Origin of the sequence: Arenibacter sp. F26102, assembly GCF_023015865.1 — a bacterium.
Lineage (GTDB): Bacteria > Bacteroidota > Bacteroidia > Flavobacteriales > Flavobacteriaceae > Arenibacter.
The window spans coordinates 230,687-288,357 of the sequence record NZ_JALKBC010000003.1 but is presented as its reverse complement, the minus strand read 5'-3'; the positions used below and the strand labels follow the sequence as shown (position 1 = coordinate 288,357).

The 57,671-nt window shown below is 38.3% G+C and carries 56 protein-coding genes (2 of these 56 running past the window's edge); 8 read left to right on the top strand and 48 right to left on the bottom strand.

Annotated elements, in window-relative coordinates; genetic code table 11:
• The 14 genes from MWU78_RS05500 to MWU78_RS05435 form a co-directional block, all read right to left on the bottom strand.
• A protein-coding gene (locus MWU78_RS05500) for an ABC transporter permease (protein ID WP_246995752.1) crosses the window boundary here: on the bottom strand, positions 1-1,171 show its 5' portion. Its footprint begins 98 nt before the window's first position; only the first 1,171 of its 1,269 coding nucleotides appear in the window; it begins with the start codon at positions 1,169-1,171; the stop codon falls past the left edge of the window.
• Positions 1,164-1,907 carry an ABC transporter ATP-binding protein gene (locus tag MWU78_RS05495; RefSeq protein WP_246995750.1) on the bottom strand — a complete coding sequence of 248 codons (744 nt, stop codon included), beginning with the start codon at positions 1,905-1,907 and terminating at the stop codon, positions 1,164-1,166. The genes MWU78_RS05500 and MWU78_RS05495 overlap by 8 nt, the downstream gene beginning before the upstream one ends.
• A gap of 8 nt (positions 1,908-1,915) precedes the next feature.
• Positions 1,916-2,917 carry a BtrH N-terminal domain-containing protein gene (locus tag MWU78_RS05490; protein WP_246995748.1) on the bottom strand — a complete coding sequence of 334 codons (1,002 nt, stop codon included), beginning with the start codon at positions 2,915-2,917 and terminating at the stop codon, positions 1,916-1,918.
• A gap of 3 nt (positions 2,918-2,920) precedes the next feature.
• Positions 2,921-3,322, bottom strand: coding sequence for a hypothetical protein (locus MWU78_RS05485; RefSeq protein ID WP_246995745.1), 402 nt, complete (start codon positions 3,320-3,322; stop codon positions 2,921-2,923).
• A gap of 85 nt (positions 3,323-3,407) precedes the next feature.
• Positions 3,408-3,863 carry an ABC transporter permease gene (locus MWU78_RS05480; RefSeq protein ID WP_246995744.1) on the bottom strand — a complete coding sequence of 152 codons (456 nt, stop codon included), beginning with the start codon at positions 3,861-3,863 and terminating at the stop codon, positions 3,408-3,410.
• A complete protein-coding gene (locus MWU78_RS05475; protein WP_246995742.1) occupies positions 3,864-4,301 on the bottom strand; it encodes a hypothetical protein in 438 nt (145 codons plus the stop codon).
• Positions 4,302-5,432, bottom strand: coding sequence for a beta-ketoacyl-ACP synthase III (locus tag MWU78_RS05470; RefSeq protein WP_246995740.1), 1,131 nt, complete (start codon positions 5,430-5,432; stop codon positions 4,302-4,304).
• The gene (locus tag MWU78_RS05465) at positions 5,432-6,358 is read right to left on the bottom strand and encodes a dialkylrecorsinol condensing enzyme DarA (RefSeq protein WP_246995738.1); all 927 of its coding nucleotides are present in this window, start codon (positions 6,356-6,358) and stop codon (positions 5,432-5,434) included. The genes MWU78_RS05470 and MWU78_RS05465 overlap by 1 nt, the downstream gene beginning before the upstream one ends.
• Before the next feature lie 157 nt (positions 6,359-6,515).
• On the bottom strand, positions 6,516-7,406 hold the full coding sequence (locus MWU78_RS05460) for a lipid A biosynthesis acyltransferase (protein ID WP_246996012.1): 891 nt from the start codon (positions 7,404-7,406) through the stop codon (positions 6,516-6,518).
• A gap of 58 nt (positions 7,407-7,464) precedes the next feature.
• Positions 7,465-7,707 (bottom strand): phosphopantetheine-binding protein, encoded by a 243-nt coding sequence (locus MWU78_RS05455; RefSeq protein WP_103474022.1) that lies wholly within the window; start codon positions 7,705-7,707, stop codon positions 7,465-7,467.
• A gap of 1 nt (position 7,708) precedes the next feature.
• On the bottom strand, positions 7,709-8,932 hold the full coding sequence (locus MWU78_RS05450) for a beta-ketoacyl-[acyl-carrier-protein] synthase family protein (RefSeq protein WP_246995736.1): 1,224 nt from the start codon (positions 8,930-8,932) through the stop codon (positions 7,709-7,711).
• A 16-nt stretch (positions 8,933-8,948) separates the two neighbouring features.
• Positions 8,949-9,692 carry a 3-oxoacyl-ACP reductase FabG gene (gene fabG, locus MWU78_RS05445; RefSeq protein ID WP_246995734.1) on the bottom strand — a complete coding sequence of 248 codons (744 nt, stop codon included), beginning with the start codon at positions 9,690-9,692 and terminating at the stop codon, positions 8,949-8,951.
• Between the two features lie 18 nt (positions 9,693-9,710).
• Positions 9,711-10,847 carry a WG repeat-containing protein gene (locus tag MWU78_RS05440; protein ID WP_246995732.1) on the bottom strand — a complete coding sequence of 379 codons (1,137 nt, stop codon included), beginning with the start codon at positions 10,845-10,847 and terminating at the stop codon, positions 9,711-9,713.
• A 130-nt stretch (positions 10,848-10,977) separates the two neighbouring features.
• Positions 10,978-12,534 carry an aromatic amino acid ammonia-lyase gene (locus MWU78_RS05435; protein ID WP_246995730.1) on the bottom strand — a complete coding sequence of 519 codons (1,557 nt, stop codon included), beginning with the start codon at positions 12,532-12,534 and terminating at the stop codon, positions 10,978-10,980.
• Positions 12,535-12,639: 105 nt separating this feature from the next.
• Here MWU78_RS05435 and MWU78_RS05430 point away from each other — a divergent pair, with 105 nt between their 5' ends.
• On the top strand, positions 12,640-13,884 hold the full coding sequence (locus MWU78_RS05430; protein WP_246995728.1) for an NAD(P)/FAD-dependent oxidoreductase: 1,245 nt from the start codon (positions 12,640-12,642) through the stop codon (positions 13,882-13,884).
• A 41-nt stretch (positions 13,885-13,925) separates the two neighbouring features.
• Here MWU78_RS05430 and MWU78_RS05425 read toward each other — a convergent pair whose 3' ends face one another.
• Positions 13,926-14,534 (bottom strand): hypothetical protein, encoded by a 609-nt coding sequence (locus tag MWU78_RS05425; protein WP_246995726.1) that lies wholly within the window; start codon positions 14,532-14,534, stop codon positions 13,926-13,928.
• Between the two features lie 239 nt (positions 14,535-14,773).
• Here MWU78_RS05425 and MWU78_RS05420 point away from each other — a divergent pair, with 239 nt between their 5' ends.
• Positions 14,774-15,985: a multidrug effflux MFS transporter gene (locus tag MWU78_RS05420; RefSeq protein ID WP_246995724.1), complete on the top strand. Its 1,212-nt coding sequence runs from the start codon at positions 14,774-14,776 to the stop codon at positions 15,983-15,985.
• A gap of 67 nt (positions 15,986-16,052) precedes the next feature.
• Here MWU78_RS05420 and MWU78_RS05415 read toward each other — a convergent pair whose 3' ends face one another.
• Positions 16,053-16,814: a class I SAM-dependent methyltransferase gene (locus MWU78_RS05415; RefSeq protein ID WP_246995722.1), complete on the bottom strand. Its 762-nt coding sequence runs from the start codon at positions 16,812-16,814 to the stop codon at positions 16,053-16,055.
• A gap of 311 nt (positions 16,815-17,125) precedes the next feature.
• On the opposite strand from MWU78_RS05415, the gene MWU78_RS05410 reads away from it, so the two are divergent.
• Complete coding sequence (locus tag MWU78_RS05410; RefSeq protein WP_246995720.1) at positions 17,126-17,365, top strand: hypothetical protein; 240 nt, start codon at positions 17,126-17,128, stop codon at positions 17,363-17,365.
• Between the two features lie 56 nt (positions 17,366-17,421).
• Here the strand turns inward: MWU78_RS05410 and arsB are convergent, their stop codons facing one another.
• The 5 genes from arsB to MWU78_RS05385 all read right to left on the bottom strand — a co-directional run bounded on the left by arsB (position 17,422) and on the right by MWU78_RS05385 (position 20,704).
• Positions 17,422-18,471, bottom strand: coding sequence for an ACR3 family arsenite efflux transporter (arsB, locus tag MWU78_RS05405; RefSeq protein WP_246995719.1), 1,050 nt, complete (start codon positions 18,469-18,471; stop codon positions 17,422-17,424).
• A gap of 3 nt (positions 18,472-18,474) precedes the next feature.
• Entirely contained in the window at positions 18,475-19,107 is a 633-nt protein-coding gene (locus tag MWU78_RS05400; protein WP_246995717.1) for a protein-tyrosine-phosphatase, read from the bottom strand.
• 30 nt (positions 19,108-19,137) lie between these two features.
• Entirely contained in the window at positions 19,138-19,611 is a 474-nt protein-coding gene (locus MWU78_RS05395) for a DUF6428 family protein (protein WP_246995715.1), read from the bottom strand.
• Positions 19,612-19,650: 39 nt separating this feature from the next.
• Positions 19,651-19,983, bottom strand: coding sequence for a metalloregulator ArsR/SmtB family transcription factor (locus tag MWU78_RS05390; protein WP_246995713.1), 333 nt, complete (start codon positions 19,981-19,983; stop codon positions 19,651-19,653).
• A gap of 73 nt (positions 19,984-20,056) precedes the next feature.
• A complete protein-coding gene (locus MWU78_RS05385) occupies positions 20,057-20,704 on the bottom strand; it encodes a class I SAM-dependent methyltransferase (RefSeq protein WP_246995711.1) in 648 nt (215 codons plus the stop codon).
• A 325-nt stretch (positions 20,705-21,029) separates the two neighbouring features.
• Between MWU78_RS05385 and MWU78_RS05380 the strand changes: the two genes are divergently transcribed.
• Positions 21,030-21,269: a hypothetical protein gene (locus MWU78_RS05380; protein ID WP_246995709.1), complete on the top strand. Its 240-nt coding sequence runs from the start codon at positions 21,030-21,032 to the stop codon at positions 21,267-21,269.
• 175 nt (positions 21,270-21,444) lie between these two features.
• On the opposite strand, the gene MWU78_RS05375 is transcribed toward MWU78_RS05380, so the two are convergent.
• From MWU78_RS05375 to MWU78_RS05345, 7 genes are all read right to left on the bottom strand, one after another.
• On the bottom strand, positions 21,445-21,687 hold the full coding sequence (locus MWU78_RS05375; protein ID WP_246995707.1) for a DUF1059 domain-containing protein: 243 nt from the start codon (positions 21,685-21,687) through the stop codon (positions 21,445-21,447).
• Between the two features lie 330 nt (positions 21,688-22,017).
• Positions 22,018-22,704: a haloacid dehalogenase type II gene (locus MWU78_RS05370; protein ID WP_246995705.1), complete on the bottom strand. Its 687-nt coding sequence runs from the start codon at positions 22,702-22,704 to the stop codon at positions 22,018-22,020.
• Between the two features lie 67 nt (positions 22,705-22,771).
• Positions 22,772-24,013, bottom strand: coding sequence for a beta-ketoacyl-ACP synthase II (gene fabF, locus MWU78_RS05365; protein ID WP_246995703.1), 1,242 nt, complete (start codon positions 24,011-24,013; stop codon positions 22,772-22,774).
• A 37-nt stretch (positions 24,014-24,050) separates the two neighbouring features.
• Entirely contained in the window at positions 24,051-24,698 is a 648-nt protein-coding gene (locus MWU78_RS05360; protein ID WP_246995701.1) for a DsbA family oxidoreductase, read from the bottom strand.
• An 85-nt stretch (positions 24,699-24,783) separates the two neighbouring features.
• Complete coding sequence (locus MWU78_RS05355) at positions 24,784-25,092, bottom strand: EthD family reductase (protein WP_246995699.1); 309 nt, start codon at positions 25,090-25,092, stop codon at positions 24,784-24,786.
• A 126-nt stretch (positions 25,093-25,218) separates the two neighbouring features.
• Positions 25,219-25,776 (bottom strand): carboxymuconolactone decarboxylase family protein, encoded by a 558-nt coding sequence (locus tag MWU78_RS05350; protein ID WP_246995697.1) that lies wholly within the window; start codon positions 25,774-25,776, stop codon positions 25,219-25,221.
• Between the two features lie 74 nt (positions 25,777-25,850).
• Positions 25,851-26,414, bottom strand: a complete 564-nt coding sequence (locus MWU78_RS05345; protein ID WP_246995695.1) for a TetR/AcrR family transcriptional regulator — start codon at positions 26,412-26,414, stop codon at positions 25,851-25,853.
• Positions 26,415-26,801: 387 nt separating this feature from the next.
• Here MWU78_RS05345 and MWU78_RS05340 point away from each other — a divergent pair, with 387 nt between their 5' ends.
• Positions 26,802-27,026: a hypothetical protein gene (locus MWU78_RS05340; RefSeq protein WP_246995693.1), complete on the top strand. Its 225-nt coding sequence runs from the start codon at positions 26,802-26,804 to the stop codon at positions 27,024-27,026.
• A gap of 280 nt (positions 27,027-27,306) precedes the next feature.
• Here the strand turns inward: MWU78_RS05340 and MWU78_RS05335 are convergent, their stop codons facing one another.
• The 8 genes from MWU78_RS05335 to MWU78_RS05300 form a co-directional block, all read right to left on the bottom strand.
• Complete coding sequence (locus MWU78_RS05335; RefSeq protein ID WP_246995691.1) at positions 27,307-28,515, bottom strand: sensor histidine kinase; 1,209 nt, start codon at positions 28,513-28,515, stop codon at positions 27,307-27,309.
• Between the two features lie 310 nt (positions 28,516-28,825).
• Complete coding sequence (secA, locus tag MWU78_RS05330; protein WP_246995689.1) at positions 28,826-32,185, bottom strand: preprotein translocase subunit SecA; 3,360 nt, start codon at positions 32,183-32,185, stop codon at positions 28,826-28,828.
• Between the two features lie 174 nt (positions 32,186-32,359).
• Positions 32,360-32,584: a DUF2795 domain-containing protein gene (locus MWU78_RS05325; protein WP_013994285.1), complete on the bottom strand. Its 225-nt coding sequence runs from the start codon at positions 32,582-32,584 to the stop codon at positions 32,360-32,362.
• Between the two features lie 136 nt (positions 32,585-32,720).
• Positions 32,721-33,296, bottom strand: a complete 576-nt coding sequence (locus tag MWU78_RS05320; RefSeq protein WP_246995687.1) for a cob(I)yrinic acid a,c-diamide adenosyltransferase — start codon at positions 33,294-33,296, stop codon at positions 32,721-32,723.
• A gap of 126 nt (positions 33,297-33,422) precedes the next feature.
• Positions 33,423-33,572: a hypothetical protein gene (locus MWU78_RS05315; RefSeq protein WP_246995686.1), complete on the bottom strand. Its 150-nt coding sequence runs from the start codon at positions 33,570-33,572 to the stop codon at positions 33,423-33,425.
• A 46-nt stretch (positions 33,573-33,618) separates the two neighbouring features.
• The gene (locus MWU78_RS05310; RefSeq protein ID WP_246995684.1) at positions 33,619-33,996 is read right to left on the bottom strand and encodes a hypothetical protein; all 378 of its coding nucleotides are present in this window, start codon (positions 33,994-33,996) and stop codon (positions 33,619-33,621) included.
• A gap of 154 nt (positions 33,997-34,150) precedes the next feature.
• On the bottom strand, positions 34,151-36,028 hold the full coding sequence (locus MWU78_RS05305; protein WP_246995682.1) for an ABC-F family ATP-binding cassette domain-containing protein: 1,878 nt from the start codon (positions 36,026-36,028) through the stop codon (positions 34,151-34,153).
• Between the two features lie 8 nt (positions 36,029-36,036).
• Positions 36,037-37,296, bottom strand: coding sequence for a DUF4105 domain-containing protein (locus MWU78_RS05300; RefSeq protein WP_246995680.1), 1,260 nt, complete (start codon positions 37,294-37,296; stop codon positions 36,037-36,039).
• A gap of 125 nt (positions 37,297-37,421) precedes the next feature.
• On the opposite strand from MWU78_RS05300, the gene MWU78_RS05295 reads away from it, so the two are divergent.
• Complete coding sequence (locus MWU78_RS05295; RefSeq protein ID WP_246995678.1) at positions 37,422-38,183, top strand: CDP-alcohol phosphatidyltransferase family protein; 762 nt, start codon at positions 37,422-37,424, stop codon at positions 38,181-38,183.
• Positions 38,184-38,316: 133 nt separating this feature from the next.
• Here MWU78_RS05295 and lptB read toward each other — a convergent pair whose 3' ends face one another.
• From lptB to MWU78_RS05275, 4 genes are all read right to left on the bottom strand, one after another.
• Positions 38,317-39,057 (bottom strand): LPS export ABC transporter ATP-binding protein, encoded by a 741-nt coding sequence (gene lptB, locus MWU78_RS05290; protein ID WP_187585008.1) that lies wholly within the window; start codon positions 39,055-39,057, stop codon positions 38,317-38,319.
• A 64-nt stretch (positions 39,058-39,121) separates the two neighbouring features.
• Entirely contained in the window at positions 39,122-39,472 is a 351-nt protein-coding gene (locus MWU78_RS05285) for a carboxymuconolactone decarboxylase family protein (protein WP_246995676.1), read from the bottom strand.
• Positions 39,456-40,295 carry a twin-arginine translocase subunit TatC gene (tatC, locus tag MWU78_RS05280; protein WP_246995675.1) on the bottom strand — a complete coding sequence of 280 codons (840 nt, stop codon included), beginning with the start codon at positions 40,293-40,295 and terminating at the stop codon, positions 39,456-39,458. The genes MWU78_RS05285 and tatC overlap by 17 nt, the downstream gene beginning before the upstream one ends.
• Positions 40,295-41,260, bottom strand: a complete 966-nt coding sequence (locus tag MWU78_RS05275) for a KpsF/GutQ family sugar-phosphate isomerase (RefSeq protein ID WP_246995673.1) — start codon at positions 41,258-41,260, stop codon at positions 40,295-40,297. The genes tatC and MWU78_RS05275 overlap by 1 nt, the downstream gene beginning before the upstream one ends.
• Positions 41,261-41,469: 209 nt before the next feature.
• Between MWU78_RS05275 and recQ the strand changes: the two genes are divergently transcribed.
• Positions 41,470-43,671 carry a DNA helicase RecQ gene (gene recQ / locus MWU78_RS05270; protein ID WP_246996010.1) on the top strand — a complete coding sequence of 734 codons (2,202 nt, stop codon included), beginning with the start codon at positions 41,470-41,472 and terminating at the stop codon, positions 43,669-43,671.
• 117 nt (positions 43,672-43,788) lie between these two features.
• Here the strand turns inward: recQ and MWU78_RS05265 are convergent, their stop codons facing one another.
• From MWU78_RS05265 to MWU78_RS05230, 8 genes are all read right to left on the bottom strand, one after another.
• Positions 43,789-44,844, bottom strand: coding sequence for an LD-carboxypeptidase (locus MWU78_RS05265; protein WP_246995671.1), 1,056 nt, complete (start codon positions 44,842-44,844; stop codon positions 43,789-43,791).
• A 93-nt stretch (positions 44,845-44,937) separates the two neighbouring features.
• Complete coding sequence (locus MWU78_RS05260; RefSeq protein ID WP_246995669.1) at positions 44,938-46,275, bottom strand: carboxypeptidase-like regulatory domain-containing protein; 1,338 nt, start codon at positions 46,273-46,275, stop codon at positions 44,938-44,940.
• Between the two features lie 462 nt (positions 46,276-46,737).
• Positions 46,738-48,267, bottom strand: coding sequence for a bifunctional GNAT family N-acetyltransferase/carbon-nitrogen hydrolase family protein (locus MWU78_RS05255; protein WP_246996008.1), 1,530 nt, complete (start codon positions 48,265-48,267; stop codon positions 46,738-46,740).
• A 43-nt stretch (positions 48,268-48,310) separates the two neighbouring features.
• On the bottom strand, positions 48,311-49,045 hold the full coding sequence (gene rluF / locus MWU78_RS05250; RefSeq protein WP_246995666.1) for a 23S rRNA pseudouridine(2604) synthase RluF: 735 nt from the start codon (positions 49,043-49,045) through the stop codon (positions 48,311-48,313).
• Between the two features lie 144 nt (positions 49,046-49,189).
• Positions 49,190-51,289: a family 20 glycosylhydrolase gene (locus MWU78_RS05245; RefSeq protein ID WP_246995665.1), complete on the bottom strand. Its 2,100-nt coding sequence runs from the start codon at positions 51,287-51,289 to the stop codon at positions 49,190-49,192.
• Positions 51,290-51,454: 165 nt separating this feature from the next.
• Entirely contained in the window at positions 51,455-51,907 is a 453-nt protein-coding gene (locus MWU78_RS05240; protein WP_246995663.1) for a DUF1569 domain-containing protein, read from the bottom strand.
• 98 nt (positions 51,908-52,005) lie between these two features.
• Complete coding sequence (locus tag MWU78_RS05235; RefSeq protein ID WP_246995661.1) at positions 52,006-53,379, bottom strand: aldehyde dehydrogenase; 1,374 nt, start codon at positions 53,377-53,379, stop codon at positions 52,006-52,008.
• Positions 53,380-53,433: 54 nt separating this feature from the next.
• Complete coding sequence (locus MWU78_RS05230; RefSeq protein WP_246995659.1) at positions 53,434-55,890, bottom strand: M14 family zinc carboxypeptidase; 2,457 nt, start codon at positions 55,888-55,890, stop codon at positions 53,434-53,436.
• Between the two features lie 201 nt (positions 55,891-56,091).
• Between MWU78_RS05230 and bshC the strand changes: the two genes are divergently transcribed.
• Positions 56,092-57,671, top strand: partial view of a bacillithiol biosynthesis cysteine-adding enzyme BshC gene (gene bshC / locus MWU78_RS05225; protein ID WP_246995657.1) — the 5' portion only. The gene runs 22 nt beyond the window's last position; 1,580 of the gene's 1,602 nt are visible here — the first part of the coding sequence; the start codon lies at positions 56,092-56,094; the stop codon falls past the right edge of the window.

The following is a 57,671-nucleotide window of genomic DNA, read 5'->3' as shown; positions in this document are numbered from 1 at the left end:
TACCAACGTCTCTTAGAAAGACATCATAAAAGGCATTAAGGCCCCAGTTCATGGGAGATAAATTTGATAGTGTCTGCATGAACTGAGGCATAATAAAGACCGGAACCCACACACCTCCCAAAGCTGCCAATATAACTACAAAAGTGGCTCCGAAGGGAGCGGATTGCTCCTGGGTCTTTGCTACCGTTCCCAAAAGTAAACCTAGGCCAATGGCCGCTAGTCCTGCAAAAATGGCAACTAGGAACAATTGTGGAATTTTTCCTGAAACATCAAGGCTTGCAAGCCCTAAGGTAGGTAAAAGATAAACACCTATCGCCAACATAAGTCCAAACTGAATAAGGCAAACGGACAAGTAAACCAAAGTTTTTCCTCCCAATACGGTTAAATAAGAAACAGGATTGGTCCTGAGGCGAACAAAGGTACCCTGGCTCTTTTCTTTGACCATATTGATGGATAAGGGGACAATTATAAAAAATATGGCGAATAATGTCCAAGCGGGAACATTGTGTTGCACGGAATTCGGTATTATTTCATTTTCGCCAATGGTAGGGGTTATTTCTTTAAAGGTGATAAAACTACCGGTGTCAAATATGGCTTCGCTTTCATCATCTGTTATTTGGGATTGGAATGCCTTATAAATAGTCTGGGTCTCAATTTTAAAGATCATCTTGTCTATTCCATTTTTTATGGAATTTTTAAAGGCCATTTGGGTAGCAGGGTCAAAATAAAGTATCACCTCCTTTTTATCTAAATCTACTTTCTGTGACTCAGGTATTTCTTGGTCCAAACCAAATTTGGATAACAACCCCTCAACATTTAGATTTACTTTTTTTTCCAGCTCAGAACTAAGGTTGGTTGGGATTACAATAGCCAATTGATACTTCCCTTTAAACACAAGTTCTTTGGCTTCTTTGTCCGATTCTTTCTCAATGATATTAAAGGAATTGGACTCTGCCAGACCATCGCGTATATTTTTGGAAACCTCACCTTTGTCGTAATCCACCCAAAGGATGGGTATTTTATTGTCATTGATGGATCTAAAGGTGCTGTCCTGAATTAAGGTAATGGTGACCACCAATACCAATGGCATTACAAATAGGATGGCCAACCCTCCAAGATCTCTAGATAGGAGTAGTAATTCCTTATATGTGGAGGCCCATAGTTTATGCATGGTCTCTTAAGGCTTTTCCGGTTAAGGTTAGAAAGACATCTTCAAGATTATGTGCTTCCGGGTACTGGGAAATTAGATTTTTAGGCGCGCCTTCTACAATAATCTTTCCGTGATCTATAATGGCCACTCTGGTGCAAAATTGTTCCGCTTCGTTCAAATGATGGGATGTATAGACTATAGTGGTGCCTAGCGTATTTAATTTTTTTAAATGATCTATAATTACATTTTTGGACTGTACGTCCACACCAACAGTAGGTTCGTCCAAGAATAACACCTTGGGGTCGTGTAGGATACTGGCAATTAAGTTGACACGGCGTTTCATGCCACCAGAAAAGGTATCCAATTTTTTACGGGAAAATTTTTCCAAGCCTAAAACTTCCAAATGAAAATTTATTTTTTCCTTTAACCGCCTCCCCTTTAGACCATACATGCTACCTAGGTAATACAAATTCTCATATGCGGTTAGGGTAGGGTAGAGCGCGTATTCCTGTGGTACAATGCCAATTAGTTGTCTAAGTTGATTTCCGTTCTTTTGAAAAGTTAACCCATTAATGGAGAAATTGCCCGAAGTGGGTTTTATTAAAGAGCTCAGCATGGAAATTAGAGTTGTTTTTCCTGCTCCGTTTGGTCCTAAAAGCCCAAAAATTTCACCCTCGCTAATTTTAAGGTCTAGCTTCAATACCGAATATTCTTCGGCATTTTTATATTTTTTGGAGAGTTGGGAAATTTGGATCATCTGTTGCCTTATATTGCCTTTTTTAGTTTTTTAAAAAAAACTTCCTCTTTGTTGGCAATTTCTTCCAGAAGTGTGGCCACATGATCATATTGGTCAACAGCTCCGGAATTGCTCCTGTTTTTGTATATACGTGATGCCTCTACCGCAAAATCGCGCCATTCGTCACCGATCAAGGTCATTTCTTTGGAAAGTTCCAAAAGTCTATTGTTTTCCAGTAATTTCCCAGCTTCTTGCAAAAATGCAGCATAGATATATCGAAACCCACCACCTCCGGTGCCTATTTCTTCCTGCATACGTACAATTTGCCCCAGGTAATGATTGGCAATTTTAATTCCTTTGGACTTTGGCCATTTACGAATAAGTTTTGCAATTTTCCGTATTCCTTTTACTCCAACTATCGGAACTGGGGCCAACATATCTCTACATGTGTGCTTTATTCCTTTTATAATTGCATTTTCAAGCTGCAGCTCTTTAGGGAAGCCGGTAGGATAGTAGATGTGTCCCTTAGGGGCAAAGGCTCCCTTGGCAAATCTTACTTTTTCCAGTTCTTTTTCGGTAAGTGAGGTAACGGTTTCCATTACAGGGTCACTTATTAAATAACTACCATCCTTCTTGCCATAGACGACCATGTTGTGGGCGTTGAAATGGAAGCGATATTCATCAGGAAAGTAGGGTAGGTTAAAAACTCCTACCTGCAGTCCTACCGGATTGTTTCTTTCCAAGTTTTCATCCAATCTGGTCTTAGCTTTTTGCGCATTGCTAAATTTTTCTCGCTTAATTTTAATTCCTACACGTTTGGCAAATCTCGTAAAGATAATTCCGGGCATGGCCCTGTACGATACTACTGGTGCATGATTAACTTTTAAAAAAGGGATATAGCTGAACAAGAGCCCAGATCCTATTCCGAATACCATGGGCTCACTTACGGTAAACCCATTATATGTCATTAAGTTGGCTACTACACCATTTTCGCAATGTGCGGCTTGTTTGTGTTTAAAATCTATTTCCATTGTTTAGAGGTCGGTACGTTGTAGCTCTTCGATAGTAATATCGAAGACATCGGCATATTTTTGTAATGTCTTATTATTTAGCTTTTTAAATATGGCAGGTCGAAAATGTCTTTTAACCCTCCACTTCCAGATCCCAACATAACTAGCTAGGATTGGGAGATCCATTTTGTGGAGTTCCATATAGTATTCCAAGGGGCTTACTTTATGATCTTTTACCCGTTGTTTTGAATCGGAAATGCGCTCATTTATAACTTCGACAGCATTGTTCAGCGCAATGGTCTTTGGGTCCCACCCGGAACTTAATTCGGTAGTGTATTCCCCATTTTCATCAATGGCGTAACACAGTTCCTTGAAATTGGCCGACTCTAGATTGCTTTTGTCCTGTGGTACCTCATTTTTTTTCATCCCCTAGGTCTTTATAAATTATAGGCCTCAAATATCGGGCTTATAAAGTAATTCTTACAATTTACTATTCGATCGCTATATCAACTTAAACTTCCTGTATTAGAAAATTTAATATACAATCTGCCACCAATACTTCGCCTGTATAAATTTTACAATCCATGGTGCATATGCTAAAATTTCCCGAACTGTAATTGGATACGAGTTTAGCTTCAGTTGTTAGGGTGTCTCCCATCTTGGGCAATAAAAGAATGTTTGCCTTCTTTATACCGCTGATAAAACCAATAACACTATTGCCTTCACCTTCAAGATCATCTGCGGCAAAAAAATCTTGGCCAACTATGGCCGAACATGATTGGGCCGCATTTTCAATAATTCCCGATTCTGTAAACCTATTGTTTTTTACAAAAATACAATCTTCAGTTACTTTAAATTCGGTAGTCACCGTTTCCTTATCAAGGTTAATTATTTTGGTGACCAAGAGCATTGGTGCTCTATGGGGCAAAAACTTATGTATATCTATATGTGAAGGTGTTGTATTCAATTAGTTTGCCAATACGGTTTTCATTTCACTGTTCGCTATAATTTTGTCATTGCAGGTTACTTGGATCCGTACCAGGGTAACACCCATAATTTCATGTAGAATTGTGACTGTTGTAATAAGTTCCTGGTCCCGGTTAGGCAATTCCAGTATTTCAGCCAATTTAATGGCTCCTATATAGCCCGTTGGGGCCTGCTCATTTTTTAGAAAATATTGGTATCCCGTATGAAGGGCAACAGACTGTGCCATGTGTTCAATAAGTCCGGCAGCCATAAATTTATTGTTGTCCACAAATAAATTTGTGCTGGTTGGCGTAAAGCCAGTAATCACTTTCTCCTCGGAAAAGTGTAATAGCTTATCTACCATAATAAAGGGAGCCTTTTGGGGAATTAGATTTTCAATTAACCCTTTATCGTTTATTGTTCGTTTTAATAAATTCATTTAACAGACCGTTAGGTATGCATATGCATAGGAAAACCTAGCACTTTCCGGTACGTGCAATAATATTTTATCGCCTTTTTTTAGTTTTCCGGAACCTACCAATTCCTCAAGCATTACAAAAATTGAGGCTGCACCAACATTGCCTACCTTGCTCAAATTCATAAACCATTTCTCCCAAGGAACTTCTACGCCTTGTCGTTTTAATTCCTCGTATAAATTTTCCTTAAAATAATAAGAAGAGATATGTGGTAAATAATAGTCAAAATCGGCCGTAGAAATACTGTGTTTTTCCATGGCAATTTTTAGACTGTCTACACCTTTTCCCAATATGTTTTCACCTAATAATTTAACGTCCTGTTTCATGGCGAAAAGGGATGTTTTCGCCCATTCTGAAGCAGGATATTCGCTCCAAGGTTTTAAATGGCCATTTTCCAATTTATCGGCACCGGCATACATACATGTTTCCATTTCATGTGCATAGGAATATCCTTCCATCCATTCTATTTTAAGTGCCGCGCCCTTTGGTTCGCTTTCCAGCAATACAGCTCCAGACCCATCGGAAAGCATCCATCGCAAAAACTCCTTGTTAAAAGCCAATATGGGGTTGTCCTCCAGCCCTTTCAAGTGTTCCACCTCATTTTCAAAAATTTCGGATTTCATCCAGGTTGAGGTTCTTTCCGATCCGGTGCATACTGCATTGGATACTTGTCCGGCCTTGATGGCCAAGAAGCCATATTTTAAGGCATTCATTCCCGAACAACAGGCCCCTGAGGGGGAATTTACCTCTAAATTCACATTTTTTAAAAAGCCGTGCACCATAGAGGCGTGGGAGGGTAATATTTGGTCAGGACTACTCGTGCCACAGGAAAGAAGTTCAATGTCCTTGGTGGTAAAAGTGTCATCACATAAAAGCTCAATGGCCTCCTGGGTTAATTGGGCATTATTGTGGGTAATGTTTCCTTTATCGTCTATGGCGTAATATCTGGTCTTAATTTGATTGTTGCGTAAGACGATGCGTCTAGCTTTAGAGTTCTTACCATTAATAATGCCCAATTTTTCCTCCATTTGCTCATTGTCAACTGGATTATTTGGTAAGAACTTGGCTATTCGGGTAATATAAACGTCTTTCATTAATTGTTCTTTAAACTCACGGATGAATAGTATGCTTTGTCCCTTTTAATTTTACTGTACCGGGGAATGTAAGTCGCCAAAAATACAATAAAAACTATTGGAGCTATAGCCCAGATTGCAAATAACAAATAATATTTGAACAATACCAGCAATTTTTTCCGTTTCGGATTAGCTGAAGGTCCTTTCTTAATTATGAGGTTGGCCCATTTGGTAAATAATACATTTCCCCGTATATCGGTCTGGATCAACAAGGGCTTTACCTTAACTGCATCCAATTTTAATAAATCGTTCTGTAAGTTGGAATAGTCATTAATTAATAATGATTTGTTGATTGGAATTCCAAATTTTTCTGAGGTATTAATATCCTCGTCGGACACCCCTGGTTTTGGAAAAATGCCCAAATACTTGGTTTTTTTTCCTCCTAACATCCAATGCACTATGGTTATTACGCTGATATGATTTATATGTCGATCCACTAAAGCTATATTGCCCACCAGTTGCGCGTTACAGGAAATTAGTAGGCGTTTCATTTTTTCCTGTGCCATTAACCACATATTTCTGCATGCTATTACCGTAACCACAGGTGTTTTGTGAAGGATTTTTTTTGCAAAATCGGATTTAAGAAAGGAGTTTATTGGTATGGACGGAGTTAAATACCATACTTGGTAGCCGAGTATTACTAGGTCATATTTTTTTTCAAGAATATCAGCCTTTGGGGGATGTAGTTTACAGGGTATCTGCAAAAAGGATTCTGGAAACGCATCATAGAACTCCTCCTGTTTCCACGGAAATTCATAATCGCTTTCAGGTTGTATCCTGTAATAGGTGATATTTATCTTTTCACTGTCTAGGGAAGAGGCTATATTTTGAACAATGTCCAATAACTGCCCGGATTGGGAATAATAAATTATAAGAACTTCTTTCATGGGTAATCTATTACTCTTTGTTAATGCCGCCAAGATTGTCATTTGACCAATAGGAAAAAGACTTGTTCTAGGGCTTTGAATATAATCTAAATTTTGTTTTTTAATTCTTTGGGCCCGAGCCTAATTTATATCTAAAAACAAGGTTTAACATTTATGGTCACCTACCATGGTTTTTCGAATCCCAAAAATCAAAATAGTTAAACCACTGTAATGGATATTGTTCTATTATCCATTCCATGCTTTTAATATAATTAGCTAATAATCCTTCGGCATCCCTTTTCTTAAAATCTGCCTTTCTGGCGTAAAGATGATAGTGCTTATTGGTCTCCTTCATTACATAAACAAAAAGGACCGGCACATTTAATCTAGATCCCAATAAAAAAGGACCAGATGGAAATTGAGCCTTTTTGCCTAAAATAGGTGCCGTCATTAACTTGGCCGATGCAGCATATCTATCCCCGGTCATGCAAATAATTTCATTTTTAGCCAAGGCGGCATTCATTTCAAAGATATGGGAAAGATCTTCCTTAAGGATAATGAATTTTGTTTTGGATTTTTTAATATACTGATCAAGGTATTCCTTTATAGCTCTGTGCTCCACATCTGTGGTCAACAAATTAATAGTGGCATTCCCTTCCAATTCGTCCAGAAAAAATTCAGCTATTTCAAAGTTTCCCAAATGGGCACTGATCAATATCCCACCCTGTTTATTTGCCAAAGTTTGGTTTAAATGTTCTATTCCATCAAAATGATAGGTAAATTTATTTCTAAGTCCCGACGAAATAGCCACTTTGTCCAATATGGTCTGCCCAAATACATAGTAGCTTTTATATATGGCTAAAATACTTTTTAGAGTATTGTATTTAAGTCTTTTATTGAAGTAATAATAACTCGCCCTAGTGCTTGAGGCCGCGAAAAAGCAAAAATAGAAAGCAACAAAATACAGTATAAAATAGGCAGATCTCAATCCCAGCCTTTTAATACAAAAAACAAAAATTTTATATCCTAAAACAGAACCTCTGGACTTTCCTTTCCATTGATTTGATATTTGCTTATCCAATACGCAAGGTTTTAAAGGAATATGCCAGTTTTGCGACTAAAAAATTTTAGTTTAATTTTTGCTCAATAAGGTCGTAAAAATCTTGTAATGTTATTACATTTATGAAATCTTCTCCCATCAATTTTACACTAAAGTTAGATTCGATGGCCACTACTAAATCAACAAAATCCAAGCTGTCCAATTCAAGTGTTTTCTTTAAATTGGCCATTGGGGAAATATCATCTGCATCAACTTCAAATTCATCTATAAGAAAGTTGTTTATTTTATCAATAATTACTTCTTTATTCATTTTAATCTTTCACTTTTTTTATTAGCAATGCTGAATTTGTACCTCCAAATCCAAAAGAATTCGACAAAAATACATCAATTTTTTTATCCAGTGTTTTTCTTACCAGATTTAATTTGGCGGCATCCTCGTCAGGGTTTACAAGATTTATATTGGGAGCCACAAACGAATGCTCCATCATTAGCATGGAGTAGACGATCTCGCTGGCACCTGCCATCCAACATTCGTGTCCTGTCATGGATTTTGTAGAACTAACACAGGGACCATCTTTTCCAAAAACGGCAAATATGGCCTTAGCTTCATTGGAATCCCCCACTGGCGTGGAGGTTGCATGGGCATTTACATAATCTATTTCACTGGGTTTAATATGCGCTTGGTCTATGGCTTTTTTCATGGCTATTGTTGGGCCATCTACATTGGGGGTAGAGATATGGTCTCCATTTGACGAAAACCCGTACCCTATAATTTCACCTAAAATGGGAGCATTTCTTTTTATGGCGGATTCATAGCTTTCAACAATAAGTGATGCCGCACCACCACTTGGGACAAGGCCGTCCCTACTTTTGTCAAATGGGCGTGAAGCGGTCTCTGGTTTAATATCGTTAACAGAAAATACGCCTAGGCCATCAAAACTACCCATTGCCAATTCATTGATTTCTTGGGTACCGCCACATATAATACAATCTTGAAGTCCACTTTTAATCAATTGGTAGGCTATACCTATTGCGTGCGATCCGCTTGCACAAGCTGCGCTAACGGTAAAATTGATACCTCTTAATTTGAAGATGGTGGAAAGGTTCATGGTTACTGACGAGTTCATGGCCTTAAAAATAGCGCCGGAACCAACCAAAGTTGTATCTTTTTTTTCTCTTAATTTATCTATGGACTCTATCACGGATTTGGCCGTACTATCGTTTCCGTATAGTACACCTACTTCATTTTGGTCTATATATTCCTGAGTTAATCCTGCATTTTTTAGAGCCTCCAATGTAGCAACATATGCATAGGCTCCTTCTTCTCCCAAACTTAACCTTTGTCTTCTAGATAATAACTCCTTAAGGTCTGGTTCTTCCACCATTCCCGTTAAACAGGAACGATATCCAAATTCCTTCCTCTTTTCATCGAAAACAATTCCTGAAGTTCCGTTGTAAAGAGATTTTTTGACTTCGTCCAAGTTTTTGCCCAAACAAGAATATATTCCCATACCTGTAATAACCACCCTGCTCATCTTTCCTTCTGCTGTTTTAAGAATAAATTCCTCCGTTAATATTTATTACCTCGCCCGTAATATACGATGCCTTTTTGGATGCCAAAAAGGAAACTAAATGGGCCACTTCCTCTGCCTCCCCGAAGCGGTTCAGAGGAATCATTTTCTTAAGTTCCTTTTCATTTAATTCACCCGTCATATCCGTTCTTATAAAACCTGGTGCCACGGCGTTGACTGTGATGTTCCTTTTGGCTATTTCCTGGGCCAAGGCCTTTGTGGCCGCTATTATTCCACCTTTTGCAGCGGAATAATTGGTTTGCCCTGGTGTCCCTTTTAGGCCTGATACGGAAACCATATTAATGATTCTCCCGTATTTATGCACCAATAGTTTTTGGATTAGATGATTGGTAACATTAAAAAAACCATTTAGACTTGTGTTAATTACACTGTTCCAATCTTCAGGTTTCATCCACATGAACATACCGTCTTTGGTAATTCCGGCATTGTTTATCAATACTTCTATGATAGCTTCCTTGTTGTCCTCATGCCAATTATCCAATTTATGCTGTACTTCTTGCGCTTCGCCAACATTAAATTGAATTAGTTCCGCGCTCCCACCAATTTTTTCTATTTCATTTAAGGTTTCCTGTGCTGCGGATTCATTGGATTGATAATTGATAAGAATCTTATACTCGGTATCTCTTGCGAGCTGCAGGCATATGGCTCTTCCAATTCCTCTTGATCCTCCGGTTACCAGTGCAAACTTCTTTTTTTCGCTCATTTATCTAATTAGTATGATTTAATTCTTTACGTCATCGAATATCTCCGCATTCTCGTACCATTTATTGCCCAAAACTTCTCCATCAGCATTCAAAAATCCCCATTCCTTGTTGTACTTTACCCGGGCGAGTCCGTTGATGAACCCTTTTTCCAAATTCTTTTTAAATATAGAAAATGATAATCCGGCCGTGATATCGTATTCGGGCTGTATTACCCATTTTCCACTCTTATCTATAAAGCCCCACTTCTTATCCTTGGCAGGCGCTAGACCATTAGCGGAGAAAACTTCGGCATCCTTAAAACTGAAATCTATCACATTTTCTCCTTTTTCGTTGATGTACCCCCATTTTTTATCCATAAATACAGGTGCCAATCCTTGGCTAAAATCCCTTGCCTTTTCATAAGTGGGAACAATGACCCACTCTCCCTGATTGTTGATAAATCCCATTAGTTTATTGCTCCTGGCGTATGTTAAATTGGATTTGTCCGTGAATTCCCAAATCTTATCGGCATTTTTGACCGGTTTAAAGTTGCCATTGGAAACAATACCAAAAGATTCCTGCTTTTTTACCCAGACTCCTTTACTGTTATAATCACCAATTTCTTGGTTCTCAATTGGGATGTAAATTTCGCCCTTTTGGTTGATCATTCCCCAAAGTTCACCTTTTCTGGCCTTGGCATATCCATCAAAAAAGGGTTTTATTTCATCAAAATCAGGTTCCGCGATCAATTTTCCGTCGGTGCCCAAAAGCCCTATTTTATCGCCTCTTTTAAAAAAGGCTACCCCATTGTCAAAATCGTAATATTTTTCCGAAACAGGCGTTTCCAATACCTCTCCCGAAACATTGATATAGTTCCATTGATCGCCATTGTTTACCAAAGCCAGCCCGGAATTAAATTCCTTTACATGGTCAAATTCGGGTTGAATTGCCCATTCTCCAGCTGTGTTTATGTATCCCCATTTGTCGCCCATTGATGCTGCCGCGCGCTCGTTAGTGAAGTTGTCCGCTTTCTTGAATTGTGGCTTAATCGCATATTCACCGGAGGTGTTAATATAGCCAAACAGACCATTTTCCCTTACTAGGGCGTATTCCTGAGCATAAAAATTGCCGAACATTAAAAAAAGTGCAACTGAAAAAGTAATTTTTGTTTTCATCTGAGATTTTTTTAAAATTATACGATCAAAATCAATAATTGAGAAGCTAGGATTTGGTGTATGTATATAATCCTATACCACTATTAAATTAGGTATTATTTTACATATATTACTTCTCTACCTCAAAATATTAATTGAGTTGCTTACAAGCGTAAGCTTCTACTTCAACATTCTGAATAAAGCTTTTAACACTATTTACATAAGGGTACATGGGAACGTCCTTGTCGGAGATGATGGGAACTAAATTTCTTATATCATCATACATTTTTCTTGTTCTTGATGATACTTTGTCCTGTACTTTAAGATACTCTATTGCCTGTACAATGGTTATGGTCTCTATGGCAATGACTTCAAAAGTATTTTCTATGACTTTTTTGGTAATGTTGGCAGCATTGGTACCCATACTTACAATATCCTGATTGTCATTGTTGTTCGGGATACTATGTACGTACATGGGGTTGGACAACATTTGGTTTTCGGCAGTGGTAGAGGTAGCTGTAAACTGTACACCCTGCATTCCAAAATTTAAACCAAGTTTACCGAGGTTAACAAAAGGGGGAAGTATATTATTTAGATTAGGATTTAATAGGTAATTTAATTGTCTTTCAGCGAGCATGCTCATTTTGGTCACAATTAATTTTAGCTTGTCCATTTCAAGGGAAACGTAATCCCCATGAAAATTTCCACCGTGATAAACATGTTCTTTTTCAACATCAACAATGGGATTGTCGTTTGCGGAATTAACTTCTTCGATAAGAATTTTTTCCACGTTGTTCAAAGTGTCAAGGACTGGACCTAAAATTTGTGGTACGCATCTCAAGGAATAGTATTCTTGCACCTTCTCTTCAAAAATTGACACTTCATTGTTGCCATTATACAAATGGTGCTCCCTTTTTCGGGTAAGAGTACTATCCTTTAAATGATTTCTCATGGATTTGGCAATCTGCTGTTGACCTCTATGTTTTTTGGATTGATTAAGCTCCAAAGATAAATGATCGTCATAGGCCTCAACAATTTCGTTGATAGCAGAAGAACAGCATATCATCCAATCCAATAATTTCCTGGTATTTATTGTGTTGATCAAGCCAATTCCGGTCATTACTGATGTACCATTAATGAGTGCCAAGCCCTCTCTTAAGGTAACGGTAATCGGCTTTAGGTTTTCTATTTTAAAAACTTCTTCGGTTGGTCTTCTCTCCCCTTCGTAAAAAACTTCACCCTCCCCAATAAGGACTAGGGCAATATGAGCCAATTGGACTAAATCCCCACTGGCTCCAACACCGCCGTGCTCAAAAATTACAGGGGTAATATTCTTATTGATGAGAGAGGTCATTAATTCGATTACCGAAATATGTACTCCTGAATGTCCAAGGCTTAAGGTGTTTAATCTCGCCAACATGGCAGCCTTAACGTATTTTGTCGGGATTAAATTACCTGACCCGGAAGCGTGACTTCTTATTAGATTGTACTGTAATTGAATCCGGTCGGAATCTTTTATCTTGTACTGCGCCATTGGTCCAAAACCTGTATTTACACCGTAAATAATTTTGTTTTGGGAGAATTGGCTTAAAAAATTAAAACTGTTTTCAACGGTTGCTAAAACGTCTTTATCAATTAGAATAGATTCTTCCTTAAAAATTATTTGATAGAAATCTTCTATTCCCAACTTTCCTTTAAGATCCAACATGTATATAAATTCAATATTTAAAAAGTAAATTGAATAACAATTAATAAAAATAGTTATTTTGGAATGCAAATGTATGATATTTAACCAATCAATATTTTAAAAATAATGAATCACCGTTTTGTAGAAGTCTTGGTTATTGGTGCAGGGCCGTCCGGTTGTGTATCAGCAGCTTATTTACACAGTCAAGGAATTAAGGTCCATGTGGTGGAAAAAAGTGTTTTCCCGAGATTTGTAATAGGAGAAAGTCTCTTGCCAAGATGTATGGATCATTTTGAAGAAGTGGGTCTATTGGAAGGCTTGAATGCCTTTGGTTTTGAAAAAAAGTTTGGAGCCCGTTTTATAAAAGGGGATAAAATCTGTGAATTTGACTTTAGTAAGAAGCATACCAAAGGTTGGGATTGGACTTGGCAGGTGCCGCGAGCAGATTTTGACAAGGTCTTGGTGGACGAACTCATTAAAAAAGGGGTGGAGGTCTCCTTTGGACAAGAGGTTGTAGATGTGACCATTAACGAAAAGGGTATTTCCACGACTACCATAAAGGATGAAAATGGGATACCATACCAAGTTGAAGCCAAATACATTATAGACTCCAGTGGATATGGCAGGGTATTGCCTAGATTGTTGGACCTGGATAAACCCTCTGCCCTGCCCAGTCATTCTTCTGTTTTTACACATGTGGTGGATGTAAATCGCCCGGAGGGTAGGGAAGGTACCTTGATTACGTTTGATGTTGTTGAGACCGAAGTTTGGTTATGGGTTATTCCATTTTCAAATGGAAGAACAAGTATTGGTTATGTAGGCCCTACAGAATTTTTAGAATCCTTTGAAGGAAATAATACAGAAAAATTGACTCAATTATTGCAGTTGTCCAGTTATTATTATGAACGTTTTAAAGGGGTCGAATTTTTGTTCGAGCCTGTTTTGATAAAGAATTATTCCAAATCGGTAAAACAACTTTATGGAAAAGGGTTTGTCTTAACGGGAAATAGTGCCGAATTTTTGGATCCTGTTTTTTCGTCAGGAGTCACTTTTGCTACGGAATCGGCCTTGTTGGGGGCAAAACTGATAACAAAGGAGCTTAATAAACAACCGGTAAATTGGGAGAAGGAATATTCGGAATATATAAAAGAAGGGGTAAGGGTATTTTCTTCCTATGTCAAGGAATGGTATAGTGGAAATCTGCAGACCTTATTTTTCCACCAACCTGAAAATCCTGAGGTAAAAAGACAAATATGTTCTGTTTTGGCGGGTTATGTTTGGGATAAGACCAATCCCTTTGTAACAAAGCACAATAGACTTATAAGAACGGTAGCACATATTATTGAGCTTGAAAAGCAAAAAAGTGAATGACACTGTCATTCACTTTTTTGTAGGGCACCTTTAGGGTTGGCCTAGAATCCTTTTTTCAAAATTAACTTGGCAAATGATTTTCCAGTTTTGGCATATCCTTCGCCCAATCGGTCTTCGTTGCTAAATGAGCTTCCCCATTGGTCTCCTGGGGCATTTTCACTAGAAACTTCCAATAGTATATTATCTCTGTTATTGGTTTCAACGAACTTTAATAAGGTGCTAACCTTCGCAGGTTGCTTCATTATACCGGCATCCCAACCTGGATAAACCCATATCGTTTCCACAATAAGGGTGTATTGGGCGTCCGCTAAATTCTCATTAAAGAAAACATTGTGGTCCTCATAAAGATATCTATTCATTAATTCCAAAAATTTAGGGGCATAGATCAGCTCCCTACTTGCGTACCAACTTTTTTCCCAAGATGTACCTTTTCCCCGTGTTTTTTCTTCCAATTCCGAAGAATGCTCTTTTACGTATTCATCATTTGAGAGATTTTTTTTCAAAAGTTTCATATTGTCATAGACAAATTCTACGTTTATTTCCTTCTGACCCTTGATGAAATTAAAATCTCCCTGTTTAACTTTCAACTTTTGGCCATAACTAAATAAAGTCGACAAAAATACTAGAGCAATGACTAAATAGATTTTCATAAATAAATAATTAGTGTTTATACCTTCAAAAGTATAAGAATTATATTTTAGGGAAGCTACCCTGGAAATAATTTTACCTAAATAGTTAATATATTAAAGAATCAGGTTCATGATACAGGGTTCATTATTTTTATAATTAACAAAGGATCAATACTTTGCGGAATTTTATAATATGTTATGGTTTTGTTATTTCCTGTAATAAGTGGGCTAATCTTATTCCATATGTTTAATTTTGCCGAATGCAAAAAAATCAGCAAAGACCACAATTCGAATTTGTCGCCATAATGGCGTCGTTAATGTCGATTGTAGCCTTGGCCATTGATGCCCTGTTACCGGCAATGTCCACAATTGGGGCAGACATCCACAGCTTGGACCCTACTGAAAATCAAAAGTTTATAACAATGATTTTTTTGGGATTGGGCTTGGGTCAATTGGTTTTTGGACCTTTATCCGATAGTTTTGGAAGGAAACCTATAGTCTATATTGGCTTTGTGGTATTTAGTGTGGCCAGCTTTATATGCGTTCTTGCTCCTACTTTGGAATGGATGATATTTGGGAGAATACTTCAGGGTATAGGGCTTTCTGCTCCTAGAACAATCAGTATATCCATGATAAGGGATTCCTATAAGGGGGACTATATGGCAAAGATCATGTCTTTCGTTACGGCATTTTTTATTTTGGTGCCCATAGTGGCCCCCGCTTTGGGAAAGTTTTTCTTGGATCATTACGGCTGGGAGGCCATTTTTTACATGCAATTGGTTGCTACTTTAATGGTAGGAGTCTGGTTTTGGAGAAGGCAACCAGAAACCTTAAAACCGGAATATAAGATTAAATTTTCCAGTCAGGTGTTCGTAAATGGATTTAGGGAATTGACCCGACATCGTGAGACCATGGCTTTTACCATAGTGTCTGGATTGATTACTGGAGCCTTTATGGTGTATTTGAGCGCTGCCCAAGAAATATTTGAAGTTCAGTATGGCTTGGCCGACAATTTCCCCTATGTTTTTGCCGGACTGGCTATTTCTGTTGGATTGTCCACCTTGCTAAATGGTACCTTGGTGGTAAAATTGGGAATGAGAAGGTTGGCTTGGATTGCTCTAACATTGTTTTGTACCAATTCAATTGTTTACATAGCCCTGTTCTGGAACGCCCAAAATCCGAGTTTGGCAGTGTTGATTACTTTTCTGGCCATGCAATTTTTTACAATAGGCTTCTTATTTGGAAACCTAAGAGCCATCGCGATGGAGCCTATTGGCCACATAGCGGGCATAGGGGCTGCCATTACAGGTTTTGTATCTACAATGATCGCCATACCCATAGCAACATATGTGGGGAGCTTCATTCATGGAACAACACTTCCACTTTTTGTTGGGTTCTCGGTTTGTGGATGTATTTCACTTGGCATTTTTATGTTGATGAGAAGAAGGATGGTTATGGCTTCTGCTTTGTAACTATGGTTGAATAAACTAAATATTGTTGGATTGATTACTTAAAAAGGCAATTATATAAAATCAATATTCAAATTTGATTACTCATTGGAGTGCCAATCCGTATAAAGATGGGGAAAGTTATTTGTTGATGTCCTGTATTCCATTTGGGGGCTATATCCATTATTAGTTGTTCTACGGGACTGTCGCCCTTATTCTTGTCTTTATAATTTTGTACACTGGACCAGGAATTAAAATACCCCTGTAACTGATCAATTGTCCATTGGGTTTCAATTTTAAAGGTCTTTTCTATGACCACTTCATTAAAATTAAATGGAATGGAACTGTAGCTTTGATCTATGTAATCCCTTTCCTTATCCCAATATGCCCCTATTATATGTTGATAAAAGTGATTTATAATGGCATCTATTTCTGGATTGATTTTTAGAAGTCCATAGCCCCAAATAGCAATAATACCATTAGGCTTTAAAACTCTATTTACTTCTTTATTAAAGCTGGGGAGGTCAAACCAATGTACAGCTTGGGCTACTGTGATCAAGTCAAAATAGTGATCTGGAAATATCGTCTTTTCGGCTCTTTGAACACTATAATGAATGTTTGGTTTAAGAATGGCATTATTAATTTGTTGCTGGCTTATATCGGTGGCAAAAACCTGTTTGAAGGAATTGGATAGCACAGCGGCCACTTGACCGTTACCGGTACCACAGTCCCAACATGTATTCCGGGTATTGCAGAAGGAGTATATATACTTAAACATCCCCTCTGGGTAAGTAGGTCGATAATCTTTATAGTTTTTTGATTGTTGGGAAAAACGGTCCAAGGCTTTTTTCATAATACAAAAGTAAGAAGCAAGGAATATTTTTGGAATTCATTCATTACTAAATCGAAGTAATTCCACGGTTTCTGGCTTTTTGATCACGTAATCTTAAAATCGAAGGGACTTAAATTGTAAGTAAATACTTACACTCATCGATGAAATGCAAAATTTTATCGCTAAAGTGATTTTAGGGTCCGTTACGTTCATCGGGATTTTTTTGCACTTAATCCGGATTTTGTCCTCTTAACGAGAAACAGTGTTTTTCGTCGAATCAGAACCTAGAAAAATACACTTGCCCAAGTTATATATATAACAAAACGCAAGTCATGAAAACCATTTTAACTTTAATCTTTGTTCTTTTTATCGGATTGGCTGCACAAGCTCAGAACGGTACTGCTGAAGTTAAAGTTGAAACTGTTACCATGAGTATCGCTGCTGCTACTGTCAAACAAGAAGTAGCCGTAAAAAATGTAAACGCTGTTGCCCGTTTGTATATGTTCAAAAATTCCAAGGTAACCAAAGAATTGTCTTTCTCTACTAAATTGAACAAAGCTAAATTGGCTTAAGATCTATTTTTTTTTACGGCATACAAACTTCTTAATAGCCCTAAATTTTCTATGTCCTAGGTTGTAACTTTGGGGTAATACCTTTTTCGCAACCCAAAGGCCACACGGACCAATAAAATTAATGCGGGGACCTCCACCAGGGGGCCAATGACCCCAGCGAATGCCTGTCCTGAATTTAATCCAAATACGGCTATGGCTACGGCTATAGCCAATTCAAAATTGTTCCCTGCCGCCGTGAAGGCTACCGAAGCCGTTTTATCGTAATCTGCACCCATGGCTTTGGTGAAGAAAAATCCAATGATAAACATTAGCGTAAAATAGATGAGTAAAGGTACCGCTATGATAAGAACATCCATGGGTATCTCAACAATCATTTCGCCTTTTAAGGAAAACATGACCACTATGGTAAACAATAGGGCGATCAAGGTCATGGGGGATATAGCTGGAATAAATCTGTTGGAGTACCATTCCTCGCCTTTCATTTTGACCAGGATCAATCTGCTCAAAAAACCCAATGCAAACGGAATTCCTAAATAAATTGCTACGCTTTCGGCTACGGTAGCAATCGAAATATCTACAATTGCCCCTTCAAATCCGAAGTAGGGAGGGAGTACGGTTATAAAGATCCAGGCATAAAAACTGTAGGCAAATACCTGAAATATACTATTAAGGGCCACCAATCCAGCACCGTATTCGCTACTTCCTTCGGCCAGATCGTTCCAAACAAGTACCATGGCAATGCAACGTGCCAATCCAATCAGGATCAATCCCACCATATATTCTGGGTAATCCCTAAGAAAAGTAATGGCCAGTGCAAACATCAAAATGGGTCCAATGATCCAATTCAGGATCAAGGAAATGGATAAAATCTTGGTGTTTTTAAAAACCTTGGGCAAAAGGGAGTAGTCTACCTTCGCCAATGGCGGATACATCATTAGGATAAGTCCTATGGCAATGGGGATATTCGTAGCTCCACTACTAAAACTATCTATGATTTTGGGAAAAGTGGGTGCAAAATAGCCTATGCCTACGCCCAATGCCATTGCCAAAAAAATCCATAAGGTAAGATAGCTGTCCAGAAAGCTTAATTTTTTATTCGAGGCCATTAGTTATGATTTTATTTGGGCAAATATGAACATTAATTCGGTTGCAATTTGAAAGCTTCTTTCCTGATACTTTTCAGCCTGCTGCGGGGTATTGTCAAACGCTTTTGGATCCTCAAAGGTTATAGGGATGCGCTTTTCGGCGCCAGCGATGAACGGACAACCCCCATCTGCCTGTGAACAGGTCATGACTGCGGCGAATTCCGATTTGGGATTAAAGTCATCATCCAATTTCTTTGAAAAACCTATTACTGCTGGTTCGTTTTCGGCATATTTGATGCTATAAATTGGATTTTTCCCATCCGAAATAGTTTCTATTTGGAATCCAGTATTTTTTAGGGTTTCTGCCACCATTGGAAATAAGGCGGTAGATTCTGTTCCACCCGAATAGCACTGTACATTCTTTACGTTAAAATAGTACGCCATTGTTTGTGCCCAGATTTGGGATAAGTGACTCCTTCTAGAATTGTGGGTGCAAATAAAATTAATTCTAATGGGTTCTTGGGTATCTGTTTTGGACTGTATATACTCTGCAAGGGGCTGTAAAATTTCTTTACGCTCCTCAGTAATATTATCAATACTAAGTGTAGAGATAGTCCGATCTATTTGGTCAAAGACCTTCGTTTTTACGGGCATCATTGAATAATGTTTATAGTGTGGTTAAATGGTTTAGCAGCAGCCGGAATTGGGAGTGCAACAATTTGCGGAAGTCTCTTGTAATTGGGATAATTTTATTCTCGGTTTTTCAGACGGAATCCCACAGTTATCCTTCGCCAAACAATCTGTTTGCTTGGTGGCCAAAAGAAAGTTGGTACCGTCATAGTCCAATCCAAATTTTTGAATGGTCTCTCCTTGGTATTCTACTTCAATTTCCAAATCCCCAATTTCCAATACTTTTTCGGATAGTTCAATGATGTGGACCAATTTTTCAGGATGGAGTCGATGGTCATAGTCAATGGAATCCCATAGTTGAAAATTTACAACTTCCTCTTTACGAACTGTTCCGCCACAGTCTATAAAGTTCTTGGTGATTTTACCGACTTCAGTAACGTGAAAATGATTGGGTACTAGTTTACCGTTCGGCAATTGGAATGCAATAGTATCCAATTTTCCTAAAATTGTTTTTACTTCTGATAGTTTCATTTTGTTATTTGTTTATTGCGATTATAGAATTTAAATTTTTTAGCAGCAATCCCCTTGTTTGGAGATGTCCTGATTAAGAAATTGGTTTAAGATTTCCTTCATTTCCAACCATTTTTCAGTATTTATACAATAACATACACTGGTGCCTTCCACGCTACCTTTAATGAGTCCTAGGAGTTTCAATTCTTTTAGGTGCTGTGATATGGTCGGCTGTGCCAATCCAATTTCACTTACCAGATCACCACAAACACAGGTATTCAGTTTAAAAAGATGCTGCAGGATGGCCACCCGGGCCGGATGTCCAAACACCTTTGCAAAACTGGCAATTTCATTTTGTTGGTCCGAAAAAATTTCTGTTTTGGCTAAACCCATTTTTGTTTCATTTGTATATCGCAATATTACGATTAATATTTATTATGACCAATATTTTTTGTTTTTTTTCCAATTAGTCCTTTTGGAGTAGATTTTTTCTGCTTATCAGGACCGTATGTTTTTCCAATGAGGTTTCTTTTCTCTCATAATCTATATGGTAGACCTCAGGTTCTTCAAATGAATTTGAAGCCAGAAGTGTTTTTAGTGTATCCAATTTATGGAAATGGAAATAGACCCTGTCTCCATTGCTACCCACTTTGAAGTCCGATTTATTGGGATCACCCTCCACAAAACTTAAATAGAGCAGCCCTTTGTTTAATAACAGTCTGTTGGAATCGGCAATTAATTGAACACAATCTTCTGGTGAAAGAAAGGGTAGGCAAAAACCACAAACTATTCCATCATATTGGATGTTTAGGTCACCGATCCGACGGCCGTCCAAAACCTTGAATGTAGCGGTTGGATTGTTCTTTTCGGCAAGTTTTATCATATTTGTCGCAACATCTATCCCCAGTATATCGAAGTCGGGTCTTTTGGATAAAAGATATCTTGTAATGTTTCCGGGACCACAGCCTATTTCCAAAATTCGGGCATTTTTTGTTGATATCGAATTGCAAATAAGATCATAGGTTTTATTGTACAAGTCCAGGTCCATAAACTTGTCTTGGTACAGGGAAGCTATTTTGTTCCAGGTCTCGAATGTTTCCTTATAGCGGTCCAATGAGGTATTTCATTTTGAATTACTGTGTTTAGACATAAATATCGGGAATAATCTTTATCCCGGGACGGCTTTATTTTATCAAATTTTTTACCTTAAGTGTCTAAAATTACAATTTGGAGAAGCTAAAATTGTAAGTAAACACTTACGGTCATCGATGAAATACAAAATTTCATCGTTAAAGTGATTTTGGAGTCCATGGCGTTAATCGTGATTTTTTTGCACTTAATCTGGATTTTGACCTCTTAACGAGAAACAGTGTTTTTCATCGAATCAGAACCTGGAAAAGTACACTTGCCTCAGTTATATATATAACAAAACGCAAGTCATGAAAACCATTTTAACTTTAATCTTTGTTCTTTTTATCGGAGTAGCTGCACAAGCTCAAAACGATGCTGCCGAAGTTAAGGTTGAAACCGTTACCATGAGTATTGTAACTGCTACGGCAAAACAAGAAGTTGCTGTTAAAAATGAAAATTCTGTTGCCCGTTTGTATATGTTCAAAAACTCTAAGGTAACTAAAGCTTTGTCTTTCTCTACCAAATTGAACAAATCTAAATTGGCTTAATACTTATAAAAATAAAACACTGTGATATTAATTGCACTTTTAGTCCCCATTTGCATCTGTCTTAACTACATGGTTGTTTTTCCTAAACCAACGGATAATACAAGAGCTTTGAACAAGCAGGTGAAACTGGATAAATAATTTCGCCGCGCTTAGGCTGCATTCTATCCTTCAAGATTTATAAATTATTTTCTGGCAGCTTTTCAAATTCCTTTTTTTTGCTTTCGAACCATTTGGCCATGGCATCTTGTGATTTCATGAGTTCCTGCATTTTATTCATGGCCTCCAGGTGCTCTTTGTCACCCGCCTTAAACATTTGCATACCATGCTTTTTGCTAAGTTCTGCCATTTCTTCAAAAGTATTGGCGTGAAATTGCATGTCACAGGCACCTCCCAATTGTTTACATGTCATAGTTTTCATATAGATTGTTTTCTTAAGATAAGTTTATCGGTAGACCATTGACTCTAAACTGATTACTGTTATCGCTAAGTTATAACTAAATTGTAGGCTGAGGTTACAAGTTAATAAAAAAGGCTGAAACCAATATTGGGAATATCGAGCCCGTTTGATCTAAGAAGTTCCTGTTTAAGAGCGATTTTCTAAATAGGTGTATATTAATAAAAGGCAGTATTGGGTAGAATATTTTTAAGTTATGAGGTTTGCTCCCAAAAGGCAATACCGCTGCAGGTCCGTTGGGGCTGAAATGTACATAAAGTGCCACCAGCATAGTGACGATGATGAGGGCTTGTCCTATATATTGGTTTTTAGTGCGATGAGTTTTTCGGAAATTTTGAGTAGATCTGGTTCAATTATCTCGGGCCGTGGGGCCAAGGGATACAGCTGTTGTCCGGGACGGGCAATGAAAGCACCTCTCCATCCGGCCCACATTGCACCGGCAATATCCCACCCATGGGCAGCAATCATTATACATTCATGTGGTTGTACTCCCATTTTCCTGGCTGCCCAATTATAGACATCGCTATCGGGCTTGTACTTGCCAAGATCCTCTATACTTAATCGTTCATCGAAATAGTCGGTAAGAGCGGCATTCTTAAATTGCATCTCGACTCCTTTTTTTGAGGAATTGGTCAAGGATACCATTTTATAACCGGCATTTCTAATATTCTCCAAGGCAGCCTTTACCTCTGGGTGAGTGGGTAAGGAGTGCAATGGGGCTAGTGCCTCCTTGGCATCCTGCTCCGATAATGGAATACCATTATTAGCGGCGACCATTCTCAAGGTGGCGGCTCCTATGGTGCCAAAATCTGCATATTGCCTACTAGCTGTCGATACTAGGGAGTATTGCAACATGGTAGTGAACCAAAGCGGCAAGAGATCTTCCCGGCCACCTAAGGCCTTCCCTATGCTATTTTTCATATTCCCTAAGTCCAATAGGGATTCATTTACGTCAAAAAATAAAACCTTTGGTGGTTTCATATGGGTTTGTATTTCTTAGCATTAATGGGTCTTTGGTTGCCTCAGGATTATTGTGCAACACCAGATTTTATATTTTTTTAAAAATTGTCGTAGCGTTGTGCCCCCCAAATCCAAAGGTATTGCTCATGGCTACATTTACATTATGGTCTATGGCCTCCTTAAGTACTATAGGCATGGATGCGGGAATATTGGAATCTATCTTTGTAGTGTTAATGGTTGGAGGTATTTTATTGTTTTGAATGGCCTTTATGGATAAAATCGCTTCTACTGCACCTGCTGCTCCCAATAGATGCCCGGTCATGGATTTTGTAGCGCTTATTTTTAGATTGCTAAACTCGTTGTTGAAGGTTTTTGCTACAGCCTTTATCTCACTTAAGTCACCAACGGGGGTAGAGGTACTGTGGGTGTTTAAATAATTGATCTCTCCCGGATTCAGTTTTGCTTCCTCCATGGCCAATTGCATTGCTTTTATAGCGCCGATACCCTCTGGATGTGTAGCTGAAATGTGATAGGCATCATCGGTCATGGCAGCTCCTACTATTTCGGCATAGATTTTTGCGCCCCGTTTTTTGGCATGTTCATATTCTTCAAGAATTAAGGCACCGGCTCCTTCGCCCATAACAAATCCGTCCCGATTTTCGTCGAAGGGCCTTGACGCCCCTTGTGGATCATCATTTCTGGTAGATAAAGCTTTCATTGCGCTGAAACCACCAATAGAGGCCTCGGTTATTGGAGCTTCCGACCCCCCGGTTACCATTACTTTGGCCTTGTTTAATCGAATATAGTTAAAGGCATCCATAATGGCAGAGCTTGAGGATGCACAGGCCGAAACCGCTGTGTAATTAATTCCCATTAATCCGAATTTCATGGCAATCATTCCCGATGCCATATTCGCCAGAAGTTTAGGTATAAAAAAGGGATTGAAGCGGGGATTCATCCCGCCCTGGGAATAATTCTTTACTTCATCCTCAAAGGTTTTCATACCGCCCTGACCAGTTCCCCAAATTACCCCAATATCAAAAGGAGAAATTGTGTCCAAGTTTAATCCGCTATCACCAAATGCCTCTGTTACGGAACAGAGAGCATACTGGGTAAAGGGATCACTCCTTTTTATTTCGTTGCGATCAAGATATTTTTCGGGTGAGAAATCCTTTAATTCACCAGCGAAGGTTGTTTTAAACAAAGAAGGGTCGAACTTGGTGATTTTTGAGAATCCATTTTTGCCTTTTATAGCACTTTCCCAAAATTCATCAACCGAATTTCCAATTGGAGTCAAGGCTCCCAATCCTGTAATCACTACTCTTTTCATATGGTTTTTTTGTGGTTAATACCCAATAGCTAATTATTTACTTTTCTTCAAGCAACTCTGTCAAAACTTGTTTGTAGACATCAACGGGTTGAGCTCCGGTAAGTGCACTTTTCATATTGAATACCATAGTAGGGACCGAGGAAACCCCAAGACTTTGCCAGTAGGTTTCTTTTGACTGTACTTGATAACGGGCATCGTCACTATCCAATCTGGCTATGGCCACGTCTGCATTTAGGCCCACTACCTCTAGTTCCTGAAGAAGTACTTCCCTTTTGGAAACATCTTTTCGTTCGCTAAAAAAAGCAGCCATAAGTCGCATTTTTAGTTCGGTCTGTTTGCCATTTTCCTTTGCGTAATCCAATAAAATATGTGCGTCCCTGGTGTTTACAATCTTCATCTTATCAAAATAATCGAAGGTAAATCCCAGTTCTGCCCCTGCCTCGGCCATATATTCCTGTGAGCGTTTTTGGTCTTCCAAACTAGAACCATATTTTTCGGTAAGATGCTCTTGAACGTTCTGACCCTCTTTTGGCATATTTGGATTTAGTTCAAAAGGCTGCCATTCCAGCTCTATTTTATCTTCTATTCCTAATTCAGCAATTGCCTTTTCCAGACGTTTATAGCCTATGGTACACCATGGGCAGACCACATCGGAAACAATATCCAGTTTAATTTTTTCGGCCATAATTCTATTCTTTAATGTATAATCTATTTTATATTGGGAGAAAACCAAATTTTATCTCCTTTTCCAATGCAATAATAGTTCAGATTTATAAAACCTCACTAATTTGAACTACTGGATTAACATTTGTGAAATTTGGTAGATCGGCCAGGATCTTTTCGGCATTTGCTCCAAAGGACTGTTGAAACGATGCCAAGGATTCGAAAGTAAGGTTGGCAATTATTAAATATGGTGCGGGCTGGTCTGGAGTTGCTCCCGTAAGTCCTACGTTTATATCTGATGACTTTACTGCATCGCCCAAAAGCTCTGAAAGTAATTGACTATGTTCAGTGGTGTAATATTTTTTATTGAATTTTAAATCTTCCGTATTCGGATACATTACTGTTAATTTAATCATGTCCTTTTGCTGTTTAAATATTAATTGAATTTATTAAATCAATTTTTTTATATATTATTTCCTGTCTTATAAATAAACCTTCCGAATAGACGGAAGGTTTAAAGCTGTTGACCTGTGGTTTTATAATTATACTGTTTCCTTCTTCCATGCAAAACTTTTGAAAGCTGCATCTATTGGTGTATTTGCAATATGATTTGTATAGTTACTGATCACTTTCTGTGATAAACCTAATATGATTTCCAAAACGTGCCTTTGTTCGTATCCTACAGCAAAGAATGTTTCCAGATTTTCTTGGGTTACGTTTCCTCGATTGCGAACTATGGTCAATGTCATGGTTCGTAAGGCCTCTAATTTTGGATTTTCAAGGGCTGTTTCGGTACGTAATGCTTCGGTAATACTATTGTCTACCTTCATCATTTTTGCTATTCCTGTATGTGCAGGTACACAATAATGGCATGCGTGTTCAACGTTGATGGATTGCCATACTACGGTTAATTCCTCTTCGTTAAAAGATGTGTTTACAAATAGTTCATGGAGCTTTTGGTAGGCATCCAGGACTTCTGGAGCTCCAGCTAAGACACCATGCAGGCCGGGGATCATGCCATAAGCTTTTTGCGATTTTTCCAATAATGGTTTACTTGCTTCAGGAGCAGTTTCAATGTTGTGCACTTTTAATGTTGTCATAATTTCAAATTTTAATTGTTGTACTTGATATAAAATAACTAAACGATTGTTTAGTTATCGGTTAAAAAAAATGTTTAAAGGTTTTTAAATGTCATTTCAATATAGTCTTCAATTTCTTGCCTACTATTTACTCTGGAAGCGGCAGCTAAACCGTGTTTGGCCAATAATAAAAAATTAGCTTGTTTAGTTATAGTCTTTTCATCTTTGGTTCCATCCATTCTCAATTTGGCAATCAATAGCGTTTTAAGATTATCCATGAAAGAAGTCATTTCCCCTTTTACCAAATCATCTTCGGTTTCTGAAAACTCATTGTAAGTATTGCTTATTAAACAGCCTTTTTGATTTCCTTCCTGATAACATAGATTTACGGAGTCATAAAAAAATTCTTTAATGCCCTCAACACCATTGGTTGAGTTTTTAAATTTTTCAAAGATGCTATTAACCTTTTTTTTGTAGCTTTTTAGACTTTCCAAAAAAACACCATGCTTACTTCCAAAACTAGAATAGATAGAAAACTTGTTAATGCCCATTTCTTTTTCAAGCATTTGCATGGAGGTGGATTCGTAACCGTTGCGCCAAAATAAGCGCATTGCCTTTTCAATAACCTCTTCTTCTATATATGCCTTCTTTCTTGCCATAATCTCTAACTACGGGACAAAACTAAACAATCGTTTAGAAATAATAGGGTGTTTTAACATTTATTTAATTTGAGTGGGGTGAATTGGCAATAGTAGCGCAATACTTATTGTTGGCCCGTGGAAGGAAGGTCACGGATTATATTTTTTCCAACTACTAAGTTTTTCCTATTGGCCCAGGAACATTTTAATTATTTGGCTCACCAACCTTTGACTAACGCTGAAATTCATGTTTTACCGCTAAATGGATTTTGGCCCTCCCTGCGTTTAGCGGCATTTATTAACACTTCAACAGACATTTTTCAACTCAACGAAAAACCCTGTTTTTCAACGAATTGGAACCTAGAAAAACACACTTGCCCAAGTTATATATATAACAAAACGCAAGTCATGAAAACCATTTTAACTTTAATCTTCATTCTTTTTATGGGTTTGGCCGCTCAGGCACAAAACGATAATAGCCAGGTAAAAGTTGAGCCCGTTGCCATGAATATCGTTACAGTAGTTGCCGTGAATAATGAAAATAGTGTTGCCCGATTGTATATGTTCAAGAATTCTAGGGTAACAAAGGAATTGTCTTTTACAACCAAATTAAACAAAGCTAAATTGGCTTAATACTCAATAATTAACCTACTACGCTAAATAGGTAGTATCAAATTGGACCACTATGATGTTATTTGCAATTTTAGTTCTTATCTGCCTTTGTCTTAGTTATATAATTACGTTTCCCAAAACAAAGGGTATTCTCCGTCCTTTAAAAGTGCCTGTGAAACAGGAAAAGTAATTGGGCATAACGACATGGCCATTTTTTTGTCGAAATAAGATCGATCTTAAAATATTTGGAAAACCAAAAAAAGGATTCCATTAAGAATTTGGATGGGTTGGAGTGGAAGGCTTAAGTCTTGAATTTATGTTGTATATCGGAAAATTTCACAATGTAGTTTGTGCCTTTTTTTGACAAATCCCTATTTATGGTCCCTTTTAATTGTCGGGCCAGATTATGGATAAGTTTTAGTCCCAAGGATTTTGTATTCTTATGGCTTATATTCTCAGGAAAGCCTTCGCCATTGTCACCAATGTAAAGAACATAATCCTTACTATTGGACTTTAGAAGTTCTATATGTATTTCACCCTCGTCGTTGTCCTTTATACCATATTTTAGGGCATTGGTAATTACTTCATTGATCAAAAGACCTAACGGTATGGCCGTGTCGATCCCCAATTTAACATCTGGGATAATAATGTTCAAGGTTATATTGTTGTCAGTGCCTTTGAAGGATCTTAACAAATAATCACTTAGTTCCTCTACATAGGACTTATATTCAATTTTGGACAGATCATGTCGCATATACAACATTTCATGCACCATAGCCATTGAAATCACCCTATTTTGACTACTTTTTATCAAGGTTTTAATTCTAGGCTCCTCAATACTTCTGGATTGAAGACTGAGTAAGCTAGATACCGTCTGCAGATTGTTTTTTACCCTGTGGTGTATTTCCTTTAAAAGAGTGTCCTTTTCCTTGATACGGGCCTCATTTTCATTTCGGATCTTGTGAAGTTCGTTATGTGCTTTAAGGAGATTTTTTCCAATAACTCCCCCTAAGAGATAAACGGAGAACAGAATGCTAAAAAGTGCAAACATGTTTTTACTTTCAACAGGGACAACGTTTTCTGTAAAATTAAATTCCGCCATGCTCTGGGAATATATAAGAATAATAATGAGCAGGTTTAAGTTGAGGTAAACCCTTCCATATACCTTTGTGCTGATGTATCCGGCAAAGACCACCAATGCCAGTACAAAAATAAAGGGACTGTTAATTCCGCCGCTGTATAAGGTAATTACAACTGAGGCCGCCAAGGCCATTATTGAAGTAAAATTATAGGTAATCCCAAGTGTATTATGTTTGTGGAACAAAAGGGTGTTAACTAAATTTAGTATACCGAAAACAATAAAAGTAGCTGGGATAATTTGGGTGATTTTAAGAAAATATATGCAGACAATACCGAAAACAATTGAGAGGACAGAGGAGATATAGTTAACCCTTAACGTTAAACGGACTTTGTCCTTTAGTCGGTACTGATCCTGAATGGGTATTTGCATTAAAAAGCGGTTAATGGTTGTATTCTGAAGGTAAAGATAATAGTTTGAATTAAAGCGTGATGAATTTTAAGGTTAAAACAATATTTTTATGTTATTTGCCACCGAAAAGTTACCTGAATTTTTTATTGGTGAACTTTCGTCCAAGATTTTTCATATTCGTTCTGCATTCCCAATATTTCCTTTCCCGTAGGAAAATGCTTTAGTTGTATCATAATTATATTAAAATTCGGACAATAAAAAAGCGACGACCTATGGGGTCGTCGCTTTTTTATTGGATATTGAGCAACTTTTGTGAAGAGTAGGGGTTTTCTTATTCTTCTATTATTACCCACTCTCCTTTTTCCAATAATGGCTCTGCTTGCTTATATTTTACCGTCTTGCTTTCGCCAGATATTACATTCTTAATGGTTACTCTTTCGTTTCTACCTATTTTGGCTTTTTCCCTTACAATGGTTTCCGTTACCTGTGGCCGTCCACCTTGGTTCTGGCCTACGGCCCTGCTTTGGGCGGACATTTCATCACTGTTTGGAATTTCTTCCTTCGAGGTCTTCAAGTTTTCCTTGGGCCTACGAATATTTCTGGCCTCTTGAATTTCTGGACTTTGATTAGGTAACTCCCCTTTGAATAAAAATGAAACAATTTCCTTGTTCACCTTTTCGATCATTCCTTTGAAGAGTTCAAAGGCCTCAAATTTGTAAATCAACAAAGGATCTTTTTGTTCATGCACAGCCAATTGAACGGATTGTTTTAACTCGTCCATTTTTCGCAAATGTGTTTTCCATGAATCGTCGATAATGGCAAGGGAAATATTCTTTTCGAAATCTGTTATCAATTGTTTGCCGTTACTTTCATAAGCTTCCTGAAGATTGGTAACCACGTTCAAGGATTTAATGCCATCTGTAAATGGTACTACAATCCTTTCAAACTTATTGGCATTGTCCTCATACACATTTTTTATTACTGGGAACGCCGTGGCAGCGTTGCGCTCCATTTTGTCCTTGTAATGTGTAAAGGCTGTCTTATAAATGACATTCGCCATTTCCTGAACACCCATTTTTGCAAATTCGTTTTCGCTGATGGGAGAGGTTATGGAGAAATATTTTATAAGTTCGAACTCAAAGTTTTTATAGTCGCTGGCTGCCTTATTGGTGTCCGCAATTACCTCACAGGTGTCATAGATCATGTTGGCAATATCTACTTTTAAACGCTCTCCTTGTAAGGCATGGCGTCTTCTTTTGTAGACTACTTCCCTTTGGGCGTTCATTACATCATCATATTCCAACAATCTTTTACGCACACCAAAATTGTTTTCCTCTACTTTTTTCTGCGCCCGCTCAATAGATTTGGTCATCATGGAATGCTGTATTACCTCGCCTTCTTCCAAGCCCATTTTATCCATCATTTTGGCTACCCTGTCCGATCCAAATAATCTCATAAGGTTATCTTCCAAGGAAACGTAGAATTGCGAGCTTCCCGGATCTCCCTGACGTCCTGACCGCCCTCTAAGCTGCCTGTCTACCCTTCTGGAATCGTGACGTTCGGTACCTACGATAGCCAAACCTCCTGCTTTTTTTACTTCCGGGCTTAGTTTTATATCGGTACCACGACCGGCCATGTTAGTGGCTATGGTAACTATGCCTGCATTACCTGCTTCCGCAACTATGTCTGCTTCCTTTTTGTGCAATTTGGCGTTAAGTACGTTGTGTGGTACTTTCCTAATGGTCAACATACGGGAAAGTAATTCAGAGATTTCTACAGAGGTAGTACCAATAAGTACCGGTCTACCGGACTGTGAAATTTTGGTTACCTCATCTATTATGGCATTGTACTTTTCACGTTTGGTTTTATAGATCAAGTCCTGTCTGTCATCACGTGCAATGGGTCTGTTGGTAGGAATCTCCATAACATCCAACTTGTATATCTCCCAAAACTCTCCCGCTTCCGTTATTGCTGTACCTGTCATCCCTGCCAGTTTGCTGTACATCCTAAAGTAATTCTGAAGGGTTACCGTGGCAAAGGTCTGGGTCATGGCTTCGATCTTTACATTTTCCTTGGCCTCTATGGCTTGGTGCAATCCGTCCGAATAACGACGGCCATCCATAATACGGCCCGTTTGTTCATCCACGATCATTACCTTATTCTCCATAACCACATACTCCACATCTTTTTCAAAAAGGGTGTAAGCTTTTAAAAGTTGGTTCATGGTATGGATGCGTTCGCTTTTAATGGCAAAATCCTTGAACAATTCTTCCTTTAATTCTGCTTCCTTGTTTATTTCAAGCTCTTGATTTTCAATTTTGGCTATTTCACTACCAATATCCGGCATTACAAAAAAGTCCTTGTCGCCATCCCCGGATAAATATTCCACTCCCTTTTCGGTAAGTTCTATCTGATTGTTCTTTTCATCAATAACAAACCAAAGTTCTTCATCTACCTTTGGCATTTCACGGTTGTTATCCTGCATGTAAAAATTCTCGGTCTTTTGAAGTAGTTGTTTTACCCCTTCTTCACTCAAAAACTTGATCAAAGCCTTGTTCTTCGGAAGACCTCTATGTACTCTAAGCAACAGGAAACCACCTTCTTTGGTGTCGCCCTCGGTAATTAATTTTTTGGCTTCCGCCAAAACTCCTGTTAAATAGGCGCGTTGCTTGTTGACGATATCACCTACTTTTGGTTTTAGTTCATTAAATTCGTGACGATCTCCTTCAGGTACTGGACCAGAGATAATCAAAGGGGTACGGGCATCATCTACAAGTACCGAATCTACCTCATCCACTATGGCGTAATTATGTGGTCGTTGAACCAGATCGCTGGGCGTATGTGCCATGTTATCCCTGAGATAATCAAAGCCAAATTCATTATTGGTGCCGTAGGTAATATCTGAGTTATAGGCCGCCCTACGTCCGTCAGAATTAGGTTGATGTTTGTCGATACAGTCTACCGAAAGTCCGTGGAACTCAAAAATAGGAGCCATCCAGGCACTATCCCTTTTTGCCAGGTAGTCGTTTACCGTTACCAAATGCGCTCCATTTCCGGTTAGTGCATTTAAATACAAAGGGAGGGTAGCTACCAAGGTTTTACCTTCCCCTGTATGCATTTCAGCAATCTTACCTTGGTGCAGGGCTATACCGCCAATTAATTGTACATCGTAATGAACCATGTCCCAGGTAACTTGCTTACCTGCAGCATCCCAGGAGTTTTTCCAAATAGCCTGTTCGCCATTAAGGGTAACATAATCTTTAGAGCCGGACAGCAATCTATCGTGCTCAGTGGCTTTTACCGTTAGGGTTTCATTATTGGTGAAACGTTTTGCAGTTTCCTTTACTACGGCGAAGGCTTCGGGCAACATTTCCGTTAAGGCCTTTTCGGAAATGGTATAAATTTCCTCCTTTAGTTTGTCTATGTTCGCGTAAATATCCTCGTTTTTGTCTATATCGGAAGATTCCTTTACCTCATTTAGTAATTTATCTATCTCCTCATTAAGTGCTTTACAGTCTTCTTTTATCTTATTTTTAAAAAAAGTTGTTTTATCTCGAAGTTCATCGTGGCTTAATTTTTCCAAGGCAGCTTCGAAAGATTTTATTTGGTCGACTAAAGGTTGTAGGTCCTTGACATCTTTCTTTGATTTATCCCCTACAAATACCTTTAATACTGAATTTAAAAAACTCATAATGTTTTCTGTTATTAATGAAAGGCTTCGTTAAAGCCCTTTCCTTTGTGTATACACAATTTTCTTTAGTTGGCACGTGCAATGCTATCTTTTGGATATAAGATATTCCAACATCAAAATTACGTAAAAAAAAAGCCTCATATGAGACTTTTTTGTTGTAATTCCGTTAATATTTTAATACTCGTCCTCGTTCCAAAGATAGTCTTCTTCTGTAGGATAGTCTGGCCAAATCTCTTCGATTGATTCATAAATCTCCCCTCCTTCTTCCTCCATGGATTGTAGATTTTCTACAACCTCCAAAGGTGCACCGGTTCTAATTGAGTAATCTATCAATTCGTCTTTTGTTGCGGGCCAGGGCGCATCACTTAAGTAGGATGCTAATTCTAATGTCCAATACATCGTAATAATTTATTTTTAATATTTTGCAAATGTAATTTTTAAACTGAGACTGCCAAGTTTTTTTGCATAAAATTCATCTATTTAATATTGAATTTTATCGCTTTAATAATTTGATAACGAAGAATTAACGGATTTATTAGTCCTGTTTCTCCGGAATCCACTTTATTTCATTGGCTTGTATATCATGCGACAATTTTCGTGCCAATACAAAGAGGAAATCGGAAAGTCTGTTTAAATAGGACAATAAAGTAGGATCCACTGGTTCATAATCGTTCAATTGGGAGACTAAACGCTCGGCCCTGCGGCAAATGGTCCGTGTAATGTGACAATATGACACTGTTGTATGTCCTCCTGGCAATATAAAATGGGTCATAGGGGGCAGGTTCAATTCCATTTTGTCTATTTCCTGTTCCAACAAATTTATATCCTCGTCGCCAATTTTTGCAATATTCAATCGGTCTTTGCCATTTTTAAGTTTTTCCTTCTTGGGGTCAATGGCCAATAAAGCTCCTACCGTAAACAACTTCTCCTGTATTTTTATCAATATCTTCTTGGAGGAATCCGATATATCTTGGTCCCTGATCAATCCTATCCAGGAATTGAGCTCGTCCAAAGTGCCATAACTTTCTATTCGGATATGATGCTTGGGTACCCTGGTACCCCCAAACAGACCTGTTGTACCGTCATCACCTGTTTTGGTATATATTTTCATGTGGGTTGATGTATATTAATTTTAGGGAGTTTTAATTTTCGATCCTTTTGGGTCTTAGTTCGTTTGGTCAAGAATAATAGCTGTTGAACTTCAGGAGAATATGGCAATAATTTTCCGGTAATACGTTTAGTCCTTTGGTTTCCTTTTATTCTTTCTCTTGTAGTCTTCCATGAATTTCCTTGATTTCCTATCTCGGGATTTTCGCTTTATAAATCCTTGGGTCACCAAGAAAATTACTCCAAGAACGGCAAGCACTATGTAAATGATGTAGTCCATTGATCAGATTTTTGGATTTCCTTTAACGACCATTAAAAATACGGGTTTAAATCCGAATCTTAAAATGCTCCTTAACCTGTTCTCTTCGGAAAAACAGCAACCCGCCATAAAATAGGTCAATGCTTACCCTTACCTGTTCCAATTCCTTTATACTTTCCCACAATTTATATGTATCCTTTGTTTTGTGTATTGTATCCACATAAACAATGGTGTCGTTGGTAATGTTGACATTTTGAACAATATATTCATCCATGGTTTCATGGTTCAAGGTGCCAATAAATATTAATTCGCTGGAGGGGTTGGTGATGGATACTTTTCTTAAGGTTTTGGTTATTTCTTTTTCCAATTCCTTATTACTGGGTGTCAATTGCACTTGGGCTATTTTGAAATAGGCTATTGTTTTAAGCAGAATGTTATAGGACATACTACTTTTAAAGTTCGGGGCAGCATAAAGGCATTTTGTAACATATTGGTACACAAAAGGGGAGTGTACTCCATGTTGGTTGCTAGATGAAATCCAAAATTTTAAAAATGAGAAAAGGCGATAAAACATTCTGCGCGCTAATTTTTTGAAACTTTTAGCCCATGGACATTGAAAGTTCGAACCACCGTTCCGTTTTTCCTTCTATGGCATCTGTAATTTCTTTTAGCTGAATGGATAATTTGGAAATATCATCACCGGACAGGGTGCTGTCCGTAAATTTATTCTGGATATCCATTTTTTGGGATTCCAGTTTTTGTATTTCCTTTTCCAATTGTTTGTATTCCTTCTGTTCCAAAAAGGAAGGTTTTTTTTCTGTTTCTTCGGCTTTCCAGGTATTTTTGGAATTTTTTTCTTCGACAGCTTTTTCTTTGGCAGCCTTGTTTTCCTGAACATTACTGTCTTCATAAGATCTGAAATCAGAATAGTTGCCAGGAAAGTCCTCGATTTCGGCATTCCCCCTAAAAACAAAAAGGTGATCTACGATCTTATCCATAAAATAACGGTCATGGGAAACCACGAGAAGACAGCCTGGGAAATCGAGTAGAAAACTTTCCAGTACGTTTAAAGTAACTATATCCAAATCGTTGGTTGGTTCATCCAAAATGAGAAAGTTCGGATTTTGAATCAATATGGTACAAAGGTATAGCCGCTTGCGCTCCCCACCACTCAGTTTCTCCACAAAATCGTATTGCTTTTTGCGATCGAATAAAAAACGTTCCAATAATTGCTGGGCGGAAATTTGCTTTCCTTTCATTAGAGGAATGTAATCGCCGAATTCGCGAATAACATCAATAACCTTTTGGCCTTCTTTTATGTTAATGCCGTTTTGGGTATAATAACCGAACTTAATGGTTTCTCCTGTAATTACCTTCCCGCTGTCTGGCTGTTCGGCACCACTCAATATATTTAGAAATGTAGATTTTCCGGTACCATTTTTTCCAATAATCCCGATACGCTCGCCTTTGAGGAAATTATATTCAAATTTATCCAGAATGGGTTTATTGGGGAAGGATTTGGATATTTTATGGAGCTCTACAATTTTGCTCCCCATACGTTCCATATTAATTTCCAGCTGAACCTCGTGTTCTTTTCTACGTTGGCTAGCCTTTTCCTTTATGGTGTGGAAATCGTCAATTCTTGACTTGGATTTTGTGGTTCGCGCTTTGGGCTGCCTTCTCATCCAATCCAGTTCTTTCTTAAATAATATCTTGGATTTGTGCTGTTCCACTACCTCCTGTTCTATACGCGCTTCCCTCTTCTCCAAATAGTAGGAATAATTGCCCTTATAGGAGTACAACTGTCCATTGTCCAGCTCAATAATTTCATTGCAGACACGTTCCAGGAAATAACGATCATGGGTGACCATAAATAGGGTCATATTTTCCTTGGCGAAATACTGTTCCAGCCATTCGATCATTTCCAGATCCAAATGGTTGGTAGGTTCATCCAGTATTAACAATTCCGGTTTGTTGATTAGGGCATTGGCCAAGGCCAATCGCTTCTTTTGTCCTCCAGAAAGTAACCCCACCTTTACATCTAGATCCTCCAGTTTTAATTTGAACAGAATCTGCTTGTATTGGGTTTCAAAATCCCAGGCATCATAACGTTCCATGGCTTCAAAAGCCTTTTGATAGGCGTTTTCATCTTCCGGGTTCAGTAGTGCATGTTCGTAGTTTCTAAGAACTTTCAAAACCTCGTTGTCCGACGCAAAGATGGTTTCCTCAACCGTCAATAGGGGGTCTAAATCAGGTTCTTGTTCCAAAAATGAAATTCGAATGCCTTTTCGGCTATTTATTTGACCAGTATCAGAAGCATCTTTGCCCGATAGTATATTTAGGATGGAAGTTTTACCACTACCATTTTTGGCAATAAGTGCAATTTTTTGATCCTTATTAATGCCAAAGGAAATATTTGAAAAGAGTGATAACTCGCCAAAGGACTTGGATATGTTTTCTACAGTAAGTAGGTTCATCTAAGGTATTATTTTAAACTGTTTTGTTGTTGGAAATACTTCCATAAAAAAAGATATCTCACGCCCAGCATAATCAAAAGGGGTATGGCTAGAGGAGAGAATACCTGTATTTTAAATATTCCCAATATTAGGGTCAAACCCAATGACCCCAATAGAAATAAAAGGTATTTGGGCAACCAGATCGGGGTATTCTTTTTTCTAAGAATTGTAAAACCAACAATTAAATTTAATGGAAATACCCATAAGATATTAAAGTTGTTGGCTGTGGCCGTATGGTCCGTAAAAAACCAAAGGAAAACCAATAGAACACCGGCCGAACCGGTCACAAAAAATAGGAGGAAATCCAAGATCCTGCTTCTAATATGATTTTTGTAGTCAATATAAGTTATGATAAGCACAAAAACAAGCAGTGCCAAGATCCAAAATAGGGGTGAAGCTAAAAAGTACCCTTTTCCCTCCATTTTTACGGACTTTAATATGGTTCTTTCCCTTAGTACAAGATCATGGTCCGCCAAGGTGGAATTGCCCAATTGTTGCATTACATAAATGGGTAAGAACATATGCTCTTTTACGGTGGCCGTTCTGTCGATTACCGCCCCTAACGCCAGATCAATTCCAAAACTAGACCAGGAATTGGTGGTTAGGTTTTGGTGAATCAGTTGTCTGAAGGTGTATTTTTTCTCTAAATGACCTTCATTGAACAGTAATTTTTCACCTAGGGCTTCTTGAAGTACATCGGGTATTTTAGTGGCGCAATTGTTGAAAAAGAAATCGTATTTATAATCCCTATTTTCAGGGCGATAATTGTTTTCCAAAAAATGGAACAATTCATTTTTTTGAATGGGCGTGAGCTTTAAAAGTTGTTCTTTTACCCATCTATTCTCCAATTCGTAGGCGTATAAAAAATTGGGCATGTTCTGCTTGCTCAGGGAGTAGAAGAGTTTCCCCATAGCGAATTCCACATAAAACATGGGCGGGTCGAAATTAAAAGTCCCGTAGTTATATACCCAGTCCACACCCTGGGCGGAATCCTGTATTCTAAAGGCACTATGGCCGAAAGTCGTGTATAGGTCACTGCCAGAACCACAGGTTAAAACACTTATTTGAGCTTCAGGGGTCAATTCCCGGACCTGTGCAGTGCTGAAGCATATGAGGCCTGTAAAAAATGTAATAAAAAGAATCCTTATCCGCATATACTGTTGGAAGCCACTATTTTTTTTGAAAATATCAACGCAAATATCGAACAAATTATAGGATTTGCGCAGCATAGTACGGTGTATTATAAAAAACAAGATATAATTTAACAGCATTTTTTAATAAATGGTATTTTTACATGATGGTACTCTAACTGTAATAAGCAGATTTTTGTATTAACCTATTTAAAACCAGACTTATGAAACGCCATATTCCCAATATAATAACCTTGTTAAATGTTTTTTGCGGTTGTGTTGCCACTGTGTTTGCAGTTTTGAACAAGTTGGAATTGGCCGCGGCCTTTGTTTTTTTAGGCATCTTTTTTGACTTTTTTGATGGATTGGCAGCTCGTCTTTTGAATGTAAGAAGTGAATTGGGACTGCAATTGGATTCCTTGGCAGATATGATTACTAGTGGATTGGTGCCGGGTATCGTTATGTTTCAGCTATTGAGTATGTCTTACAGTGGTGGATGGAATATAGGCCTGCAACTAGATTCGGCAGAGACGATGAGGTGGGCGGCTTTTGACATTCCGTTGCTTCCTTTCTTTGGTTTTCTAATTACCCTGGCGTCGGCCTATCGTTTGGCGAAATTTAACCTCGATGAAAATCAGGTCTCCTCATTTGTGGGACTTCCTACTCCGGCCAACGCCTTACTGATACTTTCTTTTCCATTAATATTGCTATATCACAACAACGATTTTTTAAACGCTATTATCCTGAATAAATGGTTCTTGATTGGGACCACCCTACTAAGTTCATATTTGCTGAATGCCCGTATTGGTCTTTTTGCTTTGAAGTTTAAGAATTGGGGTTTTAGGGATAACGCCCTGCGTTATATATTCATTGTAGTAAGTTTTGTGCTGATACTTACCATGAAATTTATGGCTATTCCGGCTATAATAGCCTTCTATGTAATAAGTTCCTTGGTGAATCACTTAAATACCCCAAAAACTGTTTAGGGGTTGTATATTTTCTTGGCAGCCCTTTGATATAGTAATTTTTATAAAGGAAAAGAGGAGAAAAAAAGTGTTGTGGTAGGGGGAAACTTAGGGGTAGAATATAATTTGCGATTGGGTAATTGTTCCGGAAAAACTAAAAATCCAATTTCTTTTTTCGAAGTTCAAAATTCTGTCCCAAATACACTTTGCGCACCATTTCATCGGCCGCCAAATCTTCAGGAATCCCAGATTTAAGTATTCCACCTTCGAACATTAAATACGAGCGCTCTGTAATTGCCAAAGTTTCCTGTACGTTGTGATCGGTAATTAATATGCCAATATTTTTATTTTTAAGCTGGGCTACAATTCTTTGTATGTCCTCAACGGCAACAGGGTCTACTCCGGCAAAGGGTTCATCCAATAATATAAATTTGGGGTCTGTGGCCAGGGCCCTTGCAATTTCGGTCCTCCTTCTTTCGCCACCGGATAAAAGATCGCCACGGTTTTTGCGAATATGGCCCAGTCCAAATTCCTCTATGAGCGATTCCATCTTCATTAATTGCTCTTTCTTGCTCAACTTGGTTAATTGAAGTACGCTCAGAATATTTTTTTCGATGCTCAATTTCCTAAATACAGAGGCTTCCTGTGCCAAATATCCAATACCATTTTGCGCCCTTTTGTACATAGGAAATCGTGTTATTTCCATTTTGTCCAGATAAATGTTACCACCATTGGGCTTGATCAGGCCTACGATCATATAGAACGACGTAGTTTTTCCGGCACCATTGGGGCCTAATAAACCAACAATTTCACCTTGGTTTACTTCCAATGAAATTCCTTTAACTACTTGTCGCCCTCGGTAGGACTTCATTATGTTATCTGCTCTTAGCTTCATAGTACCTTTGCTATTCCCCAAAACTAAGCCTTATATTAGTTTGGGAAAAGATATTGTAGTTTTTTTAACCTTCTTGTTTTTCCAATTCTTCCCAATATTCATAGGCCCTTCTTAAATGGGGTACTACTATAGTACCGCCAACAAGGGTGGCTATGCCCAAAGTTTCCATAACTTCTTCTTTACTTACACCCTCATTAAATGAGCTTTCCAAATGATATTTTACACAATCATCGCAACGAAGTACTGCAGAGGCGACCAGTCCCAAAAGTTCCTTGGTTTTTACATCCAGAGCGCCAGCGGCATAGGCATTAGTGTCTAGGTTAAAGATTCTTTTAATAATCTTATTGTTGTCGGCCAGTAGCTTTTCGTTCATTTTGGAACGATAGTCATTGAACTCCTTAACTTGATTTGACATTCTTCTTCTGTTTTTTAGCTTCTCTCCTCAAAACTACCTTGGAAATGTAAATACTTATTTGGTAGAGGACTAATATGGGAACGGCCACAATGATCTGACTTGCCACGTCAGGTGGTGTAATTACGGCAGAAAGGATAAGTACTACTACAAGAGCAATTTTCCTGTATTTGCGCAGTATTTCAGGGGTAACCAGACCTATTTTTGTCAAGAAGAAAATGATGATGGGCAATTCAAAAATCAACCCACAAGCAATTACTGAAGCTCTTACCGTAGAGATGTACGAGACAAGGTCTATTTCCCTCACTACGGAATCACTTATAGAGTAACTACCTAGGAAATTGATAGATAAAGGGGCTACCACATAATACCCGAACAATACTCCCGTAAAGAAAAGAGCAGAGGCGATAAAGATAAATCCGCGTGCATTCTGACGCTCGTTGTCATACAGCCCAGGAGCAATAAATTTCCATAATTCATATAGCACATAGGGGAATCCAATGATAAATCCTGCCCAAATGGAAGTCCAAATGTGAGCTGAAAATTGTTCGGACATTTGCCTACTCTGTACCGTAAATTGTGGTTCTGTATTGCAAAAGGCTTCACTAAAACCCAATAATTTGGAAAAGTCGCAAAAAACATGGTAGGTTGGAAAATCTGGCATCATTGGGCCAAAAATGACCGTATCAAAAATAAAGCCTTTCATTAAAAAGGCTAACCCGCCAATAATAACGATGGCTAAAGTTGATCGTATTAAATGCCATCTAAGTTCTTCCAAATGATCGAGGAACGACATTTCATTTGGGGTCTTAATCTGTTTAGTCATTATAGTATGCCTTCTTTTATTAAATTGTGTAAATGTACTATTCCTTTGTAATTTTCCCCTTCAACAACCAATAATTGTGATATGTTTTTGGCCTGCATTAATTCCAAAGCCTTGATGGCAAGCACGTCCACGGCAATGGTTTTAGGTGTTGCGCTCATAATATCCTTGGCAGTTAAACCATAAATATTGTCAAACTTGTTGAGCATGCGCCTAATATCTCCATCCGTAATTATACCAACAATTTTATTATTCTCCAATACAGCAGTTGCCCCTAACATTTTTTCAGAGATTTCTACTATTACGGATTTTACATCGCTCGTAGCATTCACTTGGGGAATTTGATTGTTATTTGAAATATCCCCCACCCTTAAGTAAAGTTTCTTACCCAACGCACCACCTGGGTGGTATTTTGCAAAGTCCTTGCTGCTGAACCCTTTTAATTCCAAAAGGCATATTGCCAAGGCATCCCCTATAACCAACTGTGCAGTTGTGCTGGTGGTTGGTGCCAGATTATTTGGGCAGGCCTCCTTTTCAACGTAGGTATTTAAAACATAGTCCGCATGGGTGGCCAAAAAAGAATCTGGGTTTCCTGTCATCCCTATTAATTTGTTATTGCCACTTTTGATTAGGGGTACCAACATTTTAATTTCGGCAGTATTTCCACTTTTGGAAATACAGATAACCACATCGTTTTTCTGAATGGTGCCTAGATCTCCGTGGATGGCGTCTGCGGCATGCATAAAAATAGATGGGGTTCCTGTAGAATTTAAGGTGGCCACAATTTTGGAGGCAATAATGGCACTTTTCCCTATACCGGAAATTATAACTCTGCCTTTGGAATGTCTGATGCATTCCACCGCATTTGAAAAGTCTTCGTTTAGGAGGGAGCCTAAATGGGATATTGCCTTGGCCTCAGTTTCAATTGTTTTCTTCGCTATGGCCAATATAGCTTTGGTGTCGCTCAAAGTAATTTAAAATTATGTAATGAATTTCCTAAAAGAAAGTCTTATATTTATTCTACAAAATTACATAAACTTAATTTTATAGAATATTTTAAATTTGAACAAATTTATTTACAATAAATACTTACTCAAAAGACAAAAATTCCTTATATTAAGGAATTTCTTTTTGGTTTTAGTCCCAATATATATTAATAAAAATGATGAAGTACGGTATGGGTATAGATGAGATTGATTTGCATGCCTCCCTAAAGAAGTATTTTGGATTCTCCCAATTTAAAGGTTTACAGGAAAAAGTTGTTAAAAATATTGTACAAGGTAAAAATACCTTTGTAATAATGCCAACGGGTGGTGGAAAATCACTTTGTTATCAACTTCCGGCACTAATGCAGGAAGGTACGGCTATAGTAGTATCGCCTTTGATAGCCTTAATGAAAAATCAGGTAGATGCCATAAGGGACGTATCAAGTGAGATCGGGGTGGCACACGTTTTAAATTCTTCCTTGACAAAGACAGAGATTAGACAGGTGAAAAGTGATGTCAGCAGTGGTGTAACCAAGCTTTTGTATGTTGCTCCCGAATCCTTGACCAAGGAGGAATATGTGGATTTTTTACAAGGAGAAAAAATATCGTTTGTTGCAGTGGATGAGGCACATTGCATATCTGAATGGGGTCACGATTTTAGGCCAGAATATCGCAATCTAAAATCTATTGTAAATAGATTGGGGGATAATATTCCTCTGATTGCCCTAACTGCTACTGCCACTCCAAAAGTACAGGAAGATATTATCAAGAATTTGGGAATAACCGATGCCAAGGTATTTAAGGCCAGTTTTAATAGACCTAACCTTTATTATGAAGTAAGGCCAAAGACCCAAAATGTTGATGGGGATATTATTCGATTTGTAAAACAAAATTCTGGCAAATCGGGTATAATTTATTGTCTTAGTAGGAAGAGGGTAACGGAGTTGGCCCAAGTATTGCAAGTCAACGGTGTTAGCGCAGTACCTTATCATGCGGGATTGGATGGTAAAACTAGATCTAGACATCAGGATATGTTCTTAATGGAAGATGTGGATGTGGTAGTGGCCACCATTGCCTTCGGAATGGGTATAGATAAGCCGGATGTACGTTTTGTTATACACCACGATATTCCCAAAAGCATAGAAAGTTATTATCAAGAAACCGGAAGGGCCGGAAGAGATGGGGGAGAGGGACATTGCCTTGCATTTTACTCTTATAAGGATGTGGAAAAACTTGAAAAATTCATGTCTGGAAAGCCTGTTGCCGAACAGGAAATAGGAAATGCCCTGCTTCAGGAAATTGTGGGTTACGCCGAAACTTCAATGTCTCGCAGAAAATTTATACTTCATTATTTTGGGGAGGAATTCGACGAAATTAACGGTGATGGCGCCGAAATGGATGATAATACCAGAAATCCAAAAGAAAAGCAGGAGGCCAAAGACAACGTGGTTAAGTTGATCAATGTTGTGGTGGGCACCAGTGAAAAATTTAAATCCAAAGAAATTGTAAGGGCATTGACAGGAAAGGTAAACGCCTTGATATCTTCCCATAAAACAGACGAAAAGGAATTTTTTGGCTCAGGAAAGGACAGGGATAAAGGATATTGGATGGCTTTAATTCGCCAGGCTCTTGTTGCAGGACTGCTTAAAAAAGAAATTGAGCAATATGGAATACTTCATGTAACTCCTGCGGGAAAGGATTTTGTAAAGAATCCAACATCATTTATGATGACGATGGATCATGTTTACAATAAGGAGGCCGATGATGCTATAGTTAGTGCAGCAAAATCCTCTGCCGGTGTGGCTGATGATAATTTGTTGAAGATTTTAAAGGAATTAAGGAAAAAAGAGGCCCATAAATTGGGTGTCCCACCATTTGTGGTGTTCCAAGACCCATCCTTGGAGGATATGGCTCTTAAATATCCGATATCCTTGGATGAATTGGTAAATATTTACGGAGTAGGGGAAGGAAAGGCGAAAAAGTACGGCAAGCCCTTTGTTGAGCAAATTACCGCCTATGTTGAGGATAATAATATTTTGAGACCGGATGATCTAATAGTTAAAAGTACTGGAGCCAATTCCTCCTTGAAACTATATATCATTCAGAACGTGGATAGGAAGCTGCCCTTGGATGACATAGCTTCTGCCAAAGGATTGGAATTGAAAGAGTTGATCAAGGAAATGGAACAAATTGTCTTTAGCGGAACCAAATTGAATATTGCCTATTGGATTGATGAGATTTTAGATGAGGACCAGCAGGAAGAAATCCATGATTATTTCCTAGAGGCCCAGACCGATGACCTAGAAGTGGCATTAAAGGAATTTGACGGAGATTATGAGGACGAAGAACTTAGGTTGTATAGATTGAAGTTTATTAGCGAAGTTGCCAATTAATGGGTGTCTAAATAAGCATTACGGACTTGTTGGTTTAATGAAGAATGACCGATGTGCGCCTTTAAGACTATTTCTATATCTCCAAGTATTATTGACACCACCAAGTTGGACCTTTTTCTATTGGACTGCCTTTTCCAATAATTGCAATGTCATTCGATTGGTGTCAAATTTGGCGTTTATCCCTATTGGTAGGGTAAAGTTGTTTTCTATATGGCCAAAAGACATTCCATAAACGGCGGGTATCCCCAGAGGCTTGATTCTATCCGTAATTACATCTCTTAACGTAAATGATTGAGGGTCGGGGATGGTATCACATCCTTTAAAAACTCCAAAAACGAATCCAGCAGCCTTTTTAAATGTATTGCCGTGTATTAATTGGGTCAACATCCTATCAATGCGATAGGGGGATTCTTCAATATCTTCAAGAAAGACTATTGCGTCTGTAAAATCAATTTCATGTGGCGTTCCAATGAGGGCATTTACCAATGTTAAACTGCCCCCTACCAATTTTCCGGTGACAACACCCGGGTTAATGCAATGTCGGTTATATTCCGGCTTGCTATATTCCTCCTGATCTGTTATTTCAACATTCTTAATAGTGGGCAATTCTTTAGATTTCATTACAATATTTTGCAGCTGCTCTATACTATAGGGATCGTTGATGGTGCTTCCAACAGGCCCGTGAAAGGTTACAAGGCCAGTTTCTTGGTGAATTCCATTTAAAAGGGCAGTTATGTCGCTAAAACCAATTAGGGCCTTAGGGTTATCCCTTATTAGTTGGTAATCGATCAAATGCATAATTCTAGTACATCCATATCCACCTCTGGCGCAAAGGATGCCATCCACTTTTTTATTGGCAAACATTTCGTTTAAATCAGCGACCCTTTCAGAATCAGTATTGCTAAAGTAACCGTGGTTGCCATGAATGCGATTTGTATGGAAAGGAGAAAATCCCATTTTTTCCAGAGTTTCTTTGGCTTCTAACAAGACTTCCGGTTTAATGGCATAACCTGGAGCAATAAGTCCAATAGTATCTCCTCTTTTTAGTGCTTTGGGTTTTATGGTATTAATATTCGATTTATTCTCTTGGGTATTGGCCATTATTGTTGAGGGAATTAGTGTAGCCATCCCTGCACCTAGGGCCGTTTTAAAGAACTGTCTCCTTTTCCTCATTTAGATTATTTTGTATGACCTAAATATATGAAAAATCATACAAAAAAAGTCCGCCATGTGAATGGCGGACTTCGTCTTGGTATTTTAATAGGACTACATGCCAAGGGAGGAGGAATCATCTTTGGATTTGGCCCTTCTCAGCTGCCGTTGAATTTTTTTGATGGCAGATTCTATAGACTTTTCGGGTTCTATGATATTGTACTCGCCCCAAAATTCCGGATCTGAAAACCCAATGGCCTCATCCTCCAAAATTATGGAAGATTTGATACGGTCCTTAAATTTGGGCGATTCGCCTGTTGTGTTCTTTTCCCAGTCGGTAATGGCCATTTCGCAGGTCATACTGTACACGGAATTGAAAAGCCTTTTGTCCCAATTGATCTTGAATTCCAATAATACATTGCTATAGCCATAATACCATTTGCCGTCCTTTTCCCTATAGTCTACCCTGTAGGCAATATCTGTTGGCCAAACATTGGCATTCGCTGGCTTTTTACGGACGAACATTTTGGATGCCTTGTCGCGGTCAGTGATGTTCAGGGAATAAATGGCGCTGGTTAGAATTTTCTTTTCAGGGTCTATATACAACTTTCCTTTATATAGCGGGTCTGTTATAGATTCCTTTTGTTTAAAATTGATTACGAAAATAAGTTTGTCGTCAACTTTCGTAGAATTTTCAAAGCTAAAATTGTAATCATCAAATGTTTCTTCAGTAAAGATATATTGAGGGTATTTGATCATGTCCACAAAGAGGGTATTAAATGGTCCTCCTTGTAATTTAATGGCCAGTGTGTCCAATTTGTCATAATCAGTGCTCTTTCTTGCCTTGTAAAGTTGTAATGCGTCCCTGCGATCGGAATTGTAGGGAGATTTGTAAATATTGACTACGGCTTCGGACAAGGAAACGTTTTTCCTTCTTTTTTTTATGGTTTCCCTATAAAAAGCGGTCATTAATGTAGGGTCGTCAAAATAATTTTCCCCTTTCCTGAGCAAGGTTTCCTTTACTAGGGCTTTGGCGTCTTTCGGAACGGCAAGGCTCACTTCGGACAATTCAGTAAAGCTTACTTCCAGAGCAATTTCATTTTTATTTTCATTCAACTGGCTTAAAGGGATGGTTCTGGTCATATATCCCAAAAAGGAAACACTAACCTGTGCCTCACTAATTTCTTTGGGAACTTTCAGTGAAAAGTAACCCTCGGTATTACTGACGGTACTTATATTGGTATTATCAATGGAAAGAGTGGCAAAGACCAATGGATTATTGGTTTCACTATCAATAATTCTACCTTGATATTGGTTAAAGGAACTTTCCTGATCCTGCACGTCTTGGTACAGTAATGCCGCCGAAACGGAGGGCGTTACCCCTAAGAACAACAAAATTAATATTGCGGTTATAAGGGGGTTTCTTCCAAAGGGATTTTTTTTAAGTTTCATCTGTCTAAATTTTCTGTTTTTATCGCTCAGAGACATGATCAATAAATTTAGATAGTGGTTGGTGCAGGTTGGTATAGGTGAATTCAAGCTAAGCATTTATCGCTTATATCAATGAACGATTGTCTTCCTAAGTTAATGATTTTTAACGAAATACCCTATTTATTTTTTGTATATATTTTTGATGCCCTAAGACGGAGAAGCCAGGGCAACGATGGTATTTTTTGTTGTTGGAGAGTTTAAAGTGCCCAATATTAGTGGATTACTTTTAAATAATATAACAACGGATAGAACTAAAACTATCCGTTGTTATAACTATGTCTATAGGGAAGCTAAGTAATTCGTTATTTCACCAAATGAGGATTTTGATATAATTAGTCCGTGGTTTGATAAATTCAGCTTAAAGCTTGATTACTTATTTTTTTGTAAACCTATAAAATGTGACAGGGGATAATATGCCCTTTGTTAGTTCTTTCTTCGCACTTCAAAAATATCGGTTCTTCTGTCCTTCAAGTTTCTTACACTACCAAATTGGTTTAATTCTCTTAGCAAATCTATATCTAAGTCTACAATGAGTATCATTTCGGTATTTGGAGTGGCTTCAGCTTTTATTCCGTTGGCGGGAAAGGCGAAATCACAGGGTGTAAATACCATGGATTGGGCATATTGAATATCCATATTATGTACTTTGGGCAGGTTGCCCACGCTTCCGGCGATGGCTACATAGCATTCGTTCTCTATGGCTCTGGCCTGGGCACAATTTCTGACCCTGGAAAAGCCATTTTGGGTATCTGTTAAGTAAGGTACAAATAAAATATCCATGCCCTCGTCTGCCAATAATCTACTTAATTCCGGAAATTCGGAATCGTAACAGATCAAGATGCCAACCTTCCCGCAATCCGTATCAAATACCTTTAGGTCGTTGCCGCCCTGCAGTCCCCAAACCCTTTCCTCATCTGGAGTTACATGTAATTTCTCATATCTTTCCTTGGTGCCATCCCTTTTGCAGATGTACCCAACGTTGTATAGTCTTTCATCTTTCATTTCTGGCATACTCCCAGTAATAATATTTATATTATAGGAAATGGCCAGTTCGGAAAATCGCTGTACAATGGTGGCTGTGTGTTTAGCCAGCTCCCTGATTGCAGCGGACTCCGATAAATGATTGTTCTCGGCCATCAAGGGTGCATTAAAGAATTCAGGGAATAGGGCAAAGTCCGATCTATATCCTGAAACCGCATCCACAAAATACTCTGCTTGTTGAAGTACATCGTCCAGATTTTTATAGGGACGCATTTGCCATTGGATGAGCCCTACCCTTACAACTTTTTTTACAACGCTGGCCTTTATGTTTTTCTTTTCATAATAAATATTGTCCCACCTTAAAAGCACGGCGTAATCGTTGGAGGCAGTATCCCCTTCCAAATAGTTCTTCAGAATTTTACTGGGATAAAAATCGTTGGATATCTGAAAATTAAGAACGGGGTCGTTTATTTCCTTGCGCTTTACCTTTTCTATATATGCTTTTGGCGACAGGGTGTCCATGTATTTATGGTAGTTGGGAATTCTACCGCCAAAGGCAACCCCTTTCAAATTTAGGCGCTCACAAAGTTCTTTTCTGTAGTCGTACAATCTTCTGCCCAACCGCATGCCCCTAAATTCCGGTTTAATAAAAACATCGATTCCATACAGTACATCCCCATCGGGAGAATGGGTGTTAAAGGTGTAATTACCGGTTATTTGTTGGTAAGTGTGCTTATTTTCGAATTTGTCGTAATCCAGAATAATGGACAGTGCACAGCCTGCAATATGGCCATTCACTTTTATGACTACCTGTCCTTCAGGAAATCTGGATATTAGATTTTCTATTTGATGCTCCCTCCAATAAGATTCGGGCATAGTGGTATAGGATTCTATCATGGCCGTTTTAAGCTCTTGATAGTCATCTACACTTAAGTATAATAGCTCAATATTCTCTATTTCTTCCATCTTCATAGTCATACTGTTAAAATTAATTTAGGGGATAATTATTCTGTGTTTATTTTTGATGGGTCTTTGAGGAGTCCGAAATCATTTCATTGATTTCATTTAACTCCCCTTCGGATAAATAACGCCATTTACCCACGGGAACATCCAATTGAATATTCATTATCCTTATGCGTTTAAGTACGGTAACATTGTAACCCAAATACTCGCACATTCTTCTGATCTGACGGTTAAGGCCCTGTGTTAGTACAATTCTAAACTGGAATTTGCCAATTTCCTCAATCTCGCATTTTCGGGTTACCCGATCAAGGATGGGCACCCCATTGGCCATTTTTTCGAGGAAAGCTTTGGTGATAGGCTTATCTACGGTAACTAAATATTCTTTCTGATGTTTATTTCTGGCCCGTAAAATCTTATTGACTATGTCCCCATCATTGGTCAAAAGGATAAGGCCTTCACTGGGCTTGTCCAATCTTCCAATTGGGAAAATTCTACTTGGGTAATTAATGAAGTCGATAATATTATCCTTTTCTACCCTGGTATCTGTGGTGCATACAATTCCAATGGGTTTGTTGAAAGCAATATAAACCGGCTTTTCTTGGGGTTCCGAAATAATCTTACCATCTACTCGGACTTCGTCATCATCGGTAATTTTTGTTCCCATTTCTGGAACTTTCCCGTTAATAGTAACCCTACCTTGATCAATAAGTTTGTCCGCTGCGCGACGTGAACAGTAGCCCATTTCGCTTAAAAACTTGTTTATTCGGGTGGCTTCCTTCTCTTTCATAAACTCTCCTTAACCCCAATTTATAAATCGGATTTATGGGCGAAATATACTTAATAAAACTCTTATTTTTGTTAACATGGACACAAGTTATTTTAGTGGCTCACTTTTGGCCCTGTTTTCCTCTTGGTAAATCCCCGTAATTAATTATTTTTTTAAAGGATCTGCATTTTCCATATAAATTTCCTTTTCCAGTTCATTATTCAATTTTTGAAAAAACAGCATTTCGGCATAGAATTGCCAATCAAAATTTATGGATTGGTTGGCCAAATGTACATGATGGTCCTGGTCCAGGATGTAATTGTCCGGTTTGGTTAGAATACGTGTTTTGCCATAGACCATTTCCAAATCCTTTCTAAGGGTGCTAAATTCTGACTCCAGTTCCTTGAGTTTGGAAGCCGTTGCAATAATGTTATCCCTACTTTCGGCCTGGTCATAGTCCCTTAGGGCCAGGAGCATTTTTGGGCTATATTGGGCCAGTTTGTTTACCTGCTCATATACCTGTAGGTTATGGTCGTTGCGCAGTGCAATGGAACGGGAATATTCTATTTTTTTTGCTATACTGTCGGTCTGTGATAGCACTTGGGTAGCCGATTTTATTCGGTCTTCGTTGGCCAAACTCCATGCCCCTATATTTTTCTTATCCGGAAAGTCGATTACAGCTTTTTCCAAGGGATTTTCCATGGAAGGTAGAAAGTTGCGCTGATTGCCTTTTAGCAAAGCATTTTTCCAGAATGCCACTGGTGTTTCAAGTTCGGTAATAAAACTATTGTTAACATCTGCAAGGGGATATCCGTATTCCCTTTGTCTAAAGGCAGTTTTAATTTCCTCTTTAGTTCGCCTGTCACCGATCCAGGAATATTCGGCAAAGGCCAGAATGCCCCTCATGTAAAGTTCAAAATGTGGGGAATCATCATCCCATAGTGTTAACAACAGTCCATTGAGACCACTATTTATGGAGCTAACCGCAAAAGATCTAATATTTTCCATATTACTTTCTTCCTGTGGCATTAAAACCCAACGGGTTTGGCCAGCAGTTGCACCCATTACTTGAAGGTCGTGATCTGTAAACCACTGCATGGCCTTAATATTTCCTAAAGCTTGGGGGGAACTATAATTCCATCTCATATAGATGCAATTCTTAGGGAAAATGTCAAGAAACTCCAATAATTTATGCTCATTCTCCAACCAAACTTGATCCACTTCTTCTTGGGTCATCTCCTTTTTAAACATAGGGTCATAAACATCGGCCTGTTTAAGGGGCATATCATCCCAAAAAATTGGGGTTTTTCCATGTTCTTCAGCGAATTTGGCTACTTTGTCCAGCCACATCAATTGCAATTTTAAGGGCGATTCTTTGCTCCCTCTTCCCGTAGTATGTACTTCGTCACCGCCAACATGCAGGTATCTACCATATGGAAAGGCTTGCATAGCGTCTAAATAAAGGTCAAACTGCACCTCATAGGTTTTAGGGTCCAATGGATTAAAAGCCCAATCACTTTCTGGGTTATCTCTTAGCTCCATATATTCTGGGTGTTTTAATATAAATGAGGCATGTCCCAACCCCTGTACCAATGGACTGATCTCTATATGACGATCTTTGGCATAATCACTGATCTTTTTCCATTCTTCAATACTCAATGCATCTTCGGAGGCAACGATAGGCTGACGCTTAAATTTTAATTTGTCTTCAACTTCCAAGATTATACCGTTGATCTTATAGCTGGCAAACTTATCCAACAATTGATAATAGTATTCGGTCTTTTCCAAGTGGTGTTTTACATCCAGGTGCACGGAACGATAGGCCAAAAGGGGAAAATCCTTTAATTGGCACAATGGTAGGTTTGCCTTTTGGTCTTTGGCATCAACCACTAATTGTTCCAAGGTCTTGAATGCGTAGAACAATCCAGCTTCATCCTTCCCTATTATGTTAATTTGTTTGTCTGAAATTGCCAGCGTGTACCCCTCCGCCGGTGTATCCAAATTGGCGTCTATTTCGTACGTTAAAGTGGTCTTACCCTTATTCTCATTAATAACCAAAATATCATGGTTAATTATAGGCAGTGCCTCACCGTTTTGGGCAATAACTTTTAGGGTTTCATCGTGGAATATTGAACTGGCTCCCGTAATCTGAAATTCCTGGGGTTGAGGTAGTAGTTTAAAGTCGCCCATTTTATTCTCCCTTTGGTTGCAGGAAAAAAGTAAAATGGAAATTGCCAATAGATAGATGCCGCTTATATTTTTCATAGGGTATTTAAAATGTAATTGTTATTTTGATAAAGCACTTAAAAGGTTGATTAATTTGCAATAATATTGAATAATACTCAAATATGAAATATTTTTGGAAAAATGCCCATAGGAACTTTGGAGGTCATGTCCGGGAGGGTATTAAATATTGGTTTGATTAATTGTCTATACTCCAAATTGTTCCAAATGGTGGTTGAGATGTTTATAAAACAAGTTGTTCCATTCTGTTTTGGTAAGGGGGCCAAAGGAATGGGATTCCTTGTTGTGGAAATAATCTTCTCCAAGCTCTTGAGTTTTCGTTAAATGGTCTATCAATCGCTTTTTTTCAATTTCAAAGTCTCTTTCGTCTGTAATTAGAAATGCCGGAGCAGTCCTGCTGTTTTTTTTGTACGGTTTGTCATTGACCACTGGTTGTTTTACAAAAAGTTTAAGCATAAATTTCATTATTCCATTTGGTTTGGGATGTTTATCCGTGTAAACCATTTCATAGGGGACGTTACAATGGGCCAACATCTGGGCAACTGTCATTTTACCCCAAAGACCGTTACTTTTGGAGTTTAATTTGTTTATTCTTCCTATTACTTTATCCACTACCTTTTTATTAAAAATGTTTTCCATGATCTTGTTTTTTTAGATGTACTATTTTTTTTGATGCTATTGGTCTATGCTTTGCTTTTCGAAAGATATAAATTATGTTCTCCTGTTTTTTAAATATTTCAGGCAAGTGATTGCCAACCTATAAGACGTTTTATCCACTTCAATTTACTTTTGGTATGGGGGTGATATTTAAAGTTCGGTTCTATCCATGTGGGTTTCTCCAATATCCCCTTATAGTGTGAAAATGCTCTAAATCCATGTTCACCGTGATAAGAACCAATGCCACTTTCTCCAACACCACCAAAGCCCATATTGCTATTGGCAAAGTGCATTACGGCATCGTTAACAGCTCCACCACCAAAAGAGATTTCATCCAGAATTTTGCGTTTTAACTTTTTATCGTTTGTAAAGACATAACAGGATAAAGGCTTTGGCCTGGCCTTTATTTGATGTATAATTTGGTCAAGGTCGTTATATTCCAAAACCGGAAGGATTGGGCCGAAAATTTCGTCCTGCATTACCTTATCTTCAAAAGAAACATTGGTTAGAATGGTGGGTTCCATAATTCTATTTTCCAGATCGTATTCCCCTCCTGTATATATTTTATCCTCATCGATCAAGGCTATTAAACGCTGCATGTTTTTATCATTTATTATCTGAACGTAATTATCCTCTTCTATCATAAATTTGGATTGGGCTATTTCCTTTTTGGCCAATTTCAAAAACTCCTCTTTAACTTTTTCGTGTACTACCACATAGTCCGGGGCAATGCAGGTTTGGCCGGCATTAAGATATTTTGCCCAAATAAGTCTTTTTACGCTTATGTTGAGGTCGCAATTGGCTGTGATTATGGCCGGACTTTTTCCTCCTAATTCCAAGGTAACCGGAATTAAATTTTTTGCGGCAGCCTGGTAGATGATTTTCCCAACAGGCACACTCCCCGTGAAAAATATTTTATCGAACTTTTGATTTAGCAATTCGGTGGTTTCGGTTACACCGCCTTCGATCACCTTAAAAAATATGGGGTCAAAATTTTCGTTGATCAATTTGGCCATTGCCTTGCTGGTATTAATGGGCAATTCACTTGGATTTAATATTACTGTATTCCCTGCGGCAATGGCGGCAATGGCCGGAGCAAGAGAAAGTTGGTAGGGGTAATTCCATGCCCCTATGATCAGGCTTACACCTAGTGGTTCTGGAATTATATAGGATTTACCCGGTAAATTGACCAAATTGGTCCTGACCTTTTTTTTTGCCGACCATTTTTTTACCCTTTTTATGGCCTCTTTTATGTCGTGATAAAGTAAGCTGATTTCAGTAGTATAATTCTCAAAGGCGGACTTTTTAAAATCCTGGTATATGGCCTGGTTCAGGAGTTCTTCATTAGCTCTTAATATGGATTCCAATTTTTGCAATTGACCAATCCTGAAGGCTATATTTTTGGTGGCATTGCTATTAAAGAATTGTTTTTGCGCTTCAACTATTTCTTCCATATTTATTGCCTAATTTAAGAGGTGATTGTTTGATGCGGTTTAGAATTGTCCGGATTATTTTACCATAAAAAGGGCATTGACGAAAAACAGTTTTCCGTTTTCCCAAAATCCACGGAATAAAGGATTGTCAACCATATAGATCACCTGTCCCTTGTCAAGATCCTCTACCCCAAATATAAGTGTATTTGCAATTTTTTTCTTGGCTTCGCTTCCTGCGAAACCAGAAATTGGCGTTGTGTCCTTTTCCAAGTATACAACAGTACCCGTGTCTAAATTTTCAAAGGCGTAATCACTTAATTTAATGGTAAAGTATTCGTCGCCGTATCCGTAGGCCAAAGGATGTGTCGAATCTACCTTGGTTTTAAAAATAGCACCGGTAATCGCGTTCTTGATGTCTTCCCGCTCTGCTTCCTCATAAGGAAGTATAGTTTCTGTGCTATCTTTTTTAACTTCCTTTTCCTTTATTTTAAAACCATGTTCCCCTATTATACCTTTTATTGCCCCTTCCAAGGCGATTAATTTTCCTCCATTGCTCACAAATTTCTTTAGCTCTTCAAGTCTACTTTCATTAAAGAACTTGGAATACCATCCGTTGGGGAGAATAAGGACATCGTATTCGTTTATGTCCACTTCATCATAATACTCAGTATCCAAAATGGTCAGCGGATATTGTAGCTGTTGTTCAAAAAAGTGCCAAATTTCTCCAAACTCAAGGGTGTTTGTAGGTTCTCCGGATAACATGGCTATTTTGGTGTCGGTGATCATTGGTACGTAACTGGAACCAAAATCATTTCCTTTTTCCACAAATCCAGTATTGGCTGGTGTTAATAAAGTTTTGTTGTTGTAGGCCACCCTGCTTAAGGTTTCAACAAAATCCTTATGGTTCTTGTTATCTCCTTTGGTAATGATCAAACTGCCCCGGTCAAATTTCTTACCCTCCACACGAAAAGGATTTTTGGCAAACCGGACCCTGATATTTTCTTTTATTAATGCTGTTAAAAACCGGGCATCCTTCATACTGGTCCAATCGCTTACATAGGCATAATTATCCTCTGTGATAATGGTTTCCGGAGTGGGTGGTGATACCCCATGGCCAGATGGGCTGGAATCCACCAATGTTTGGGAAGCAATAGACTCCAAACCATAGGCGTATGGTAAGGACCAGGCCGTAATATCATAAGTGAGCGAATCACTTAGTTTTGTATTGGGTTCCATGAGTACTTGTGCCAAGGTTCCTTTGGCTTGGTTGGTAGATACCACTAAACTTGTAGAGGTAGTTTTTAGAGTCCCCAATTTCCCGGAGTTATACAGGTGTCCTTTTACCAATCCGTCCTGGGCAAAACCGTATTTAATCTCATGGGATTTAAGCAATGAGGTTATGGCTTCAATTTTATCTGGATCCCCGTTCATCACATAACTTTTATATTTAAAATTCTTTTCCCTGTAGAACTTCTTGAACTCCTTGTTTAACCTTTCTGAATTCTTGGAGGCTACTTCCACTGTAGACAAGCCTGTGGTAAGATGATGTGCTATACGGTCTTGAAGGGTAAGGGTGTCCCCTATAATGGTTTTGACTCCCAAACCTGCATGTCCACTGCCACCCTGCTCATAGGTCATTCCTATGCCGCCATTGTATGTGGGGAAGGTGTCACCATAGCTAGGGTATAGAAGGTCAAAGACTTCTTTTGTAAAATAAAACCAGCCATTGGCATCGAAGTATTTAGCGTGGTTCTTGCCTATAGTAACTTGAAAATCGCGCTGAAAATCGGTTACAACTTCATGAAAGGGTTCTGCGGCCGGGGCAAAATAATAAGGATTATTTACTCCCTGTTCATGAAAATCCACATGTACATGTGGCAGCCATTGGTTGAAAACCTTTATGCGTTGTTGACTTTCAATTTGTGTAAGCCATGCCCAATCACGATTTAGGTCGAACATATAATGGTTAGACCGCCCGTTCAACCAACCTTCATGGTGTTCCTTGCTATTGGGGTCTATATTATTGGGTGTGTTCTTAAATTGATTGTACCAGTTAACATATCGATCCCGCCCATCTGGATTAATACATGGGTCCATAATTACTACGGTATTTTCTAGGTAGGACGCCTTACTGGTCAATAGCTCATATATGGTCTGCATAGAGGCTTCGGTGCTTACACTTTCATTTCCGTGTACATTATAGCTTAACCATACAATGGCCTTGGTAGGCGATCCCTCACCAATAGTATTCTTAATATGTTCCTTCCTGATAGACTCCAGATCACCTATATTTTCAGCTGTAGAAATAAAGGCCACAATTAATGGTCTACGTTCGTTGGTTTTTCCATATTCTATCAACTTAACCCGGTCCGAAGCAATATGGGCCAGGTATTTATAATACTCCACTACTTGATGGTGCCGGGTAAATTCCGATCCCAACTCGTAGCCCAAAAATTCTGAGGGGGATTGTAAAGTTTGGGAAATGCCTAAGGTGGTAGTAAAGAGAATAAAGGTTAGTAAAAGTTTTTTCATAGAAATCCATTAATTTGCTTCAAATCAAATCTAAGGAATATTAGTGATATTAGTTCTATTCCAAGAGGACTTACGATTCTCGGTTTAGCCAAAACAAAGTTCAAAAAGTTATTTTAAAATTGATATTTAAACTTCTTAACGTATTTTTAGGAACTGAAAAAAGGGATAATTTTATCTTTACCAGCTATTACCAATATTTCTATGGAAGTCGAAGGCATACCCTTTAAAAAAACTGGTTATTTTTCTGAATTAATATGCGATTATCTGCAAGGCAAGGAAACTCTATCGCCTTTTTATGATAGACCTCCACGTATAGATCTATTTAAGGAGCAGATTAAGGCCAAACAAAATTTTCCAGAGACCCATCGGAAAGTATTGTATTCGGTGCTGAAAGATCAATATAAAAATGTTGGTATTTCCGAAGATACCAAAGTAAATATTTCGCTCCTAAAAGAGGCTTCCACTTTTACTGTGGTTACCGGACATCAATTAAATTTGTTTACAGGTCCCCTGTATTTTTTATATAAGATCATTTCCACCATAAACCTTACCAAGGAGCTGAAGCTGTCCAATCCTGAAAATAATTTTGTACCTATTTATTGGATGGCAACCGAAGATCATGATTTCGATGAAATAAACTACTTCAATTTTAAAGGGAAAAAATTACAATGGAATAAAAAGGCCTCGGGCGCTGTTGGACCTCTTGAAACAGATGGGTTGGAAGCTATCCTGGAGGCATTTTCCAATGAAATGGGCAATAGCATCAATGCCAATAGGCTAAAGGAATGGTTTGCCAAAGCATATTTGGAACATGATAACCTTACGGATGCCACTCGTTTTTTGGCCAACGAACTTTTTGGAGAATATGGTCTCGTTATTTTGGATGGTAATAATACGGAATTGAAGAGTTTATTGCAGCCCTATATAAAACGGGATTTGTTGGAAAATGCTTCGTATAAAAAGGTAATTGCGACCATAGACCAACTTCAGGCCCTGCCAGAAAATTATGGTATTCAAGTCAATCCAAGGGAGATAAATTATTTTTATCTGGTGGAAGGTGTCCGTGAACGGATATTGGAGGAAGATGGCAAATTTTATATAAACGATATGAAAATTGAATTCAGTCGGGAGGAAATACTGGCCGAACTGGAAAATTACCCAGAACGTTTTTCGCCAAATGTTATAACTAGACCTTTATACCAAGAAATTATTTTGCCCAACCTCTGTTATATAGGTGGAGGTGGGGAATTGGCCTATTGGTTGGAGCTGAAAGATATGTTTGAAGAAATGAAGGTGCCTTTCCCTATATTATTACTTCGTAATTCGGCATTGGTAATTACGGGGAAACAGATGGAGAAATTACATCGCATGAATATCTCCCTCACGGATATATTTCTAAAACAAAATAGTCTTATCAATAAAAAGATTAGGGAGATTTCTAATATTGATATCGATTTTACCCCCCAAAAGAAACATTTGGAGGAGCAGTTTAAAGGGTTGTACGAATTGGCATCCCAAACGGACGCTTCTTTTTTGGGAGCAGTAAAAGCGCAGGAGGTAAAGCAATTGCAGGGGTTGGATCATTTAGAGAAAAGGTTGCTAAAAGCGCAAAAACGAAAGTTGGAGGATCAGGTGATGCGCATGACCGAAATTCAGAATCAACTTTTCCCGAATAAATCACTACAGGAGCGCAATCTTAATTTCTCTGAACTTTATTTGGAGTATGGAGAACGATTGATTCCGAGATTAATGAAGGCACTTAGGCCGTTATCCGGAGATTT

Excerpts from the sequence above, each read along its gene's own strand:
- recQ (WP_246996010.1), top strand. The coding sequence starts at position 41,470 with ATGGGTATAGATGAGATTGATTTGCATGCCTCCCTAAAGAAGTATTTT.
- MWU78_RS05315 (WP_246995686.1), bottom strand. The coding sequence starts at position 33,572 with ATGGACTACATCATTTACATAGTGCTTGCCGTTCTTGGAGTAATTTTC.
- MWU78_RS05440 (WP_246995732.1), bottom strand. The coding sequence starts at position 10,847 with ATGAAAACAAAAATTACTTTTTCAGTTGCACTTTTTTTAATGTTCGGC.
- MWU78_RS05245 (WP_246995665.1), bottom strand. The coding sequence starts at position 51,289 with ATGAAAAATATAAGCGGCATCTATCTATTGGCAATTTCCATTTTACTT.
- MWU78_RS05470 (WP_246995740.1), bottom strand. The coding sequence starts at position 5,432 with ATGAAAGACGTTTATATTACCCGAATAGCCAAGTTCTTACCAAATAAT.
- MWU78_RS05390 (WP_246995713.1), bottom strand. The coding sequence starts at position 19,983 with ATGGGTTTAGCCAAAACAGAAATTTTTTCGGACCAACAAAATGAAATT.
- MWU78_RS05305 (WP_246995682.1), bottom strand. The coding sequence starts at position 36,028 with ATGAACCTACTTACTGTAGAAAACATATCCAAGTCCTTTGGCGAGTTA.
- tatC (WP_246995675.1), bottom strand. The coding sequence starts at position 40,295 with ATGACTAAACAGATTAAGACCCCAAATGAAATGTCGTTCCTCGATCAT.
- MWU78_RS05410 (WP_246995720.1), top strand. The coding sequence starts at position 17,126 with ATGAAAACCATTTTAACTTTAATCTTTGTTCTTTTTATCGGATTGGCT.
- MWU78_RS05285 (WP_246995676.1), bottom strand. The coding sequence starts at position 39,472 with ATGTCAAATCAAGTTAAGGAGTTCAATGACTATCGTTCCAAAATGAAC.
- MWU78_RS05455 (WP_103474022.1), bottom strand. The coding sequence starts at position 7,707 with ATGAATAAAGAAGTAATTATTGATAAAATAAACAACTTTCTTATAGAT.
- MWU78_RS05310 (WP_246995684.1), bottom strand. The coding sequence starts at position 33,996 with ATGTCCTATAACATTCTGCTTAAAACAATAGCCTATTTCAAAATAGCC.
- MWU78_RS05425 (WP_246995726.1), bottom strand. The coding sequence starts at position 14,534 with ATGAAAATCTATTTAGTCATTGCTCTAGTATTTTTGTCGACTTTATTT.
- MWU78_RS05370 (WP_246995705.1), bottom strand. The coding sequence starts at position 22,704 with ATGAAACCACCAAAGGTTTTATTTTTTGACGTAAATGAATCCCTATTG.
- MWU78_RS05350 (WP_246995697.1), bottom strand. The coding sequence starts at position 25,776 with ATGACAACATTAAAAGTGCACAACATTGAAACTGCTCCTGAAGCAAGT.
- MWU78_RS05235 (WP_246995661.1), bottom strand. The coding sequence starts at position 53,379 with ATGGAAGAAATAGTTGAAGCGCAAAAACAATTCTTTAATAGCAATGCC.
- MWU78_RS05255 (WP_246996008.1), bottom strand. The coding sequence starts at position 48,267 with ATGAAGATGGAAGAAATAGAGAATATTGAGCTATTATACTTAAGTGTA.
- MWU78_RS05230 (WP_246995659.1), bottom strand. The coding sequence starts at position 55,890 with ATGAAAAAACTTTTACTAACCTTTATTCTCTTTACTACCACCTTAGGC.
- rluF (WP_246995666.1), bottom strand. The coding sequence starts at position 49,045 with ATGAAAGAGAAGGAAGCCACCCGAATAAACAAGTTTTTAAGCGAAATG.
- MWU78_RS05265 (WP_246995671.1), bottom strand. The coding sequence starts at position 44,844 with ATGAGGAAAAGGAGACAGTTCTTTAAAACGGCCCTAGGTGCAGGGATG.
- MWU78_RS05320 (WP_246995687.1), bottom strand. The coding sequence starts at position 33,296 with ATGAAAATATATACCAAAACAGGTGATGACGGTACAACAGGTCTGTTT.
- MWU78_RS05240 (WP_246995663.1), bottom strand. The coding sequence starts at position 51,907 with ATGGAAAACATTTTTAATAAAAAGGTAGTGGATAAAGTAATAGGAAGA.
- MWU78_RS05260 (WP_246995669.1), bottom strand. The coding sequence starts at position 46,275 with ATGAAACTTAAAAAAAATCCCTTTGGAAGAAACCCCCTTATAACCGCA.
- lptB (WP_187585008.1), bottom strand. The coding sequence starts at position 39,057 with ATGAAGCTAAGAGCAGATAACATAATGAAGTCCTACCGAGGGCGACAA.
- MWU78_RS05400 (WP_246995717.1), bottom strand. The coding sequence starts at position 19,107 with ATGATGCCCGTAAAAACGAAGGTCTTTGACCAAATAGATCGGACTATC.
- MWU78_RS05450 (WP_246995736.1), bottom strand. The coding sequence starts at position 8,932 with ATGAGCAGGGTGGTTATTACAGGTATGGGAATATATTCTTGTTTGGGC.
- MWU78_RS05495 (WP_246995750.1), bottom strand. The coding sequence starts at position 1,907 with ATGATCCAAATTTCCCAACTCTCCAAAAAATATAAAAATGCCGAAGAA.
- MWU78_RS05435 (WP_246995730.1), bottom strand. The coding sequence starts at position 12,534 with ATGTTGGATCTTAAAGGAAAGTTGGGAATAGAAGATTTCTATCAAATA.
- MWU78_RS05490 (WP_246995748.1), bottom strand. The coding sequence starts at position 2,917 with ATGGAAATAGATTTTAAACACAAACAAGCCGCACATTGCGAAAATGGT.
- MWU78_RS05355 (WP_246995699.1), bottom strand. The coding sequence starts at position 25,092 with ATGATTAAATTAACAGTAATGTATCCGAATACGGAAGATTTAAAATTC.
- MWU78_RS05325 (WP_013994285.1), bottom strand. The coding sequence starts at position 32,584 with ATGTATTGGACATTAGAATTAGCATCCTACTTAAGTGATGCGCCCTGG.
- fabG (WP_246995734.1), bottom strand. The coding sequence starts at position 9,692 with ATGAGCGAAAAAAAGAAGTTTGCACTGGTAACCGGAGGATCAAGAGGA.
- MWU78_RS05475 (WP_246995742.1), bottom strand. The coding sequence starts at position 4,301 with ATGAATTTATTAAAACGAACAATAAACGATAAAGGGTTAATTGAAAAT.
- MWU78_RS05375 (WP_246995707.1), bottom strand. The coding sequence starts at position 21,687 with ATGAAAACTATGACATGTAAACAATTGGGAGGTGCCTGTGACATGCAA.
- MWU78_RS05395 (WP_246995715.1), bottom strand. The coding sequence starts at position 19,611 with ATGAAACTATCAGAAGTAAAAACAATTTTAGGAAAATTGGATACTATT.
- MWU78_RS05430 (WP_246995728.1), top strand. The coding sequence starts at position 12,640 with ATGAATCACCGTTTTGTAGAAGTCTTGGTTATTGGTGCAGGGCCGTCC.
- arsB (WP_246995719.1), bottom strand. The coding sequence starts at position 18,471 with ATGGCCTCGAATAAAAAATTAAGCTTTCTGGACAGCTATCTTACCTTA.
- MWU78_RS05380 (WP_246995709.1), top strand. The coding sequence starts at position 21,030 with ATGAAAACCATTTTAACTTTAATCTTTGTTCTTTTTATCGGAGTAGCT.
- MWU78_RS05485 (WP_246995745.1), bottom strand. The coding sequence starts at position 3,322 with ATGAAAAAAAATGAGGTACCACAGGACAAAAGCAATCTAGAGTCGGCC.
- MWU78_RS05300 (WP_246995680.1), bottom strand. The coding sequence starts at position 37,296 with ATGCTGCGCAAATCCTATAATTTGTTCGATATTTGCGTTGATATTTTC.
- secA (WP_246995689.1), bottom strand. The coding sequence starts at position 32,185 with ATGAGTTTTTTAAATTCAGTATTAAAGGTATTTGTAGGGGATAAATCA.
- MWU78_RS05345 (WP_246995695.1), bottom strand. The coding sequence starts at position 26,414 with ATGGCAAGAAAGAAGGCATATATAGAAGAAGAGGTTATTGAAAAGGCA.
- MWU78_RS05340 (WP_246995693.1), top strand. The coding sequence starts at position 26,802 with ATGAAAACCATTTTAACTTTAATCTTCATTCTTTTTATGGGTTTGGCC.
- MWU78_RS05465 (WP_246995738.1), bottom strand. The coding sequence starts at position 6,358 with ATGAAAGAAGTTCTTATAATTTATTATTCCCAATCCGGGCAGTTATTG.
- MWU78_RS05335 (WP_246995691.1), bottom strand. The coding sequence starts at position 28,515 with ATGCAAATACCCATTCAGGATCAGTACCGACTAAAGGACAAAGTCCGT.
- MWU78_RS05360 (WP_246995701.1), bottom strand. The coding sequence starts at position 24,698 with ATGGCCGAAAAAATTAAACTGGATATTGTTTCCGATGTGGTCTGCCCA.
- MWU78_RS05420 (WP_246995724.1), top strand. The coding sequence starts at position 14,774 with ATGCAAAAAAATCAGCAAAGACCACAATTCGAATTTGTCGCCATAATG.
- MWU78_RS05415 (WP_246995722.1), bottom strand. The coding sequence starts at position 16,814 with ATGAAAAAAGCCTTGGACCGTTTTTCCCAACAATCAAAAAACTATAAA.
- fabF (WP_246995703.1), bottom strand. The coding sequence starts at position 24,013 with ATGAAAAGAGTAGTGATTACAGGATTGGGAGCCTTGACTCCAATTGGA.
- MWU78_RS05295 (WP_246995678.1), top strand. The coding sequence starts at position 37,422 with ATGAAACGCCATATTCCCAATATAATAACCTTGTTAAATGTTTTTTGC.